Genomic DNA, 53534 nt, shown 5'->3' with positions numbered 1-53534 from the left:
GACAAGGTGTCACAATGATTTCATTATTATTTTCAATCCCAACATTTACTTTCATGGATTTGAAACTACCATTACTGTGTACCATAATAAAAGTACCCTCTTTTTTATGTACTAAAGTGTCTGAAGGTAATAGACACCCCTGTTCTTCTTCTGTAAGGACATCAATATTGATATTCGTCCCTACAGGATAAGAAAGTGCTTCTGAAAGGCTTACTTCTGCTGAAATAAGACCATTTTTAGAGGTTGGATAAATAGATTTGACATGTCCAATTTTTTCATCATTAAAAAGTACCATTTGGTCTTTAGCAATACTGTTCTTTTTGCTTGGAGCATAAGAAAAGAGCAGTTTTTTTTCTCCATTACTCATAGCTATGATAGGCTTACCTGTGGCTGCCAAGTCTCCTTCATGAAGTAGTACTGCATCTACTACACCATCAAAAGGTGCTACTATTTTCAAATAACTCAATTGATGTTTTAGTTGTGCGATTTTTTGTTTGCTACTCTCTAACATAGATTGTTTCGTCTCAAGTGTCACTTTTGAAATATCGAGTTTCTCTTTTGAGAGTCCTCCTACTTCATATAGTTTTTGATTACGTGCATAGATACTTTGTGCCAGTTGTACATCATTTTTTTGCGCCTGAAACGTTGATTCAAGGGCTTCAATGTTTGACTTTAGTTCAACTGTATCAATCATAACAAGAATATCTCCCTTCTTCACGTTTTGTGCTTCTTCTACCATAACTTTTTCAACATACCCTGCCAACTTGGTAGAAAGTTTGATGCTTTTATCTGAAAGCACCTGTGCTAAAAAAGAGACTGAGTTTCTCAATGTACCCTGCTTTGCTTTCACAACTTCTATACTCACTTGTACTGTACTGGGTAGTGCTTCATTGACTACTTCTTCTTTTCGCTTTTCAAGTAAACCTTTTCCTTTTATACCTAAAACAACAACAGCCAATACCACAAGTACCGTGATAATCATTTTTTTATTTTTCATTCATTTACTCCTCTTTCCAATAGATAATCTATATAAAACTTACTCTTTTGATAGTTATATTTACTCTCTATTACTTTTGCCTGTGCCAACCATGTCTTCCCTTTTGCCAAGAGTAAATCATTTAAGGTACTTGCATCATTGTTATAACGTACCTGTTCAATATTTTGTGCTTTTTTACTCAGTCTGTATTGGGCACTCTTGCCTAAATACTCTGCATAACTCTGTTTAACTTTTTCAACACCTTGTGTGAGTAGTTTTTTTAAGTCTAGCAGGGTCTGATCTTTTTTAAATCCTGCTTGCATTTTGGCTATCTTTGCTTTTTGTGTAGCGATATCTCTTTTGCCAAAGTCCACAAGATTGTAACTCACATTTACTCCTACTTGCCAGAGGGTTTCGTTATCCCAATTATTTGTGGCTATGTCTTCTCCATAGTTTTTACCTGCATATGCAGCAAGGTTCACCTGTGGTAACGTAGAAGCTTTACTCTTTGCTATCATTTTATCTGCTTTTTTAAGTGCCATATTTTCTACTTCAACTTTAGCCAGATGTATAGTTTTTGCATACAGTCTACTTACAGAGTAGTGCGGTTTTTTCACTTTGATTTTTATTGGACGTAGTTTTTTTACACGTTTCCCTACCAATGCAGAGAGTGAAGCTTTGGTTGTCTCTATATTTGAAGAGAGTATATTTTCTTGTGTACGTGCAGCTTGTTCATCTGATCGTGCCTTAAGTAAGTCTATTTTAGCTTTTTTACCCACCTTCACCTCATAGGCAATCTGCTTACTCAGTTTTTGAAGTGCTTTTGCATAGATGTGTTGGGCATTACGTATCTCTTGTTGTGCCAAAATAGAGAGATAGAGTGAACGAATATTATATGCCAACTGCTCTTTAGTAAGCTTCACACTTGCTTGACTCATCTGTTCAGCAATATAATCTATCTCAATTTGTCTTGTCTGTGCAAACCCTGTAAAAAGAGGTACTGTATATTTAAGCCCAGCAGAGTAGATATCTTTACTCGTTGTTATAGGTGAACCACCAGCAATAGAGCTAGGTACAAGTGGTGCAAGAGTACGTTCTATATTGTAGTGAGTATAGTCTCCAACTACATTGAGTTCACCAAAATTTTGTGCCTGACTCTCTTTACGTTTTAGTTCCGAGAGTGTGAGTTGTGCTTGGTTTTGTTTTATGACTGTACTGTGCTTTGTAGCATATGCTATAAGTCCATTCAGAGTATCTGAATATACAGATACCGTGATGAACCATAGTAAGAAAAGTTGTCTCATAAAGATACTCCTATCATTTTATGTCGATAGGATATCTTTTATATATAAACCCAATGTGAACTACTTCTCTAAAACCAGTTTTTTCTTGATATCAAAGATCTTTAAATAATTTTCAATATATTTATATAAACGCCTGTCATCCATTGTTGTAGATTTTTTCATAGGAAATTTTGAAAAAAATGCAGAAGGCATAATGGAGTGGACTTTGTCAGGATGTTTTAAATAGGAAAATATCGCCTTTTCCATACGCTTATCAGTACTGTACTTCATCAAGTAACGTTTGTAGATCAAGTTGCTGGGTATCTGCTGTTGTTGATGACAATGCAAACAATTCTGCTCAACAGACTGTTCTTGTACATCCAACTCTTCTGCACATACCCATAGACTCATAAAGCTTAAAATAAAAACTATTTTTACCATTTGACCATTACCTCCGTACCTTTACCTTCCTGAGATTTTATCCGTAGATCAAATCCATAATTCTGTACTACCTGATCAACGATATCAAGTCCTATTCCAAACCCGCCTTCACTTTTATTTGCCCGCTTAAAACGCTGTAGGATAGTAGTAAGATCCTTTGCTCTAATACCTATACCTTCATCTTTTACAATAAAAGCATCCTTGGTAAGTTTGATATAGAGTATACCTTTGGGTTTATTATATTTGATCGCATTGGAGATAATATTATCTATCAAACGCACGGCATCATTTTTATCCATTTTAAAAATAACATCCGGCTCAATATCTATCGTGACTTTCAAGCCTTTTGCTTCAGCCATTGCTGAGAAATAAATGATACGTTCTTTAAGAAGATCACTCATATTGAGTGTAATGATCTTACGGTGATAATGATGATTCAGGTTCAAATAGGTCAGATCATCATAAATACGGCTGAGTGTTTTAGATGCTATTTCTATACGTTTCAGTTCTTTTCTACTCTCTTCATGTTTCCCAAAAGTCTCTATCATCTCAATATTGGTTAGTATAGTACTAATAGGCGTATTGAGTTCATGAGTTGTATCTTGAATAAAATGATTCATCTGTTCAATGGAGTCACGCATCGGTGCCACAAACAGTCTTCCAAGGAAATATCCCAATATAGAGAAAAAGATCCCAGCTGCGAACATAAAAAAAAGTATATTCTTTTGTAAATCTTCAATAGGTTTAAAATCTATTTCTTTGGATACAAGAAGGTATGCTGCGCCCAGATAGTAGGGTTCTATTTTTACAATATGATAAAGAACATTTTCATCTTTATGGTCATTAAGGGTATGCTTTGTCTTAAAAGTACCGAATATATAGGCTTTGTCGAGATCATAGATAGCAGATTGTATATGCTTACTTTTAGGATAGTACAGTATTTTAGCATCTGATCTGTGCAGTACTCTTAACTGTGACTTGATATGTTCTGCTTCATATTTCAATGTTTCTCTTTGTTGGTCAAGCAAGTGATGTTTAGCAGAGCTGTAAAATATCCAGGAAGCTAAAGAAAAAAGCAAGAAGGTAGAAGTCAGATAGATCAGTAAAAACCGGATGAGACTTCTTTTCTCACTACTTAACAAAACGATATCCTATATTTTTGATCGTCTCTATCTTCTCTTTGCCTATGGCTGCACGAAGTGTTTTAATATAGGTTCGAAGTGAACCCGGACTTGGTTCTTCACCATATTCCCACAAGGCTTCAAATATCTTTTCATATTCCAAAAGTTCATTACTATGCTGCAAAAAAAGTGCCAATAGTTTCAGCTCTTTTGTTTTCAGAGATACTTTTTGTTCATCCTGTATTAAAAGCAGTTCTTTCGTATCAAAAACAAGCCCTTCCTTTAACTCTATTTTATCATCATGTGTACCAAAAGTACGTTTCAGCAGAGACTCCACCCTGACAAGCAACTCTTTTAAAGCAAAGGGTTTTCGGATATAGTCATCACATCCCGATGCAAATCCCTGTTCTACATCTTCTGTACTATGCAGAGAAGTAATGAATATCGCCGGTATCTCTTTACCTTCACTGCGGACACTCTTTAAAAACTCAAAACCGTTGATATATGGAACTTTCACATCCAAAAGCATAAGATCAATATGTTTTTCATAGACTATATCCTGTGCCTGCAGACCATCATATGCACAATAGACTTCGTACCCTTTCAGTTCAAGAAAGTGTTTTACCGTATCGCTTAGCTGCAGATCATCTTCAAGTAGTAAAAGGGTTGGAGTCATCTTTATCTACCCTGGCCTTTCATCATTTTTTCCCTTATCATACGTAAGATATTCTGTATTATAAGAAAGTAATGTGAATTATATATGAATAGAAAAGTGTAAATAAACATATGAAAATATTTCATATGATTTAAAGGGAACCTCAAAAAAATATTATTCAAGATTCCCCTACTTCATAATCTGCTTATAAATAATTCCTTTTTAGACTCTAATAGTACTGTACTTTACTTAGATTTTGAGAAATTAAAAATTCAGCTTTATATTTAAAATTAACATTTTGGTAATACTTTTCATATAGCATTCCCTTAAAAAAATTATAACTTATAATTATTTTAAAATGCATCAAATATGATAGATAGCATCTATTTATGATATTTGATGCATTTAATGCTCAAAGAAGTTTATATCAAAGGAAAAAGAATATGAAAAAAATTGGATTAAGTATTGCGGCATTTGTTGCAACCTCATCGTTATACGCAGCTACACCAAGTAATGCACAGCTACTCAAACGTATAGAACAACTTGAACTTCAGGTTGCCAAGAATAAAAAAGTAACATCACACAAAGAAAAATATGTTGCTCCTGTAGCACAAATAGAAAACAACTCTCCTTACGGGAAATTAAAGATCAGTGGTGACTACCGTTTTGCTGTTGACAATCTTCATTATGACCTTGCAGATGGTTCTACTGCAAAAAATGATGCACTGCTGACAAACAGACTTTGGCTGAATTTCAGTTATAAACCAAATGAACATATAGATTTCAACACCAAACTGGCATTCAACAAAGTTTTTGGACAAGGATTTATCTACTATCCAGGAGGTAAAGCACCTTTTGACGGATTTGACTGGCTTGCTTCAACGACCAATACAGACGATAGATTTAGAGTAAAAAATGCCTATATCAACTATCGTGATACACTTTTGGACGGGAAACTTCCCTGGAGTTTTGGGGTAGGAAGACGCTCTACTTCTTACAATCAACTCATAAGCTGGAGAGATGACACCAAAGCCAACTCTCCTCTTGGACATATTGTCTCTGCTGAATTTGACGGAGGTCATCTTGCTTTCAATCTTTCCAAAATTACAGGTGTTTCAGGAATGAAAGTTAAATTTGCCGCAGGTAGAGGAGCCAGCTATGTCTCTCCTTCACTTTCACCTACTCCAGATATTGACTGGGGAAAAAATATCAATATGTTTGATGTGAATTTTGTCTTCTATTCAGACGAAGCACTACATGCAGAACTTCAAGCCATGCATGTAACCAATCTGATCGACCTTAAAGATCCACAGAACCCGAATCAGGGATTTGACACTGTTGGAAACATGGATCTTGCGGATTTTATGATGACGTATAATGCCAAAAACTTTAACAATACAAAATTCTTTGCCTCATTTGCTGTGAGTCAAACAGATCCTAACAATAACCAAACAATGCTGGGAAGCCCTGACAAAGAGACAGGTACAAGCTACTGGTTTGGTGCACAAACAGCATTGCTTGGTGGAAGATTTGGACTTGAGTACAATCATGGCAGCAAATACTGGAGATCATTTACCTATGCGGAAGATACAGTTGCAGGATCGAAACTTGCTGTAAGAGGTAATGCCTATGAAGCCTACTATACAAAAGAGATCATGGATGGATTAAGCTTCCAGGCACGCTATACATATATGGATTATGATTATACTGGAAGTCAAGGTTTCTTTGGAAGTACGACCGGTGCAGCCATGAAGATAGAGGATGCAAAAAACTCACCTATGGCAAAATACATTGTAGATAAAGCACAGGACGTAAGAGTGTACCTAAGATATCAGTTTTAATATTTAACTTAAAGAGTGTCTGAAAAACGACACTCTTTCAAGTATCTTCTTTCCTGCTTTAACAACAAAGTAATACTTCTTAACTATCATCTCACTATAGATACTTTTAGTTTTTATTTTCAAGTTTCAACCCAAATCTCGAAATAGAAAATTTATATTTTAACAAGAGATTTGGGTTCAAAGCAAACTTTTAATTAAAATCAGTACTATATTATCATATAAATAAGGATAGGTTATGAAATATCTCTCTATATTACTTCTGTTTTTTTCTTTGTTAACGAATACAGTCTATGCAAAAGAGAAGAAAACCAAACAAAATAAAGATGAACAAACCATAGAAGAACTTGTCAAAGAGATCAAAAGCAACCCTATGAACAGACGAATTTCTATCAACAGACTGAAGATCAGACTGCGGAATATGAACATTGAGATCCGAAGAAAGATCATGCTTGACCTTCAGCATTCTTTAGGTGGTCATACCATTCAGCCTACACAGCATACATCTACAGAACAGGTCAGTCACCATCAGGGAACGGCACAACAGCCAACACCAGCTTCCACACCGACAACAGTTCCAAGTTCAATTCCGACATCAACCCCAACATCTGTTCCTATTTCAGTGCCTATATCGGTTCCGGTACCGACATCAGTTCCAATTCCAACATCGGTTCCAACTTCGATCCCAAATCAAATAAATACACCCTTTCATAAAACATAAACGGAGATACAGATGAAGTTTTTACCTATACCCTACTTTTTATTGATACTCACAACATCACTTTTTGCAGTGAATGATCAAGATATTGATGGTGTTGATGATGCACATGATCTGTGTATCAATACCCCTTTTGATAAGATCGTTGATGAGAACGGATGTCCCTATGATACAACCGGTACAAAAAAGTTTACATTTCAAATAGGTGAAGATATCAGCTTTAACTCTTTTTCCAATAAAACAAATATCCTTAATCTCTTTTTGAATTACAACTACAAAAAATGGGACTTTTCTCTTTCAAGTACCAATTACAATGCAACCAACATTAACACACTCATTGACACAGAAGATGACCTTTATTTAACAGCCGGATACCTCTTTCAAACAAACAAATTAAATACCAAAATCTCTGTAGGAACCAAGTTTGCTTTTATGGATGATGATGCTATCGATAGGGACAATGATTATTTCATTTCTACAAATTTTGATTACTTCATCAGCCCAAAACAGAATATATTTCTCTACTACAGCTATACATTCAGTGGCAACAGCGACACAACCGACTATGAGAATTTTCACTCATTTTCCATAGGAACAGGGTATGCATTCACTGAAAAATGGTACAGTGCCCTCTCCTATAATTATGCACAATCACCTTATGCCAATATAAGATCCTACAAAGCACTCTCATGGTTCAACTACTATACTTTACCGCATGATTTCTATATTTCATGCAACTATGCACGTACATTGAACCACTCTTCAGACTATGACCACCTATTCTCTTTTAACATTGGAGTAAAGTTTTGAGTAAACTTCTTCTTCTTGAAGATGACCCTAGTCTCTCCAAAACACTCATCAAGTATCTGAGCAGCCATGGTCATGAACTTGACTGGGCAAAAAATGGAGAAGAGGCCATAGACCTGAGCTATGATAACCGATATGATCTCTATCTTTTAGATATCAATGTCCCTCTACTTAACGGTATAGACCTGCTTAAGGCACTCAGAGATGCAGACGATCATACACCTGCCATTATCATCAGTGCACTGAGGGATGTCACTTCTGTAACACAAAGCTTTATTGCTGGCGCAGATGACTATATGAAAAAACCTTTTGATCCTGAAGAACTTCTTATTCGTATCAGAGCAAAAACATCTACTTTGCAAAAAGCACTTCAATTCAAAAATTTTGAAATCGATATGACAAAAGAGGAAATTTCCTATAACGGATCATCTATCTCTTTAGGAAAAGTACAAAAGAGTATTTTGCTTTCACTCATTAAACATTATCCCGATCCTGTCAATAAGAATGATTTGATGTCCCTTTTGGACAAACCTTCTGACCTTACACTCAGGGTACACATCTCCAAACTCAAAAAAAAGTTCGATCTTCAAATTAACAATGTGAGAGGAGTCGGTTATCAAATTATCTGAAAGAGAGTCCCTGCTTAAGAGTTTTACCCTCTTCTTTCTTGTGATCGAAATTTTTCTTGTCTCTATTTTCTATTTTTACTATAAAGTTGAAAAAGTGCATATTGACAGAGAGCTTGTTTTGGAGATGAAAAACTATAGTCTTTTTTTTGATGATGACCGGTTTGACATTGATGTAGTTTCCTTAAAAAAAAGCACAAAAACCTTTTATGAACTCTATCATGATCAAAAAAATATATATATTTTAGTCCCTCTCCCGGAGAGTAGAAAAGATGCAGTAAAAGTATTCTATCCGCTTAACAAATACTATAAACTGCTTCATAGAACAAAAATATCACTATTAAGACAGTTTCTTCTACTCTCTTTTATTGCTGTTTTTATCTCAGTACTCTTCTCTTTTTATGTACTCAGTCCACTGCGAAAAAGTCTGCAGCTTCTGGAGATGTTCATCAAAGACATCATTCATGACCTTAACACACCTCTTACATCCATACTTGTCAATCTCAAGATGATGGATGCAGACAATGAAGAAGTAGAGAATATCGGCAAGAGTGCTCAAACTATCTCTATGCTGCAGAACAATCTTGATGCATACCTCAAAGAGGCAATATTTGAACGAGAAAAATTCGATCTTAAGGAGATTGTACAGGAACAGGTTGATTTTTTTGCTCCCATGTATGACTACCTGAACTGGGAAGTCAACATTCAAAGCAGTATCATCAAAAGTGACCCTAACGCTTTTGCAAGGATCATTTACAACCTGCTGAGCAATGCCTGTAAATACAATACTTCAGACGGTTTCATCAAGATTTCTATGCAGGGAACAACACTCTCAATAGCAAACAGTTCTTATGACGGGATCAAGAACCCCACCAAGGCTTTTGAACGTTTCTACAAAGAGAATGAACGGGGTCTGGGTATCGGCTTGCATATTGTCGAGAAACTCTGTCAACAACTTGACATAGCAAAGAGCTTGGAAGTCAAAGAGAATATCGTTACTGTTCATTTGGATATGAGTAAAGTAGTTTAGGGCACCTTTAGTCCATCATCTTCAGTCGTGCGAACAACCCTGCGGTTGTCGTGTATCCGACTTCTGTAAATTTCAACTTGCCTTTACTGTCATATATAAATGTAGTGGGGAAAGCGTTGACTTTGAACTGCGCTGCCCATCTGCCGTCACTGTCATTTAAGACTTTAAATGTCAATCCTCTCTCTTTCATATACGCTTCTACCTTGGGGTTCTCTCCTGAGCTGACAGCAACAGTCAATACTTCATATTTTTCCGATACCGATTGTATATTGGCGGCTTCAAGTTTACAGGTAGGACACCATGTAGCCCAGAAGTGTATCACCAACGGTCTGCCCTTTTTGACTCTGTAACTGCTACCGTCCAAAAGCACTGCTTCTATCTTTGGCAGCGATATGCTGTCAAGTTCAGGTTTACGGATATAACTTATTATATTACTTAATATAAATAAAAGTATTCCTCCAATGATGATCTCTTTGAATATGTTTTTTATATGCCATTTACTACTCATATCTGCAACCTTTTTAATACCTGTTCCAACTCTCCTCTGTATGTACTGCCGTAAAGTGCTGTATGTACCAGTATCGGATAGATCTGATAAAGCGGTACCTTTGTCTCATAAAAATCGTTACTTAAAGGATGTACTTCGTTATATGCATCAAAGAAGCTTTTCCCAAAGGTATGGAACATGACAATAAATGCCAACTCCATCTCTCTGTCTCCAAAATAGAGTGCAGGGTCTATAAGGGTTGCACCATTCATATTAAATAGTATGTCGCCTCTCCACAGGTCTCCATGCAAAAGCGAAGGTGTGATCTTGCTCATATCTATACGCTTATAAAGGTCACGGCACACTCTTTCTAACCGGCTTACCGTCTCGTGGCTTATCTGTCCTTTGTCATAACATACCTGAGCCATAGGCATAATACGCATCTGTCCCAGAAAAAGTCCCCAGTTGTACTGTGTCTGTTCATTCTTTTGCACAAAAGAGGCAATAGTCGTATCATAATAGTAACCATACATACGGCTCTCATTGGTTACAGAGTGAAGATCTGTCAAAACTCTGGCTGCTGCCAATGCTTCTGCCTCTGTACCGATACTCTGTTCTTCGATCAGATCCATCAGCAAATATGTTTCTGAAGAAGCATGCACTTCAGGCACTCCTATTTTATATTTTTTAATATCTATAAGCATCTCTGCTTCTATTTGAAGCCTGTCTGAGGGTTGTGAAGTTTTGAGTATATATGTATTATTGGCAGTATTTACTTTGTATATATCGCCAATCTGACCTTGAGAAAAAAAATCTATAGAACATATCTCTTGGTTTAAACACTGAGAAAGTTCTGCTTGAAGGTACTCCATTTAACCGATATCCAATCCATCCCAAAACTCATCATAATCCAAGTTTGTCATAGAGGCATCCTCTTCTATACCTTTTTCTATGAGCTTCTTCTGCTCATTCTCGAAATACTGCTCCAGCGCCTCTTCTATCATGGTATTGATATCTTTTTTCAAGATCTCGGAAAATCCCAAAAGATCATCTATGGTGCTTTGTTTAAAATGTATATTTATTGTATCTTTCATAGCACTATTTTAACATAATATTGTTACACTACTCTCATGGAACTTACAGATAAAAACTATGAAAATATCATTAAAAACAATGAAAAGCCCGTCTTTATAGACTTCTACTCCCCTACCTGCGGACCTTGTCAAATGTTGACAAAACTCATAGATGAACGATTGGAAAAGTATGGAGAGGAAAATGGTATACCTGTAGTAAAATGTGATGTAAGTCATAACCCTAAACTTGCTTCAGCCTTTAAAATAGAATCTGTCCCTTTCACTATTGTAGTCATGCCGAATGAAAAATTAAAGTATCCGGAACTTGGGCTTAAAGATGAGAGCTATTACTTTAATCTTATTGACAAACTGGCAGGAAAAGGCTCTTTCTTTTCCAGACTTTTTAGCTAAAGGACAAATATGAAACAGACATTTGAAGTCGTAAATGTAAAGTGTGGAGGCTGTGCCAACACCCTTAAAACCAAACTTTTAGAGGAGTTTGGAGAAGTAGAAGTCAACCTTGAAGTAGAACCAAGACAAATCACTCTAGAGATAGAAGAGTCACAAGTCCCTGCCCTACGCCAAGCCCTCAAAAGCCTAGGCTACCCTATAAGTGATGAAGATTTGTCTACTGTAGAGGGTTTTACGACTACGGCAAAGAGTTTTGTCTCTTGTGCTGTTGGGAAGATGAATACATAGTTTTAGCTAGTATCACAGCTCCAGCTGTGATACTTTTTATCGGTATATTGGGTCTATACATAAATCAGATACCGATATTGCATAACGAAGCTGGAGCTTCGTTACGAGTTAAAATTTCTGTAAGATGCGATTACCATCGCACCACATAAGGGAGTATAACAACAATCATACTCTCGCAGCAAGGACTAAAAAGATTTAAATATGTAGGGTGTTGTGCCCTCACAACACCAAAAAATCTGAGATTGATAAAAGTTCAAATCATTGGTGTTGTCATGGTACAACACCCTACGTAAGTAAAGTTTACTGTATAATCAAATTTGAAGTATGCATTACCACGTGCAACGTGGTAACGAGAAAATACAATCATTGAAATCATTAAGCCAGCTTCAAGATTTGCACAAGAATCAACCACTAACTTATTCAGCATATTAACAGAAAATATGCCCAAAGATATTATTAATGGAAATAATGAATCAAGCTAATCACTCCCCAAACAAATAAATCAAATCAGGAAACAAGACAATAATCAACAGTGCCAACACCTGCAATCCGATAAACGGTACTACTCCTCTGTAGATATCTCCTGTACTCACCTTATCTCCCGCTGCACCCTTAAGATAGAACAGGGCAAAGCCAAACGGTGGGGTGAGGAAGCTTGCCTGCAGGTTCATGGCGATGAGTATGGCAAACCAGATGGGGTCTATGTGGAAGCTTGCAACGATGGGTACCAAAATAGGGACAACTACAAAAGCTATCTCTATGAAGTCTATGAAAAAGCCCAGCAGAAAGATGACAAGCATGGCAACCAAAACGAATGTCCATTTACTCCCTACATCTCCGGTAAAGAACTGCAGTGCCATATCTCCACCACCCAGTTCGTTGAACACAAGTGAGAATGCCGTTGCCCCTATCAATATCATAAATATCATTGCAGTGAGTTTGACAGTCTCTATAGCTGCGTAGCGTACAAGCTCAAAGTTAAAAGCTTTGTTGAACAGAGCCAAGCCCATTGCCCCCAACACACCGATAGCCGCAGATTCCGTAGGAGAGGCGATCCCTGCAAAGATGGAACCTAGCACTGCTCCTATAAGTAGAAGTGGCGGAATGATGGCTTTCACAGCATTCTTGACAACCTTACCATACGGTTCATTGGAAATGATGGCAGGAGCAACCTCTTTGTTGAAAAAAGAGATGAGTAGAATATACACAATATAAAGGATGATCAACAACAATCCCGGTACTACCGCTGCACGGAAAAGATCACCCACACTCAGGTGCATCTGATCACCCAGCACAATGAGTACGATGGATGGAGGTATAAGCTGTCCCAATGTCCCCGAAGCTGCTATACTCCCTGAAGCCAGCGCAGGAGAGTAGTTGTGTTTGAGCATTAGCGGCAGAGCAATAAGACTCATCATCACCACTGAAGCCCCGACGATGCCTGTACTTGCTGCCAGTATCGCCCCTACCAGTACCACAGAGATAGCCAGACCGCCACGTACTGAACCAAAAAGTTTTCCCATGGAGCTAAGCAGATTCTCCGCCATTTTGGACTTCTCTAAAACAAGCCCCATGAAAATGAAAAGCGGTACTGCCATGAGCGTGACATTGCCCATAATCCCATACGTTCGGTACGGCAGCATCTCCAACACCTCAAGCCCTACTTCATCGGATATAAGCGCAAAGAAGAGTGCCACAGCTGCAAAGACAAAGGCTACCTGAAATCCAGCCATGAGTAACACCAAAGCCATAGCAAACATAAGAAACACAGGATCAAACCAAAATGCCATACGTTCAAACCAGGCAAAGTAGACCACTCCACCAAAAAGTACGACCACACCAAGGGTTTTCCAAAGTATAGTTTTGTTTTCCAAGCGATGGTATGCTTTGAGTACTTCACTCACAGACTGAAGCAGCAGCAGTACAAAAGCCACTATCAGCATCGCCTTGATAAGCCAGCGGTGTGTCAATCCTCCCGGATCGGAAGAAACTTCATGCTGCAAATAACTCTGGTAAGTCATGTCAAATGCATCATTTAGGAAAAGTAGTGAAAAAGGAATGACCAACAACAACATAGAGAGTATTTGAATGATCGCTTTTGTACTGGGTGAATAACGCTCAAAGAAAATGTCCACTCTTACGTGTTTGTCATGTTTAAGTGCATAGCTAAGCCCAAGCAGAAAAATAATGTCAAACAGATGCCACTCCATTTCCTGTAAGGCAATAGAACCTGCCGAGAACAAATAACGCATCGCTGCATCATAGGCTACCAAAAATGAAAGTACCACAACCAAAACAGCGGCAAAATAACCTGCATATTTACTTATCCGATCCAAATAGTAAGAAAACTCTCTATTTTGCATTTTCTCTCCAGTATGTTTCTAAACGTTTGTTCCACCCTTTACGCCAACGTTCTTCTCCACGTTTTGGAGGTGAATTTTTAATGCGTTTACTGAGTATTCGGTTTGCAGATTCTGCAAAAGCTCTGAGTCTGTTAGGCTCTTTGTCATCCATATTCCAAAGGACTTGCAAGAGCCCCCATCCCTGCCCTTTGTAGCGTTCACTTTTAAGTGTTCCCTCACCTTTGAAATTCGTATAGTCAAGTAGCACATAAAGCCCTCTTTCGTTTACTGAGCCGTCTTTATTGTGCATCACTTCATAAAAACGTCTTTGGATGATCTCTCTTTTCCTCTTATCATCTATACTCTCTAGTATTTGAGGCAATGCCTGACTGAGCCTTTGTACCATAAATTCTGCTTGGTAGCCAAAAGTTTTTTTAAGAAAAGAAAAAAGTTCCATATACTGTTTTGTTTTGGCTTTTTTAGCTGCAAAAAATGCTATTTTACTCTGCCAAGGAAAGTCTGTTTCAGGGGTGAGCCATGAGGGTAACACTACACCTTTTTTTTGCATAAACGCTACCACCATAGGAAACACTTCTCTAAAGCGTTCGGTATGGTCTTTGGGAAACCAGATGAAATGCCCTATGCCCAGACTTGCAAAGTCCTCTCCTTCGTTCCACCAAATAAGATACTTGTCTTTGCCTGCACCCTCGTTTTGCCATACTTTTTTGGCAAGGAAGTTGGCTTGTTTGGGTGTTAGTTTGATCTCGTTACTAAAGAGTGTGGAAAACAGTAAAAAAAACAGTAAAATGGATCTCATTTATACTCCATTGATTGATTCTCAATATAATACCAAAAATAGATTTACAAGGAAGCTTTTTAATGTTTATTAAAAGAACTGTTATCATCACTGCATTGATAACTTTATTGACATCTTCCATATCGGCAGAGATCAAAAGTATGCCTTTGGAGAAACTTAACGGTGTCTGGCACCTGCGTGTCATGGACAGCATGGAGGTACGCAAAGCCAGAGCCATTTTGGATTTTGATATAGAGAAGATGAAACTCAGCGGTTTTGACAGCTGTAACCGCATAGGCGGAGCTTTGCATAAAAACAGTGATACAAACATCACCGTTCCTATGCTTATGGCAACCAGAATGGCATGCAGAGAGCCTCTTGAGAACTGGGTAAGCAAACGTCTACACGAAACACTTGAAGAGGGCTTCAATATAACAGAAGATACAAAATACGGTGTAGAAGGCATCACTATCAAAAGCCAAAATCATGAACTCTTTTTTAAGAGAATGGGGAAAGAATAAAAATTAGCCTGTCAAGAAAATTTGCAGTCGCGACAGTGGTTGCATTTTCTTTTTTTGGGTCCGTTTTCTTTCTTTGTTGCATCAACAAAGAAAAAAAAGAATGAAAGAAATTTATACAAAACTAGGTGCATCATTCGCAAAGAGTATTAAATCTCCTACTCTCGTCTGCTCCACAAGCATACTCTCCATCTCACCTTTAGTTGCCAACTTCACCAATTTATCTGCATCAACATGCTCTTTAAAGATAGTATAGTTTAAATCACCCGTGACTACTACCACATCAAATACTTCATTGGCACGTTTGGCTACTTGCACATTCAGTGCATCATCTACCTCAACAAGCCCCGGAGTGATGACTACTTTTCTGCCCTTGTAGGTAGAAGCCAGATCAAATGAAGCCATCATTCCATCTATGTTTCCGTTAAAAGAGTCATCCAATATTACTTTGCCACCTGCATCAATACGCTGGAGTCTATGGTCTACCGGCTTGAGTGTAGAAAGCTGTTTTTGTATCTCTTCATCACTGAGTCCAAGCTCTTTGGCTACCAGTACGGCAGCTGCCAGGTTCATGGCATTAAAGGCACCCAAAATACTTGCAGAGTAGCGTACACCATTCAGCGTAAAGCTTGTAGCATCCAGTGTAGCCTCTACATCTTCTATAGTAAATTCCGGTGCAGGCAGACCTGAGCGGATATCCAAATTCTCTTTTGTTCCGAAAGTATGTACATTGGACTCAGGCTTGACCATGGCACTCTCATGTATCCATGCCTGTTTTAATCTTGATGTTTGGAGTATCTCCATTTTGGTATTGCGAATGTTCTCCATAGTTTTAAAGTACTCAATATGTGCAGGACCGATCTTCCCTACCACCACATAGTGAGGATTAACAAATGTAGTGATCTCAGCGATGTCTCCTTCTCCTCTTGCCCCCATCTCTACCACATAGACTTCCGTATCTTCAGGCAGTTCATCATTGACATCTTTCATCACGCCACCCAGTGTATTGACCGATCGCGGGGTTGCATAGGTTTTATACTTGGCTTTGAGCAGATGTTCTATATAGTTCTTAATACTTGTTTTACCGTAACTTGCTGTCACACCTACAACCGTAAGGTTCTCCATAGCTTCTATCTTCTTCTGTGCTTTGACCTTGAAACCGTTAAAGAGCATCTTCTCAATGAAAAGAGAGATAAAGTAGGCCAAAAAGATAGGAAGAATGACAGCAAAGTGTTTGAAGGCAACAGCAATAAAAATGGCAAACAGAAGCATGGCAGCAAAGAAACGTTTGACCCTTCCTGTCCAGACCAACGGTTTGTCCAGTCCTCTGTACCATTGAAACAGTGCTGCCAAATAGATGAGTACCACAACAAATCCGTAACGGTTGTCAGTAGCATAATTTACCAACTCATACAGAGCAAACGGGACGAGGAAGTAAGCAAAGTGCCACCAGGTTTTGGTGTGGTGAAGGATGACACGTTCAAGTTTGTAGCTGTACCACTGCAGGTTTGTAATGGCATAGTAACCCATAGCCAAAATAAAAAGTCCATAAAAAAGTGCATTGAATATTTGTAGCATTAGTCTTGATCCTTACAGTGTTCAGAAATGGTTTGTGCAATAAAATTTGCATGTTTCAAAAAGAAAAAATGATCTCCATCCAACGGATAGAATACTGAGTCCTTGATGAGTCCGGCTATCTTCTCTCCGGTGTAAAGCGGTGTGGCAGTATCTTCTTTGCCCCAGAAACACATGGTCTTGCTTTTACTTTGGGCAAAAGAGGCTTCAAAATCCTCATCTACCACATTTTTAAACGTCTCATACATCTCATGGCTCATATTTTCCACATCTTTACTCTTGAACATATCACGGATAAATGTTATACCAAGCGGTTTTAAAAACTTCACTGTAGCGATCTTAAGTTTGATCGACCACGGTTTTTCTGTCACTACACCGGCACTTGAAAGAAGCACCAGGCACGGTGTATGAAGCAGTGTAGAGACTTTACCGCCAAAAGAGTGTCCCATCGCAATAGTGGGTGTAACATCAAGTATTTTTAAAAAAAGTTTTACAATCTCTGCATAGTCTTTGGTAGTAAGTATCATATCGTTGGTTGATTTACCAAATCCCGGCATATCAAGGTAAATATGTTTATATTCCGGTAAGAGCTTAGCAAATGCCTGTTTCATTATTTCTTTATTGCTTCCCCAGCCATGCAGCACAAGAAGTACTTTTTTCTGTGCAGGGTTGACCAGTTCATAAGCGAGTCGGAAGGAGTGTTTTTTATAGGTTATCTCTTTTGATGCCATGCTGTACCATTGTATTAAAATTGAAGTATTTTAACATAATGGCACTTTATTACCACACTAACTATTGGATCTTGAGTCTTTGTGATCTGTCAAATCCATAAACATCAGGAAAAAGTTCCAAATGACCCGATTCGTCAACATAGGCTGTATAATAGGCTGTATGTACCTGCAACTTTTTATTGAGGATAAGATGTCTTGTTTTTAGAGAATCATACCAGTTTTTGACCGTAGGAAGATCCTTGTTACTGTAGTGTGTCGTCACATGATTTAACAGTGCAACCGGCTTACTAAGTCTAATACACCCATGACTGAAACATCTTATTTTTCTCTTAAAAAGAGATTTTCCCTGCGTATCATGCATATAGACAGCATGTGAGTTAGGAAAAATGAACTTCACTCTTCCCAGACCATTTTTAACAGATGGTACTTGGACAAGTTTGTATGGGATATAACCCTTGCCATCCTTAGGGTATTTGGACCAGTCTACAGAAGCAGGATTTACTTTTGGTGAACGAAGATCGTAGGATTCTTTATGCAGTTCCATCCCCTTTGCCGCTACCCATCCCGGATTTCTTTTGATCTTTGCAACATACGATCTTCTCATAATGGAGTCAGGCACATTCCATTGTGGGTTGATCTCAACATACTTCAATCGTTCTGAAAAAATAGGTGTCTGCATGTTTGGCTTACCCACGATCACAGGAAATTTAAGCGTTGTTTTACCGCTTTCTATAAGTCGTACTTTAAACTCTGGGACATTAATAAGTGCATAATTTGTACCCATTTCCGGTTTCATGAGTTTTGTTCTCTCAATATTAAGACGTACCTTATGCAATGTCTCAGCAGAGACATTACCATCTTTTTTCAAAACTTTATATGTATGAATAAGTTTGGAAAACTGTGGTGTTTGAGGCACATACGGCTTAAGTATCATATCGATAGACTGTCCGGCTTTGAGCTTCATGACAATATCTGATTTCTTGACCTTCTGCATATAAGTCTCATAATACGTATCTATATCTTTTGCTTTTTTCTCACGTTGGGATGCTTTAAAACTTTTAAGGTCTATACAGCCGTTGGCAAGGTTATTTGCATAGGCTACAAGCATTTTGGTCATCAGTTTGGAATTTCTGCTCTGTTTAACCTTTTCATAAAGTCTCTGCTTATCGCAGATCGAGGCATATTTATCTGTCTCAAGTATTTTTAAGAATTCATTTTTCTGACCGTATCTCCAGCCTTCATTGTCCGGTGTTCCCACACAACCGCTTAGAAGTACTGCCAGTACGACACTCCATAAAACCTTTAATCTCATCATCTTCCTTTTTTCAGAGTATCCCTTAATTCAACACAATAATACAACACTAACTTGTCAAAAAATGTCAATTTTACCTTACAGATACTTTTTTATACTGTTCGCACATGCATAAGCACTTGAAAATGCCCATTGAAAGTTATATCCTCCCAAACGCCCTGTTACATCCAGTACTTCACCTGTAAAATAGAGTCCCTCTGTTTTTTTACTCATCATTGAGTCTGCATGCACTTCATTGGTACAAATCCCGCCTTTGGTCACTTCTGCTTTGGCATAGCCAAATGTACCTGCGGGTGCAAAACTGTAATGATTCAATGTTTGTAATAAGCACAGTTCTTCCTGTGTTATTTTAACCCCTTGTTTATCGTCCAGATTCAATTGTACCAAAAATGCCTTAGTAACACGTTTAGGCATAGGTAAGAGTGAAGAGAGTTGTTTTTTACTCTTTTGAATACTCTCCCATGCAAAATTCGGCAGAAAATCTACCTCTATTTTTCCTTTTTCCCAATATAGGGAGGCATCCAGAATAGCCGGACCGCTAATACCTTTATGGGTAAAGAGTAAGGAACCTTTACAGTACTGATCTGCTACTTTGATCTCCACTTCTGTAGAAACACCAGAAAGCGCTTTAAAAAAGAACTGCTCTTTTTGTACTGTAAATCCTACCAAAGCAGGTGCTGTTCTTTTAATCTTATGTCCAAAAGATGCTGCTATTTCATAGCCAATGGGGCTTGCTCCAAGTTTAGGGAAACTAAGCCCACCGGAGGCAACCACCACATATTTGGCATTTAACGTCCGTTTGTCTGTCCTAACACTGAAAAAGGCACCCCGCTTACTTACATTAGTAACATTTTCGCCTAAAAACATCTTCTGTTTTTTACCTTCTTTCAAAAAAACATCCAAAAGCTCTTTGGCACTCTGTGAACAAAAATATTGATGGTTCTTTTTAAGTACAGGTCTAAGTTGACGGGACTGTAACCATTTTAAAAGTGCTTTCTCATCAAAAAGATCCAGAGCACTCTGCACAAAAGTACTTTTACCCACATAGTATTCACTGCCCATAACTACATTCGTTATATTGCACTTTCCTCCACCGGAAATAAGTATTTTAGCTCCGGGTTCTGCATTATGTTCTATGACAGTTGCACTGTTTTTTGGAAGCAAAGAGGCCAGCATTAAAGCACTTGCCCCTCCTCCTATAATAATTATCTCATTATGCATAATGGAATTATAGCTAAAGCTACACATAAATTACACATGTAAACGATTAGAATACATATAAAAAAGGTGTATCTATGAAACTTCTGATTATTATTTTTTTTCTACTCTCTACATTCATGACTTTCTCCCCTGCTGCGGAGAATTACGACACAAGAGCGTTTCGAATACTTACAAAACTCTGTAAATCTTGCCATGGTACACCTTTTTACATGGCAAAACAGGTTGATGACGATGATTGGGAATTCTATTTTGAAACAGAAGGTAAACTTGAGAAGATTCATAAGAACAAGCCCAAGGGACTTAGCAGCCTAAAGTCTTCTCTTTTCAAACAGCATAAAAAACGTTTAGAAAAATTCTTGGTAAATAATTCAAAATTCTCCGGGAAAGTACACGGCTGCGATGCAAACTTCTGCGGAACACATCATTAGAAAAACTTTATAAACCCTTCTGTTTTTTTATGTTATAATAGTAAAAAATATGGATGAGGGGATCATGTTCAAAAAAGTGATCATTATAACTACTGTTTTATCCTTTGCATACGGGAATCTCTTTACTATTACCGATAAAAAAGGCAAAGTATTCCACAGTAAGCAGATTGCACATACCCAAAATGCCTACTTGAACCAAAAAGCCACAGAATATTCACTCCAGGCCATCTATAATGAACTGCATCGTGCAGAAAACCTTGCCCGTATGGCAGAAGCTGCAAGACAAAGAGCCAAGCGTATTGCCAAAGCCAAAGCAGCTGCAAAAAAAGCAGGAAAAATCTATCACCTTTCAAAAGCAGACAGAAAACAACTACTCAAAGATGCTAAAGTTTTCAAAGGCGGAAAATATGTCTGGGGCGGTACTACACCACAAGGATTTGACTGTTCCGGATATGTGCAATACCTTTATAACAAACATAATATCCATCTTCCCCGCACAGCATGGGCACAGTCTAAAAAAGGAACCCCAGTTGAGAAAAACAACCTTCAAAAAGGCGATCTTCTCTTTTTTCTTACCGACAAGTCACGCGGTATTCCTGTCACCCATGTGGGTATCTACATAGGGGGTGGAAAGTTCATTCATGCTGCCTCCAGGAAAAAAGGGATCATTATCTCCCCTATTGACCACGGATATTATGCAAAGAAATTGGTTACTGCCAAAAGAGTATTGCAAAAAGAATCCTAAACTATTTTTCAATTAACACTCCCCTAACACTTCCCTAACACAACAGTAATACCATGTATCCTATAATTTTGAATGCACATGAAAAAGGAGCGCACATGAAAAAAAGATCCATACTACTTAGTTTGTCAGCTATACCTTTACTTGTTGCCTGTGGTGGTGGAGGTGGCGGAACAACTGCTGCAACAACAACTACCACACAGACAACAAAGCTTATAGGTACAGTACCGGGAACCAAAATCGAGGCTTTCTGTGATAACGGAAAATATTACACAACCAAATCAAATAATAACGATACCAACCGTCATCCTTTTGAACTGGATGTGAAAAAAGACAGTAGTTGTTATATTGTGATGACAATGAATGAAGACAATCCTGCACAAAGAACCATTACTATGTTAGCATTCCAAGATGCATCAGGTAATGAATCTACACGTATCCAGATGACAGGTGATATCGTTGATTTAGGATATGTAGATCTTCCACAAGACCCAACTGCTATGGACGATAACAATAGTGACCATGTCAAAGATACACCTATGGTGATAGATATTCCTCAAGGAGCAACTGAAACAACGACCCCTGACACTACATACGATAGCAATCAAAATGGTACCGTAGATGTCTATGAAGATCCAAATCACAACGGTACACCTACAGCGTATGAAGACACCAATAATAATGGAACACCTGACATCCAAGATGACAGCAATCATAATGGTACACCAGATATTATGGATTCAAACAATGATACTCAAAATGATAGTAGTCATGATGATGACCATGATGATGGAGGAACTACCGATACCAACACTTCAACAGGTGGTGGAACAACTGGTGGTGGAACAACTACATCCAACGGATATATACTCACAGCATGGAATGACCTAGGAATGCACTGTATGGATGGAAATGACTTCTCTGTATTCTCAGTACTTCCTCCTTACAATAATCTCCATGCACAACTCAAAGATAAAAATGGTGGTTTAGTCACTAGCGGTGTAACATTGACCTATGAATCTACCACAGGAACTGATGGTAAAATCAACACGTCAAGTGCAGATAAAACCAACTTCTGGGACTTTAGTAATAAACTTTTTCCAAATTCAAATTTACAGCCTGACGTAGGTTTGACGGGTAAGAAAACACCAAGTACCATACCTCAAAGTATGTTATTTGATACACAAGAGAAGTGGTGGAAAGCAGAAGGCTTACCACTTACACCTTATAATGATGACGGAAGTAAAAACTACTATCCACTGGTCAAAGTCACAGCAAAAGACACTGCAGGAAATGTACTTGCTACAGCTAAAGTGGTACTGCCTATTAGTGATGAGATGGATTGTAAGCGTTGTCACGCAACCAATTCACTGTCACCAAAAGCAAAACCAAATGCAGGATGGGTTGCTGACACAGACCCAGAAAAAGACTTCAAGCTGAACGTACTACGTCTGCATGATGAACGTATGCCAAATGCAGTCAAAGATCATATGGCATCACTCAATAAAAAAGGCTACACTTATGATGCAGCAGGACTTGAAGCAAGTGCAAGAGCAGGTACGCCTATCTTATGTTCAGCATGTCACAGCTCCAATGCATTACCAGGTACAGGTGTAGATAATATTAAAGCCTTTACTACAGCTATACATAGTTACCATGCTAAAGTTATCGATCCATATACCAACTTAGCAATGAATGACAGTACCAATAGAGGTGCATGTTATGCTTGTCACCCAGGGGCAGCAACTAAATGTCTTAGAGGTGCTATGGGAGATTCTAAAGATGCAAACGGACAGAACACAATGCAATGTCAAAGTTGTCATGGTCATATGAGCAATGTAGGAGATGCCAATAGAAAAGGTTGGCTAAGTGAGCCAAACTGTCAAGCATGTCACCATGATGGTATGCGTGAAACATCAGCAATTGATCCAGCGACCAATACACTCAGACATGTGGTAGATACAAAATTTGCTACCAACACCAATACACCAATGACAGGTGTCAGTCTATATAGATTTAGTACCGGTCATGGTAAGTTACAGTGTGAAGCTTGTCACGGTGCAACACATGCCATCTACCCTGCACACAATGCGGACAATATTTTAAGTGAAGGTATTCAAGGACATACAGGAACTATCGGTGAATGTGCCTCATGTCACAGTTCTGTACCAAACACTACTACAGGCGGACCACACGGTATGCACCCTGTTGGACAGTCTTGGGTCAGCGGTCATAAACATGTTGCAGAAAGAAATGCTGCACAATGTAAAGTTTGTCATGGACAAAACTACAGAGGTTCTGCACTTTCTGAAATGTTCACAACACGTACACTCAGTGTTGAACATGGAAACAAAACCCTGCAAAAAGATCATCAGGTCTCATGTTATGACTGTCATAACGGACCAAACCCATAAAAGAGAAATTCCTGTTTGCTTCGCGGGGAGGGAGAGTCTCTCTCCCTTTTTCTCCCATCCACATTTCAAATAACACTCCCTTAACACTCTCTTTGATACAATCCTTCACAACCAAAAGTCAATTTTTATGTTAAAATAAATGCACCCACAAAAGGTATAAAATGAAACTCCTGCTCTTAGAAGATGACCAAATACTAAGTGAAACACTACAACTGTTTCTCTCTCGTGAAGGCTATGGTGTAGATACAGCCCTAAATATTGAAGAGGCTGAAGAACTTACTTTTTCCCAAAAATATGATCTTTATCTTTTTGATATTAATCTGCCGGAAGGGAGTGGTCTGTCTTTGTTGGGGTCACTCAGAAATGCTGAAGACCGAACACCTGTTATATTTATTACTGCACTTACTGATATGAACTCTATGGCAAAAGGGTTTGATCTGGGTGCTGTTGACTACATCAAAAAACCTTTTTCTCCAGAAGAATTACTGATTCGTATTGATGCGAAATTCAAGAAGAGATCAATACATTATGGCAATATAAACTATGATTCATATGCAAGAATTCTACGATTGAGTGGGGAGATCATTGATATTGGAAATGTGCAGTTTAAGATTTTTGAGAAACTCCTTCTTCATCAAGGCAAAATCGTAAATAAAGAAGAACTCTATGAATGTCTTGACCATATTTCAGATACAGCCCTTCGCGTGGCATTAACCAAAATAAAACAAAGACTTGGTATCACGATTAAAAATATCAGAGGCAGAGGATATATTCTTGAAAAGTTATGAAAAAGAGTCTCTGCTCAAAAATTTTCTTGTATTTTTTTCACTGTTGGAAGTGTTGCTTGTTTTGCTTTTTGGGGAACTTAATCATACAGAGATCAAAGAGTATAAGCAAAATATACATAAAACCATGCAATTATGCAGCTATACGATGAAATGTGACCAATTTCAGTTCAATTTTGCACCCAAAGACAACCATAAGCTGAACAGACTGTATGAAAACAGCGGTTTATATAGTTTTTTTACTATTCCAAAATCCCAAAAGTATCTGATCAGGATCTCCTATCCTAAAAAAGCACTACATAAAGATATGACCCATATACGAAATATTCTCTGGATTAAGTTCATTGTTGCAACTTTCTTACTCATGGGAATTGCTTTCTTCTTTACCCTCTATAGTCTTAAACCTATTCGAAAAGCATTACGTATCAACGATGAATTCATTAAAGATATCCTGCATGATTTTAATACACCCATTACTGCAATGTTACTCAATATCAATATGTTCAAAAAAGAAAAAGGAGAAGATCCTTTCATTAACAAGGTCTCAAAGAGTATCAATACTATTCTTTTGTTGCAGAATAATCTAAAAAGTTTCCTGCATCACTCTCCTTCACAAAACAGTCATATAGATATAGCACTATTGGCAAAAAAACGTTTGGAATTCATACAGAACATCTACCCAAAGATCTCTTTTGTGTATTACAAAAAGCATGATCTTCTTAAATGGAGCAATGAAGAACTACTTACCCGTATACTCGATAATCTACTAAGCAATGCTGCAAAATATAATAAACCCAACGGAGAAGTGAAGCTCACTATTGCTCAAAACAGACTGGTCATACAAGATACCGGTAAAGGGATCAAAGAGATCCAAAAAGTATTGGATCGTTATTATAAAGAACAGGACAGAGGCATAGGTTTGGGATTGCATATTGTCCAAAAGCTGACAAATGAACTCAATATTATCCTACATATAAAAAGCAAGTTAAATCAGGGGACAGAGGTCATACTTGATTTTAAAAACCTCCCGGAGGAGAACAGATGAAATATTTTTTTCTTCCATGGGTGTTATGCATTGCATTGTCACTGCCCATTATCTCTGATGTAGATTCCCAGATAGAAGCTATACAAAAGGCTTCTGTATCAGAACGCTTTAAATTAATGAATGCTTTTAAACGTGAAATAGTACAAATGAAAGAGACAGAGCGAATAGAGGCACTAACGAAACTAAGATCGATCAATAGTAGTAAACATGCGAATGCTGCACTTAGAGAAATCACTCGACATAAACCACGTAGATATTCCAAACATCATAATGATACATTAGAGAGGATCAAAGACAATGATGCACAAGAGAGCACTACCAATCAGACAGAAAATAATATAGAGAATGAAACCTCCAATGAGACCGAAAACAATGTTGAAAACGAAACTTCCAATGAAACTGACAATAGTGTAGAGAATGAAACCAGTAATGAAACAGAGGACAATATCGAAACACAAACACAGGAGCATGTTGAGAATGAGACAGAAGATAGACATGAAGAGGAGCATAATGATGACTAAAAAACTATTGGCTCTAGGACTATTAGCAAGTACACTAAGTTATGCCCAAGGTATCAATGATGAAGATTTTGATGGAGTACCCGATAGTCTCGACCAATGTCCGCACACTCCTTTCTTAAATCAAGTCAATGCCCAAGGATGCACAACAACGATACTAACACTCCCTAATGAAACCGAATACGACAGTATGACACTCACACTAGGGTATGGCTTTAGTACCAACGAAGACTTGGTAGGAAGAAAACAACAAGATACCGGTACGGTACAACTCAGTTATTATCATAACAACTGGAGTTACTCTCTAAGAAGCGGCTACTATTCACACAATACAAACAGTGGTATTTTAGATACCACATTTAAAATTAGAAAACGAATCAAGCTCACAAAAAAACTAAAACTTGGTTTGGGCATGGGGATAAAGTTCCCTACTTATGACTTTACCGGAAATAAAACAGATTATACACTTTACTCTTCATTAAGTTATTATCCTACCCATTCACTTTCTGTTTTTACTGGACTTAGTCATACCTTTGTACAAGATGAAAAAGTCATTACCCCACTACGAGACACCAATAATTTCTATATTGGAGCAGGATACTTTTTTACAAATAAATTTTATGCCAATCTCACATTTGGACTCTCTGAAAGTAAATTTACCAATGAACATGTTACTAGAAGTTTAGGTAGTACCCTCTACTATAAAATAAACAAAGACTGGTTTGCAACGCTCTCATATAATAGAGAAATAGATGAGGACTTGCATGATTCATTAAATTTTAAAATTGGGTATAAATTTTGGTAATAGCTATAGTCTCTGCAGTTTCTTTAACCCCTCTTTGACAAGTGTACTCGTATCTCCGGAACATCCTGAAAGTGCTTTACGGATGGCATCTTTTTTAAAGCCTAGACTTTCCAGTGCCATGACCGCTTCACCTAAAGCTCCGGAAACTCCACTCTCTTCATTTCCATCCACAATAAAGTCTGCCAATTCCACCAAGATGCGGCTGGCAGCCTTAGGGCCTATACCGGGAACTCGTTTAAGCATACTCACATCTTTGGAAGCAACCACTTTGGCAAAGGTGCTCGGGGTAAAAGTAGAACAGATAGCCAGCCCCACTTTGGGACCTACCCCGTTTATCTTAAGTACCGTGTCAAACATCTTTTTCTCATTGGTATCCATAAACCCGAACAACAGATCAGCATCTTCACGGATGACCTGCGTGACATAGAGTTTAACGCTTTTCTCCTGTATAGCATTGGATGTATTGATGGAGACATGGACTTCGTAGATGATCCCATGAACATTAAGATGCACAAATGTTGGATCACGTCTTTCTACTACACCTTCTATTCCTACTATCATGACAGACCTTTATGTATTGATAGGTGAAGTATATCAACTCTTTTTGGAAAAAACTAAAAATATGTCAAATTGTCATATTTTTCTTTTAAATCAACATTTGGATACAATAGCTTTCAATTTAAAATCAAAGAGCATTATGCGATTAAAATCTATCTTTACCAACAGCTTTGGTATTTTATTTTCACGAGTAACCGGTTTGGGGCGTGATGTTCTCATGGCATCTGCACTGGGAGCTTCAGTCTGGTCAGACATGTTCTTTGTTGCCTTTAAACTTCCAAATCTTTTTCGCCGTATCTTTGCAGAAGGTGCCTTTACGCAGGCCTTTATGCCCTCTTTTATAGCCAGTAGACATAAAGGTGTTTTTGCCACAGCCATATTCCTGAGATTCCTGCTTTTCTTAATGGCATTCTCCCTGTTCATCACCTTCTTTCCCGAACCCATTACCAAACTTTTGGCATGGGGATGGGGGAAAGATCTTATTGCTGATACAGCACCGCTTACCGCTATCAATTTTTGGTATCTTGACCTCATTTTTATTGTTACTTTTTTAGCTACACTGCTACAATACAAAGAGCATTTTGCTACCACCGCCATGTCTACGGCTTTACTGAATATCTCCATGATCACAGCACTGTGGCTTTACATGAAAGAAGATCCAAAAACAGTTGCCTATGCATTGAGTTTTGCGGTACTCATAGGGGGTGGGTTGCAAATTGTCGCCCATCTCATTACGCTAAACAGATTCAACTTGCATAAACTACTTATAGGAGGATGGAAATACAGAAAACACAAAGATGTCAAAGAAGAGAAAAAACATTTTCAGTCTCTTTTCCTTCCCGGTATCATTGGAAATTCCACACCGCAGATCTCTGCTTTTATAGACACTATACTGGCTACCTTTCTTATGACAGGGTCTGTCTCCTACCTCTTTTATGCCAACCGTGTATTTCAACTTCCACTTGCCATCATTGCCATTGCTACAGCTACAGTACTGTTTCCTTCCGTCTCAAAGTCTCTGAAAAATAATGACGAAAAAAGTGCCTATGCAAACCTCGACAAAGCTTTTTGGCTGCTTGCTTTTTTACTTGGGGGTGCCATGATAGGCGGTATTTTACTGGCTGAGCCCATTGTGTGGCTGCTCTTTGAGAGAGGAAAATTCACTCAGTTACAAACGATTGAGACTGTAAATGTACTTCAAATGTACATGGTAGGGCTTCTGCCTTTTGGACTGGCAAAACTCTTCTCACTCTTTCTTTATGCCTCACATCGTCATAAAAAAGCAGCTAAAATAGCAGTCTATGCACTTATTACATCTGTAAGTGCATCACTTATACTCATGCAGTTCATGGGAGCTTCAGGATTGGCACTTGCCGGAAGTATCGGAGGTTGGGTACTCTTTGGTCTGACTGTAAAAGAGGTAGGGTTTGATAGATTTTTAGAGATTATAAAATCAAGAAGATCGGTCTATTTTGTAGTTGGATTGTTTTTATTTGCTATTTTACTATCGTCTCTCAATGCATTCTTTATTCAACATATAAGATAAAAATCATTTCCCTGTTTTCAAGTAACTGTCATAACTGTCATCTGTGAAAATCTTATCATCTATATGCTCATCGCCATGAAGTTTCGCATATAATGCACTTGCTTCTTCAATAGATTCAGGATAAGCTATTTTTCTGCCTGCTATAAAACCTACAATCTTATCATTTTCATCAAGTTTTGGTTGAATATAGACAAGTACCCAGTAGAATTTACCGTCTTTTCTCATATTTTTTACATAACCACGCCACTTTTTTTTAGATGATATGATTTTCCACATACCCCTAAATGCACCTTTAGGCATATCAGGATGACGATTAATACTATGTGGAGAACCGATAAGCTCTTCTTTACTAAATCCTGTCATTTCTCTGAATTTACGATTTGCATAAGTGATGATCCCTCGAGTATCTGTTTCAGTGATCATTACACCACCGTCAAAAATCACCTCTTCATCAACCGGCTGACTTTTAAATATTTTTTCACCTGTAATTGTATTTTCTATGATAAGAGGATTGTTCATCATGGTTTTCCTATTTTATGTAATCCAAAAGTTAATCCAACTATTTTTTAAGATTAAAAAAGACTTTATGATTTGTTATTTTATAAATGATCAATGACTTTAATTTATACATAATACAAAAATAGCAAACGTATGTCAACAACATATTGCTAACTGCAATATAGAACAGTCTAACTACGGCTTGCTATCTCTTCACCGTAGATGACCTCTCCGCTCATGAAGAACTTATGTTCTATATGTTCATCGCCCTGAAGTTCATTATATATTTCCTCTATCTCTTTTACTGCTTCTGGAGTAGCTATTTTTCTGGTAGCCGCATATCCTATGATTGTATTATCTTCATCTACTTTAGGCTGAATAAATACCTGCACCCAGTAAAATTTACCGTCTTTTCGCATATTCTTTATATATCCACTCCATATTTTCTTGTCTGTGATCGTCCTCCACATCCCTCTAAATGCACCTTTAGGCATATCAGGATGACGATTGATACTATGTGGAGAGCCAATAAGCTCTCTCTTTGAAAAACCGGTCATCTCTCTGAATTTACGGTTTGCATAGGTAATAATACCGTTGATATCTGTTTCTGTGATCATCACACCACCGTCAAAAAATACTTCTTCATTCACCGGCAGACTTTTAAATATCTTTTCCCCTGTGATCGTATTTATAATAATAAGAGGATTATTCATACTTTGACTCCGTGTTGATATGTATCTACATAATGCAACCCGGCTGACTCAATACCAAGAGTCCCGTGGCTTTCCGTCCTTACCTCACGATAAGTTTGGCTTATAAAAAACATATGATACATAAAAAATGTCAAAAAATTGTCAAACAACAAGCCTAACCAAACTTTAGCTATAATCACAGCATTATTAATGATCAAAGGTTTATCTATACTATGCAACTCTATGATTCTGTCAGAAAAACAAAAGTTCCTTTTGAACCTATTCATGCAGGAGAAGCAAGCATTTATGTCTGTGGGCCTACTGTCTATGATGATGCACACTTAGGTCATGCACGTAGTTCATTGGCTTTTGACCTGCTCTCTCGTATACTCAAGGCACTGGGTTATAAAGTCACCATGGCAAAGAACTTTACCGATATTGATGACAAGATCATCAAAAAAGTAGAAGCTACCGGCAAAAGCATGGAGGAAATCACCTCTTTTTACATAGAACGCTATCTTGATGAGATGCAGGCTTTGGGTGTACAGCGTGCCGATATAGAACCAAAAGCTACAGAATCACTTCAGGCGATTGAGTCAATGATACAGAAGCTCATAGATAAAGATTGTGCCTATATAGTCAACAACGGGGATGTCTATTTTGACACATCTAAAGATACGCATTATGGAGAGATCTCACACCGTGTAGCTGACGATGAAGAGACACAAAGTCGTGTGGAACATATTTCTGAAAAAAGAAATCCTAAAGATTTTGCTCTCTGGAAAGCATGTAAAGGCGAAGAGGATATCTGCTTTAATACCCCTTTCAGCAAAGGTCGTCCCGGCTGGCATATAGAGTGTTCCGCCATGATAGAAAAATACTTCAAAGGGACAGAGGAGTACAGTATAGACATCCACGGAGGCGGGGCAGACCTGCTCTTTCCACATCATGAAAATGAAGCAGCACAGAGTCGTTGTGCCACAGGGCATGAACTTGCCAAATACTGGATGCATAACGGTTTTGTACAGATAGACGGAGAGAAGATGAGTAAATCTTTGGGAAACAGTTTCTTTCTCAAAGATGCACTCAAAGTCTATGACGGGGAAGTACTGCGCTACTACCTCAACTCTGTACACTACAGAAATGACTTTAACTTCAACGAAGAGGATCTGCTTACAGCGAAAAAAAGACTGGATAAACTCTATAGGCTTAAAAAGCGTGTCAGTCCTGGGAAAGGCTCAATGGTCAATAAAAATTTTAAACAGGTACTCCTTGATGCAATGAGCGATGATCTCAATATCTCTACGGCTCTTGCTGTTATAGACGAGATGATAGCAAACACCAATGATACCTTAGATGCAAATCCCAAAGATAAAAGTTTAAAAAAAGAGACCATTGCAAATATAGAATTCATGGAAACACTTTTGGGCTTTGGAGGTAAAGAGCCTTTCTCTTACTTTCAAATCGGTGTAGACGATGCACTAAAAGAAAAAATAGAAGTATTGGTGGCTGAACGTATTGAAGCTAAAAAAACAAAAGATTTTATACGTTCTGATACCATACGTGATGAACTTATAGCAATGGGAATCTCCCTTATGGATACTGCAGACGGTACTGTCTGGGAAAAGATCTGATCATGAAAAACCTCTTAAAACAGTATCTGCCTTACCTCATCGGTTACAAAAAACAGTTCTTCTTTGCAATCCTAGGAATGATAGCTGTTGCTGTAGGTACGGCAGGTACAGCACAGCTTATTAAACCTGTACTTGATGATGTTTTTATAAACAAAGATACACAAATGTTAACACTTATGCCTTTTCTTTTGGTTGGTGTTTTTGCCCTTAAAGGTATAGGTGGCTATATACAAACTTATTACACATCATACATAGGTCAGGATGTTGTCCGAAAACTACGTGACAGACTTGTCTCACATTTAACCTACATGGATATGGACTTTTTTAAAACTATCCATACAGGGGAGATCCTCTCTCGTGTCACCAATGACATTACACGTATACAAGTTGTTGTAGCAAATATCATTCCTGATCTCATACGAGAAACCCTCACTGTACTTGCCCTCACAGGCTACGTTATTTATGAAAGTCCAAAGCTCTCTTTTTATTTTCTTATTATCATGCCATTGGCTATTTTCCCATTGACACTTCTGGCAAAGAAAATGCGTAAATATTCCAAACTTTCACAAGAAAGTACTGCTGACATGACTACAAGACTGGGAGAAATTTTATCTAACATTGAAGTGATTAAATCCAATTCTTCACAAATCTATGAGCAAAAACGTTTTGAAGCAGAAAACCAAAATGTCTTTAAATTCATTATGAAACAGATCAAAACCAATGCCCTGACCTCACCTATTATGGAAATACTGGGTGCTGTGGCCATCGGTATGGTTATCTATATTGGAGGGAAAGAAGTCATTGATGAGCATATGACAGTAGGTGCATTCTTTGCCTTTGCTACAGCACTTTTTATGCTCTATACCCCTATCAAGCGTCTCTCCTCTCTTTATAACAAAGCACAAGATGCCATCACCGCCAATACACGTATGCATGAACTATTAAACACAAAACCGGAGATAGTTTCTGGAGAAAAAGAACTTCAAAACACCATTGAAAGTATAACACTTGACAATATTTCCTTATATTATGGTGACACACCTGCACTGAAAAATATTCAGCTTGAAGTTAAAAAAGGTGAATCCGTCGCATTGGTAGGTGACTCAGGGGCAGGTAAAAGTTCATTGGTCAATCTACTCGTACGTTTTTATGACCCTAGTAGTGGCGATATCCTTATCAATGATCAAAATTATAGAAGTTTTACACTGCCTTCACTTCACAAAAAAATAGCATATGTAACGCAGCGTATTTACATTTTTAACGACACCATCGCAGCCAATGTTGCTTATGCTAAAGAGATAGATGAAAATCGTGTACAACAAGCACTAGAAAAAGCCTATGCTATGGAGTTTATTGAAAAATTGGATAATGGTATCCATACTGTCTTATCTGAAAGTGGAGACAACCTTTCTGGAGGGCAGAGACAACGTATAGCCTTGGCACGTGCACTCTACAAAAATCCTGATATACTCATACTTGACGAAGCCACGTCTGCGCTTGATAACAAAAGTGAAGCACTCATACAGAAAGCCCTACATGCACTTAAATCAGAAATGATCACATTCACTGTTGCCCATAGACTTAGTACGATTAAAGACGCCGATACGATATTGGTCTTTAAAGAAGGAGAGATCATCTGTCAGGGCACCCATTATTCTCTATTACAGGAGTGTGGGACATATAGGCAATTAGCAAAAAAATTATAATAACACAGTAAGATTTTCTTAACACAAATAAAGATATGATACTGTTTATATTGCTAAACCATTTGTAAAGATGGGACAGAAAGCCACGGGACTTACTTAAGTCAGCCGGGTTACATTATTTATTTTATTTTGGAGATACCCCATGTCGAGAATACTTGTTCTCTTTTCACTTCTTTTTAGCTCTCTCTTTGCCCAAGAGACCGAAGAGTTTCCTTTTTTAGGTGTTACTGTCTCTACGCAGAGTATTGATATTGCACACAGCAATAATGAAACAACTTTAGGAATAAGATATGGTAAACAAACCGTTGACTGGCGTACTATGTTTAGCTATTTTGGAAACAGCAGCTACAAAAGTTTTGCTCTGGAGATCGATAAAATACTCATGGATGAAATGTTCGGAACTCCTAAAGTAAGACCCTACTTAGGCTTTAGTTTGGGAACTGTAAAATATGAAGACAGCAGTTTGACAGATACCCGCGGATATTTTTATGGAGGGGATTTGGGACTTATCATCTATGCAACAGACAAAATAGATGCTGATCTCAGTTACCATTACTATAAAGTTGAAGAATTTGACACCTTGGATAATATCCAGGGCGGAACACTCGCCTTACACTACTTTTATTGACTTTTAGCTATAATCTTTGTAATTTATTACGGAGATTATCGTGTCTTTTTTTTCTTACCAAACCCTCAAAAAATTACTTTTTAAACTTGACCCTGAAACAGCACATACCCTGGCTGGATTAGGGTTAAAAGCCGTTTCCTACTGTCCACCTTTACAAAAATATTTAACCAAACACTATTTTGTAGAAGACCCTGTTCTTGAACAAAGCTTTTTTTGTCGTACTTTCAAAAACCCTGTTGGACTTGGTGCAGGCTTTGACAAGAATGGGCAGTATATCATTGCCATGCCTGCACTTGGTTTTGGATTTACAGAAATAGGCACAGTAACACCCAAACCACAACCAGGTAATGTAAAACCCAGACTTTTTAGACTCATTGAAGACAACTCTATCCAAAATGCCATGGGCTTTAACAATAAGGGAAGCCACTACATGCTTCAACAACTCAAGAGACTTTACTTTTTTGACTACCCTGTCGGTATCAATATCGGTAAAAACAAAATAACGCCTGAAAATGAAGCACTAAATGATTACGAAACACTCTTTAAAGCATTTAAAAACTACGGGGATTACATTGTCATCAACATCTCTTCCCCTAATACTCCGGGTCTTAGAGATCTGCAAAATGAACATTTTATCAAAGCGATCTTCGCATTGGCAAAGCGTATTACGGATCAACCTGTTTTTCTTAAGATCGCTCCTGACATGGAAATACAGGATGCCATTGATCTTTGTCATACAGCAGTAAATGCAGGAGCAGCAGGGATCATCGCTACCAACACAACCATTGACTATTCGCTGACAGACAGTCCTCGCAAAAAAGATTTTGGCGGTATCAGCGGTGCGCTGCTTACAGAAAAGTCTTATCGGCTTTTTGAAGCCATAGGTAAGGCACTTTATGGCAAGACCATACTTATCTCAGTCGGTGGTATAGATTCAGCAGAAGAGGCTTACAGACGCATTAAAGCCGGTGCCTCACTGGTGCAAGTTTACTCTATGCTGGTCTACAAGGGTCCTACACTTATTAAAGAGATTAACGAAGGGATTATTGTATTATTAAAGAAAGATGGTTACACTCATATTTCGGAAGCTATCGGAGCAGATTGGAAATAGTAAAGTACCACCAGGTATCTGTATATAAATAAATGGTCGATACTATTGACCCAAGAATAAAAGGAAAGAAGTGTTGAAAAATATTTTAATTTCATGCTTACTATTAACAGGAACATTAATGGCAAATTCACTACCAGAACATTTTACGAAAACATTAGAGAACGGATTACAAATTGTTGTTATTCCTATGGATAATGACTCCGGAGTCATTACTACAGATATCTACTACAAAGTAGGCAGTAGAAATGAAGTTATGGGTAAAAGCGGTATGGCACACATGCTTGAACACCTCAGTTTTAAATCGACCAAAAAGCTTAAAGAAGGTGAATTTGATGTGATCGTCAAAAGTAAGGGCGGTGTCAATAATGCTGCAACCGGTTTTGATAAAACACACTATTTCATTAAAACAGCCAGCAAAAACCTAAGTATGACTTTTGATCTCTTTGCAGAACTCATGCATAATCTCAAACTGACAGAGGTAGAGTTCCAAAAAGAGCGTAATGTTGTCGCGGAAGAGAGAAGGCTTAGAACAGACAACAATCCTATGGGATATCTTTACTTCAGGATATTCAATACACACTTCACTTACCATCCTTACCATTGGCTTCCTATTGGTTTTATGGAAGATATCCAAAGTTGGAAGATTGAAGATATTAGAAAATTTTACCATACCTATTACCAACCAAACAATGCTGTTCTGGTAGTTGCAGGAGATATTGATCCCCAACTTGTTTTCAAGGAGGCTGAAAAATATTTTGGAACCATAAAAAATGAACATAAAATACCAAAAGTACATGCAGTAGAACCTAAAGTAGACGGTAGTAAACGTGCCATCTTGCACAAAGAAAGCAATAAAGTCGATACCATTGCAATGACCTACTCTATCCCAAATTTTGAAGATGATGATCAGGTGGTACTTTCTGCAATAAGTCATATTTTAAGCAGTGGGAAAAGCAGCCGTTTTGAGAAAACACTCATACATGAAAAACATCTTGTAAACCAGATATACGGATATAATATGGAAATGAAAGATCCCGGTGTTTTTCTTATTATGGCACTTTGTGCTCCTGGAGTTACACCGGAAAATGTCGAAAAAGAGATTCTTTTAGAATTGGAAAAAATTAAAAACGGTGACGTAACACAAGCTGAACTTGACAAGGTAAAGATCAATACTAAAGCAGAATTTATTTACTCTTTAGAGAGTTCAAGCTCTGTTGCAGGACTTTATGGAGACTATTTTGCAAAAGGAAATATTCAGCCTTTACTTGAATATGAAGAGAAATTAGATAAAATTACACTCAAAGATATTAGCCGTGTGGCTAAAAAGTATTTTGATCACAATTTTTCAACCACTGTGATCTTGAAAAAAAGTAACTAAATTAGGAAACTTAGAATGAATAATTACATTACAGGTGCTACTACTGCACTGATCACTCCGTTTAAAAACGGTACTTTAGATGAGGCAACCTTTGCCACACTCATCCAAAGACAGATAGACAATGGTATCGATGCTGTCTGTCCTGTAGGGACTACCGGAGAGTCCGCAACACTGAGCCATGATGAGCATAAAAGATGTATAGAAATTGCTGTAGAGGTTTGTAAAGGTACAAACACAAAAGTACTGGCAGGTGCTGGCTCAAACGCCACACATGAAGCCATAGACATCGCCAAGCATGCAGAAGCATGTGGTGTAGATGCTCTATTCTCTGTAAGCCCCTACTACAACAAACCTAGCCAGGAAGGTCTTTACCAGCATTATAAAGCCATAGCATCAGCGGTGAAGGTACCTTTTATGCTTTACAATGTACCTGGACGTACTGGGGTTGACATCTTACCTGACACTGTCAAAAGACTTTTTGATGATGTAGAAAACATCATGGGTATCAAAGAGGCAACAGGCTCTATAGAAAGAACTGTCGAACTTTTGGCCAAAGTGCCTGATCTTTACGTTTTTTCAGGGGATGATGCTATTGACTTTCCCATTTTGGCAAGTGGGGGGAAAGGAATCACTTCAGTGACATCCAACCTTCTACCAGATATGAAAGCTAATTTAGCACATGCCGCACTGAAAGGTGATTTTAAAACAGCAAAAGCCATCAACGATGATCTTTTTGCTATTAATAAAGTCATGTTCTGTGAGAGCAATCCTATTCCGATCAAAGCTGCCATGTATATTGCCGGTCTTATAGGTACATTGGAATACAGACTGCCATTGGTAGCACCTAACAGTGGGAATATGAAAAAAATAGAAGAAGTGATGAAAAAATATAAAGTTGTAGGAGCTTAAGATGTCAGAAATGAAAGGTAAAACACTTGTAATTACAGGTGCTACTAAAGGGATCGGAAAAGCTGTTGCCGAGAAATTTGCACAAAACGGTGTAAATGTTGCATTTACCTATAACAGCAACAAAGAAGCAGCCAATAATATTGCAGCAGATCTGGAAAGCAAATATGGAATTAAAGCCAAAGCTTACCCATTGAATATTTTAGAACTAGATGAATTTAAACCGCTTTTCCAAGCCATCGATGAAGATTTTGATAGAGTAGATTTCTTTGTTTCCAATGCGATGATCTATGGTCGTCCTGTCGTAGGAGGATACGGCAAGTTTATGAAACTTCGTCCGACCAAAGGACTTCAAAATATCTTTACTGCAACCGTTGGTGCCTTTGTACGTGGTTCACAGGAAGCTGCTGTACGTATGGAAAAAGTGGGTGGCGGTGCCATTGTTACCCTCTCTTCAACAGGTAATCTCATCTACATAGAAAACTATGCAGGTCACGGTACGAACAAAGCAGCTGTTGAAGCTATGAGCCGTTATGCTGCTGTTGAACTGGGAGAGATGGGTATTCGGGTTAATGCCGTCTCAGGTGGTCCTATTGATACAGATGCACTAAAAGCTTTTACAAACTATGAAGAGGTAAAAGCTGAAACCATCAAACGTTCAGCAGTAAACAGAATGGGTAGTCCGGAAGATCTTGCAGGTTCAGTATATTTCCTCTGTACACCAGAAGCATCTTGGATCACAGGTCAAACGCTGGTAGTAGACGGTGGGACTACTTTTCGTTAAGAGTTAAGAGTTAAGAGTTAAGAGTTAAGAGTTAAGAGTTAAGAGTTAAGAGTTAAGAGTTAATTTTGACACATTCTTCAGAATGTGTCAAGTAGTTTTAAAATGTATAGGTTGCACCGACAGTCATTGCATTAAAGAGTATATCTTCTGCTACAATACCGTCATAATTGTCATCACTATACATATTTAGATAATCAACAAAGAAACCTAAACCGCCTGCTAGTTCATATTTGGCACCAAGTCCCCACTGTACACCACTTTCACTTGCATCAATATTTTTTGCACTGTTCTCATAGTTTGACTTACCGTATCCTGCGAGAGCATAGATAGAAAATCCTGTCGTAACATTATACATTGGTTTCAAATAGATACCCACATTGCTAAGTACATCACTTTGAGAAACGGTAGTCGGTCCGTTATCTACATCCACATCGCCTATTGTGCGTGTATATCTACCTTCTATACCAAAATATTTGTTGAAATAGTAACCTGCCAGTATCGTAAGTGCATAACCGCTTGAAATACCATTTTCATTCATTCTTAAATAACTTAAAGCACCACCTGCATAGAAACCATCATACTTTACATTGTCTACAACAACTGTCTCTTTAACAGGTATAGTTACTTTTGGCTCAACCGGAGCGATATCCCCACCAGCCATTAAAAGATTACCTGCTATTGCCAACAACGCTACTGTACTTACTACTTTTTTCATTTTATTCCCCTAGTCCACATAACAAATTTTAGGTTATTGTATACTGTATAAGCTTAATATCTAAAGAACAAATCTCTCTTTTACCAATATTACGTTAAAGTTATAATTATTTTACACAATATGCAATGGGGAAATCATGACAAAACAAATATTGCTTATTTTACTGTTTATCTCAACTTTAACATTCACCGGATGTGCAGAAAGAGCTCAAAGTATCATACCGACACATATACAAAAAGAGATTTTTAAAGATACTGCTTCCTCCAACACAAAAACAAAAAATCTTCAAAGGGCAACCGGTAAAGTAAGAGCAATTGAAGATGGAAACAAAGAGAACGCTTTAAAAAATTCTACAAAAAACACAATAACCGGTATTTTTATTTTGATCATTGGGATCATGGTATTCATATAGAACCTTAATATGCAAGGTTCTAATTAAAATTATTATAAATTCATTTTCAAGGATTCAACTATGTTAAAGAACAGACTTTTTCTTCTTCTGGCAACACTCTTTTTATTTTCCGGTTGTGCGGAAAGAGGTTATGTACTTACTTCAACCCCTGCTACCCACACGATCACAGCACAAATGAGCAGTGATATACGAGACACGACCAAAAGTACGAATGATGAACTTTCCAAAATGAAAGCGGCTGTAAAGAAAGAACTCAAGAAAAAAAGAGTAAAAAAACAAAGACAAAAATATGCCCAGAGACAAGCGCAAAGAGCCAAACTTGCACGCATGAGGGAAAAACAGAGAAAAGCAGCACAGAAAGCCAAAGAACTTCAGGATGCAAAAGCTTTAAAAGAAAAAGAGCAACAAACACTCCAAACCCAAAGGGTAAAAGCATTAGAAGAGAAGAGGGTTGAAGAATCACGTCTACAAAAACAAAAAGAAATAGAGGCATTAAAAGCAAAAAAGAAAGAGGCTGAGGCAAAAGTATTAGAGAAACAACTGGCTTTGGAAAAAGAGCAACGTGAGCTAAAAAAGCGTAAAGAATTGGAAGCTGCAAATTTATTGGAAGCAAAAAAACTTCAGGAAGCTGAAGCATTAAAAAAGAAAATGGAAGAGAAAAACCGTAAAGAGGCTGAAAGCTTAAAACAAAAACGACTTCAAGCATTACAAAAGAAGAAGACTGAAACTGAAACCATCACAGTCTATAATCCTTCTTTCTCTCAGCCTCTTCGTTTTAAAAGAATCAATAAAACCTATCAAAAATTTGGTACTTCTGAACTTCACGGACATGTTATATATCTTGATCACACAGGACAAGAAATAGACTTAGCCCAAAAAAAGGTTTACCTATTGCCCGTTGGTGCAAAAATAAATCATTGGTACACTAACTATTATTTAAAGAATAAAGGACAAAATCTTACACCTACTGCAGTAAGTTACCTTAATAGCACAACACTGGACTTAAATAAGAATTTTAATTTCTTTGGTGTACCTGCAGGAACATATTATATTGTTATTGAATCTCTTTACCCAAGATCTTTGAAAAAAGTTTATATTGCCAAAAAGATCAATGTTGGAAAATATAAAAAAGTAATGGCTGTTTTCAGTAAGAAATTGTAAGAGGATATTTCATTTTGTTTAATATCCCAAATATTTTAGCTTTTATTCGTCTCTTACTTGCACCGGTAATGTTTTTCTTGCTGGTGAATCGTGACAGTTTGCTTTTAAGCGGTATACATTATACCTGGCTTGACTACATGGCTGCATTTATCTTCGTAGTAGCAAGTGCAACAGATTTCTTTGACGGATACATCGCGCGTACATTTGACCAGGTCACCACTCTGGGAAAGATCCTTGATCCTCTAGCTGACAAAATGTTGACTCTTGCAGGATTTTTGGGGCTTATGCTACTTGATCGTGCTTCAGCATGGGCGATCTTTCTCATCCTTACCCGTGAACTTTTCATAACTGGACTCCGTGTTTCTGCTGTAAGTCAGGGACTTGACATTGCTGCATCATGGATGGGTAAAGTAAAAACAGTTGTACAGATGATTGCCATCGGTTTTTTACTGATGGAATGGCCTGGAGCTGAATTTCTTTTATGGACCGCTGTATTACTTACACTCTATTCAGGATATGAATATGTAAGGGATTTCTTCCAAAATAGTACCTTATACACTTAATTGCCTAAAAATTAATCATTCTATTTCATTTACCCTTTGTTAACTTATGGTATATTTCCCTATCCAATTTAAAACAAGGAAAAAAAATGAAATTTACAAAACTTAGCCTAGTTGCAGCATTGGCTGTAAGTGCTGCATTTGCAGGTGGGGACATAGCTCCTGTTGAGCCAGTAGTAGAAACTCCGGCTATTAAAGCAGAAGCTTGTAACAGTGACACAACAATCAACTCTAAAGCAGTTGCATACTATTATACAACAGATACTACACCAAATGATATATTTTCAAAAGAAAATTCTCAACTTGGTACAGCTGTAACATTTGATGTATCCCACAAACTGTTTGACGGTATCACAGCAAACTTTTCTGCAGTAGGATATGCTAACTTATTGGATGATGAGGGGCGTGGAAATAGTGGATATATGGAAAATTCTCAAACAGGTGCTTTCATTAATGTTGCGAACATTACTGCAAAATTTGGTGATACTACTTTAATCTTAGGTCGTCAACTTCTTTCCTCTCCTATGGTAGGTGGTTTTGACTGGTTATTGGCTCCAGGTGCATTTGAAGCATATACGATTGCTAACAACTCAATCGAAAACCTTACATTGGTAGGTACATATTTAAGGACATGGAGACCAAACAACTCTGGTAATACTTGGGTAAATCTTAACAGTGATAAAACTCCAGGAATTGTAGATGAGAACAACTATGCATTTGGTGCAGCATATGACAATAAAACGATCAGTGGAAACCTTTGGTACTACAATGTAGATTCAGGTGCTGCAGCAGGAAATGTTGACTACTATACACAAGTATATGTAGATGGTGGTTATAACTTTGGTATTGCAAAAGTAGAAGCACAATATGCAAATACTGACTATAATACTGCTGATTCTTCTACCGCATACGGGGTAAAGGTTTCCGGTAGCGTTGCAAACTTTGATCTTTATGCAGCATACAACAGAATCCAAGATAATCAAACAGGTTATGTAGGTGTTGATTCGCTTTATACAAGTTCTTGGAATACATTTGTTTCTCATTCATGGAATGGAGAAGACCTAGATGCTTTCAAAATCGGTGCTTCAACAAAATTTGCCGGACTCAGTGCAGAATTATCATATGCTGATTACGATAACGGTAACGAAACTGACCTCATCTTAGGTTATGATGTAACTGACTGTATTAATGTTGGTACTGTATATACAAATACTAAGCCAAATGTATCTCATGCTGATGATGTAAATGCACTTGAAGTATTTGCAACTTACAAATTTTAATACAAACGTGTAATCTCCCAAACTTTTGAATACATCACTCTCCTTTTTGGGGAGTGTTTGGGAAATACTTTTTCTCTTTTCTCTCTTTTTTTAAAGTATTATCTTCAAAATAAAACTTTTTATTGATAATAACTCTCATTTTAACTTTACTTAAGCATCAAAAGAGTAAATTACCTCTAGAAAAACTAAATGATAATAGTTTTCAATTTACTTTATAAATATAAGGATAGTTAATCCATGAAACCAATTATAGTTGCACTGGCAGGTCAGCCCAATGTAGGAAAATCCTCTCTAATAAATGCCATCTCCAATGCCAAACTCAAAGTAGGAAATTTCTCCGGAGTTACCGTAGATAAAACTGAAGTCATTTTCAATATTTGTGATGAAGTAGCCTGTAAAGATTACGAAGTGCATATCATTGATCTTCCCGGTGCCTATTCACTTACCGAATATACCATTGAAGAAAAAGTGACTAAAAGTTTCCTGCAAAGTGATGAGTATGATATCATCGTAAATGTCGTAGACTCAACCAATCTACAACGTAATCTCCTCTTTACAACCCAACTTCTTGAAACTGGTAAAAAAGTAGTTGTAGCCCTTAATATGAGTGATGAAGCATCTAAAGAAGGTATAGAGATAGATGAAAAGCAACTCTCTGCTATTTTAGGTGTCCCGTGTATTAAAACTTCTGCCAATACCAAAGAGGGTATAGAGGAGCTTAAGCATGCCATTGTTGAAGTTTTTGAAAAACAACAGACTACTTCTAAAGTCATTTATTCTGATCCTATAGAAGAAGAGATCGCACGTATTGTTAGCTTTATGAAAGAGAAAAAATACAAAACATCTCTTCCCTACCGCCATCTTGCCGTGAAGCTTTTGCAGGAAGATGAAGATGTGTATAAAAAAATGCATGATGAGCCTATCTGGATTGAATTACTTCCAATTATAAGAGAAGCACTGGAGCATATTTATCTTCATTATAACACCAAAGATTTGAGTGAAATCTTTGCCGATGAACATTTTGCCTTTGCCAAAGGTGCAAAGATGGAGGTCATGTCAGTTAAAAGTATGCGGGCAAAGAATCTTACACAAAAAATTGATAATCTCATGATTAATAAAATCTTGGGTATCCCCCTCTTCCTTTTTCTTATGTGGGGACTTTTCCAACTGACTTTTACCCTTGGTAATGTACCTATGGACTGGATTGATGCAGGATTTACCTGGCTGGCCGATGAAGTACGTACCCTGCTTGGAGATGGAGAACTTGCCTCTTTAATAGCTGACGGTATCATAGGCGGTGTGGGTGCAGTGATCATGTTTTTACCGAACATTATCATACTCTTTTTGGGTATTGCCTTACTGGAGACTACAGGGTATATGAGCCGTGTGGCATTTTTACTTGACGGATTTTTTCATAAATTTGGCTTGCATGGGAAAAGTTTTATCCCCTTAGTTACCGGATTTGGATGTTCCGTACCGGCATACATGGCTGCACGTACACTTAAAAATGAAAAAGACAGACTCATAACCCTGTTCATCATCGGATTCATGAGCTGTGGTGCCAGACTGCCTATTTATGTACTCTTTGCAGGTGCTTTTTTTGGACAAGAGAAGGCAGGGAATATTCTCTTTCTTATCTATATTTCAGGTGCCATGCTTGGTCTTTTTATGGCAAAGGCACTGAAAACATTTGTCTTTAAAGGAGATGATGAACCTTTTGTGATGGAAATGCCAAAATACCGTATGCCTTCACTCAAACTCATCTGGCATACTGTATATGGTCAGGCAAAAAGTTACCTGAACAAAGCCGGTACATTCATTTTAGCAGCTTCTGTAATGGTATGGTTTGCGAGCAATTATCCTAAAAATGAAACAATTGAACAGACTTACCAGACCAAAATAGAACAGACCCAAAACAAAAAAGTACAGGCAGCACTGGACAATGAACTTCAGGCAAAACTGCTTGAACAGAGCTACCTTGGAAAGATCGGTCATGCCAGTGAGCCATTCTTTGCACCACTTGGTTTTGACTGGAAAATGTCTGTAGCACTCGAAGCAGGACTGGCAGCCAAAGAAGTAGTCGTCTCAACCCTTGGTGTGCTTTACTCCCTTGGTGATCAGGTAGATCAGGAGAGTAACAGTCTGCTCGCTCAGATTCGTGCACAGATACCGTTGGCATCAGCCGTTGCCTTCATTGTCTTTGTTATGATCTACCTGCCATGCTTTGCAGCATCAGCAGTCTTTGCAAGAGAAGCAGGTGGATGGAAATATCTGGTCTATCTTTTTGTGATGACCACTGCCAGTGCTTGGATACTAAGTTTCCTGGCTTACAGAGTTACATTAATGATAATAACCTGAGTTCAACGGAATACTATATCCACAATTTTACGAGGTTTTTCATAGGCAACGACAGATTTTTACAGGACTAACTAGTTAATTCAAAAAAATTTGTCTAAGCATATGGGAAACCTCGTAAAACCCAAAGGGAACCCTAAAAAGAGGCAATCTTTCCCAAATAAAATTCTTGAATTAGCTACAGCTAGTCCTACGAATTAGATTTTGAAAATCTTACCTCTTTTTAGGCTTTTGTGGATATAGTATTCCATCGAATTCAGGTTAATAGGAGGATAAATAGATGAAATTAACAGAACTGACAAAAGGTGATAAGGCAGAGATCTTAAAGATCCATGCCAACAAAGCACTCAAAGACAGACTTAACTCTTTTGGGGTAATGCGTGGAGAGGAACTCCTGGTAAAAGGATGTTCTCTTGCCAAACAGACCATGGAGATAGAAGTAGGCGCTACCCTCATTGCACTACGTAGAGATGAGGCAGAAAAGATTGAAGTAGAAAAAATTTAACCGTAGGGTAGGCATTACCACCCTACACAATAAACAAGGGAAATAAAATGAATAAAACAGTACAAAGTATAACAATTTTAATGATAATGACTATTGTAATTAATGCCAATACAATAACTAATGCGTTTCAGAATGCCACAGTGGATGGTTATGTGAGAGCAGGATACGAAATACACAATCTAAAAGATAATGATACATTTAATCATGGTGCATTGGGAGGGAAGTTACACATTGAGACAGCTCCTATTTCTAGTATAAGCATGGGAGCTAGTTTCTATACTTCCAACAGCTTTGACTCTGCAGACAATCAGGGTCTTGTTCCTTTTAGGGGAGAGGTTGCACACTCATACACCATACTTGGAGAAGCTTACTTAAAAACAGTGCTAGGTAAAACCACACTGAAGTTAGGTCGACAAGAGATAGAAACACCCTTTGCACAGGTAGATGACATAGGTATGGTACCCAATACTTTTGAAGCTTATATTTTAGAAAATAGAGACATTCCTGATACTACACTGTTCTTAGGACAGATACAAAAGATGGCTGGAGTAGATGCAGAAGTAGTAGACCAATTTACCCGTGTCAATGGTACAAACAACATGCAAGTGTTAGGAGTCACTTATGAAGGTATCAAACATTTTAATCTTAATGCATGGTACTATCGCCTAAAGGATGCAGAGATAGATAGTATTGCATACCTTGAGGCAAGCTATGAAGGTTCATTTTATGGTATGGGGTATGGGCTAGGCGTACAATATGCCAAACAAACCTATCTGGAAGAGAAAGATGCTTCAGTCTATGGGATCAATACAAGCATAAGTCATGAAGCTACTGGACTCACGGTTGGTGCAGCCTACAACAAAGCAGATGGAAATGCTGTCACTTCTGGCTTTGGGGGTGGACCATTTTTCTCTAATTCTGAATACCTTATCATAGACAATGCAGGCAGCAATGGGAGTCAGACATGGTTTGGTGTAGAGTGGGATGCCAATAGCATAGGGATAGATGGTTTAACACTAGGGCTTAGTAAAGCCATTTTAAAAAATGAAAACAGTCAAAAAGCCACTGAAACAGATTTGGACATTAGTTATCAGATAAACAAACAGATTGAAATGCATATGATCTGCTCTGATTTAGATGGTAAAAACGTGGGAGAAGACACAGCCAAACATTTGAGGGTATTTGCTAATTATCATTTTTAAACCCAATAGAGTATAATGCCACTAAAAAGGAGGAGGCATGAAACATCATAAAATGATCACTCGTCTGCTTCTTCTTTTTTATATTCTGGGTGCATTTGCAAGTGCCACGCATATCCATAAAGATGTGACAGGGGTACACACAGACTGTAAAATCTGTCTGCTTTCAAACTCTATGCATGGGGGAGATGTTGTAGCTGAGCCATTGGTTGCTATTGTACTCTCCAACTATGAATTACCTCTAAACTTTTTATACTTAAGTTATGTCAGCCCAATTCCAAAAGGTTTTTACGCACAAGCTCCACCTCTTTTATTTTCATAACTAAAATATCACACACCATACTCATATCAATATATTTTATACATTAAGAGGAAAAATAATGACAAAAAAACTCATAATTCTCTCACTCTGTGCATCAACAATGCTTTCTGCACAAAGTGAACTAGACGAGTTAAAATCGCTTTTAGCCCAACAGATGAAAACAACACAGGCATTACAAAAACGTGTAGTACAACTGGAAAAAAAACAAGCTAGACAGTCAAGAATAACAAAAAGCCAAGCCAAAAAAATACGCGAGGCTAAAAAACAGATTGCTGTAGCCCAAACACAACAAGAGGAACAGCCTACTGTACAGACAGCAAAAACATTTGACCAAAAATCATTTTTGCCAGATATTGCACTGATTTTAGATGGTTCAATGGTCTCTAGAAATGTAGACAACAGTACCTATGAGAGCTATTACATCCCAGGGTTCAGCAGCTATGATGCTAATGAAGAGGCAGAGATACCGTTTAACAAAAACAGAGGATTTAACCTAAACTATGCTGAGTTGGCATTACATTCAACCGTAGGACCATGGTTTGATGCCGATGCTATTTTTCACCTTAAAGCCGATGCATTTGAGATAGAGGAAGCCTACCTTACCAGTAGAAGCATGCCGTATGGATTACGTGCCAAAGTAGGTAAATTTAGAAGTAACTTTGGACGCATCAATGCCAAGCACCAACACTCTTGGCACTTTACCTCTCAACCACTTGTATTTGAAGGGTTACTTGGTACAGAAGGCATCAACGATGCAGGCGTACAGCTTCAGTGGGTTCTACCTACAGAAGATACCTACCTTATGGCAGGCTTTGAAGCCTTACAGGGCAACAACGACATTAGCTTTGGAGATACGGAGACAAATAACCTTTACATTGGTTACCTCAAAAGCAGTTTTGACCTTAGTGATGACACGACAGCACTTGCAGGAGCGTCCATACTTCATGGTAAAAACAATGAAGGTGGCAATACTGACATCTATGGTGTAGACTTTACACTTAAAACAGCACTGGAGGGGTACAGCACTCTTATGTGGCAATCTGAGTTACTTTACAGAAACAAAGAAACGAGTACCGAAACGCTCAAGCAGGCAGGTTTCTACACCCAACTTATCTACCAATACGACCAGAACTGGGCAGCAGGGGTACGCTATGATGACCTCTACAAAAATCTAGATGCACAGCCAGATGATTTGGATAAATATACTGCTATGCTAGAGTACAAACCTTTTGAATTTACCAAATTCAGACTGCAATATACCTATGACAGATCCAAAGTATTTGGCATCAATGATGAACGTAAAAACACTTCAGAGATTCTTTTGGGAGTTACCATCGAAGCAGGCGCACATGGCGCACATGCATTTTAGGAGCAGAACATGAAAAGATTATTACTATTACTTACCCTACTCTCCACACTCACTTTTGCCAAACTCAACGTTGTGGCATCTTACCCTTACCTAGGGAAAATCGTACAAGCCATAGGAGGAGACAATGTACATGTGAAAGTCCTTGCTTCACCCAAGCGTGACCCACACTTTGTCATACCCAAACCCTCGCTCATTCCTGCCATCGCACGTGCCCAATTACTCGTAGCCAATGGTGCAGGACTGGAGATAGGTTGGCTTCCACCCCTACTTAAAAGTGCCAATAACCCCAAAGTACGCATAGGCTCACAAGGTTTTTTAGACATCAGCCGTGCCATCCACCTCATAGATGTACCCAAATCTGTCTCACGTTCTATGGGAGACATACACCCAGAGGGAAATCCACACTTTGACACTGACCCACACAATGTGTTGCCTATGGCGAAGCGTATCGCTAAAAAACTGAGTGCACTCGATGCCAGTCACCAAAAAGAATACCAAGATAATCTCAAAGCCTTTACTCAAAAATGGAAGCAGTTTCTACATACCTTTGATGCAGGGATGAAAAGCTGTAAAGGTAAAAAGGTCATCCAGTACCACGAACTTTACAACTACCTACTCAAACGTTATGGCATCAAGTCTGTAGCCAACATAGAGCCACTTCCAGGCATTGCTCCTAGTTCTAAGCATACGCTAGAGCTGATACAACAGATGAGAAAAGAGCATATTACCACCATACTACAAGACCCTTACCACGAGAAAAAAACAGCACGTTTCATCGCAGGAAAAACTGATGCAAAAGTAGTTGTTTTACCTCATGATGTAGGCAGTGTCAGTGGTACAAAAAGTTTAGAGTCATTCTACACTACCATTAGAGAGAGATTATGTCACTAATTGTACTGCTCTACCCTGCTTTTATCTTGGCGATTTTGTTGGTGTTTATCCATGCCATTTTTGGATTGGAAATCATCAAACGAGGGGTCATATTTACAGACCTTGCCATAGGACAGTTCGCTGCCATAGGCGTGGCAATGAGTCTACTCTTTTTTGATGGAAAATACAGCTTTGCCCTCACCTTTGTCTTTGCCTTCATCGGGGCAGGACTCATCACCTTGGCAAGCTACAGGGTTAAACATATAGAAGCTTTTATCGGTATGCTCTACGCCTTGGGTGCGAGTGGTATTATCGTGCTGCTCTCCAACACCACTCAGGGTACAGAACTCTTTAACAAACTACAAGCTACTGACATTCTCTTTACCACGACTTCTGATTTGTGGGAGCCTTTAATACTCTATGGTTTTGTAGCAACTGTGTTTTTTCTTTTTTATCATAAACTTACAGGCGTAGCCAAGGAGCTTCTCTTTTTTAGTCTCTTGGCACTCACGGTGACCTCATCTGTACAACTCGCAGGGGTACTGGTAGTCTTTGTACTGCTCATCGTCCCTGCTTTTTTAGCCTTAATGCAAAGCAAGTTTAGACCCTTGGCTTTTTCATGGGTGATGGGTTCTGTACTTATTATTGTCTCGATGATACTCTCTTACACTATGGATTTACCTACAGGATATACCATCGTTTTTATTGCTTCTTTGATTGGGGTGTTGAGTGCGTTGGTAGTTGGGAATAATAGCAGGGAATAAAATTTGCTATTATTAAAAGTACCCTAAACATTCTCATCCTCATTTCATCTTTACTATAAGCCTTAGGTTTTATAAGGTTTTTTCGTTCCACAGCAATGGAACGAGTGGAAATTAGAGGTTTCCTAAAATTTACAAACTTCTAGGCATCTACACAGGCAAAATAGCCCCATTGGGATCATTGTTAAAAATCTCTCGTTTGGTGACAAGTCTCTCTCTTGGGAAAGCGGGATGTTCTCTGGCATCTACTCTTTTCCCTGATATCTTATCGGTATAACGTATGTCATTACCACCCATAAGATCAGGAGAATCCTCTGTAAGCATGTCAAGCTTTTTAGTATCTCCATCATTGAATGTATCTATATCGGCAATATCTACTGCGGAGTAGTGAACATACTCTTTTTTGATCAAAGCACCTTGTGGTGTGTTTGCATAGGCATATGCATTGAGAATATTTTTTTTACTTTCTTCAAAATAAGGCATAAGTTCAGCGGCTATACTCTCTGAAGGTGCTTTAAAATGAACATCATACTTTGCTGCCAGCAGTGTCATCAGATGTAGATAGACTACAGAGAGTGCATTGCTCACTACTTTGTTTTTTGTCATCTTAATGCTTGTAGGCGTACCGTAAAAGTAAGAGACTTCTCCTTCCTGCCATCCTTGTGCTCTGGCTTTGGCTCTGGCTTGAATATTTTTGTAATCAACCCTAAAGGAGAGCGCTTGTGTCATCTGCTTGGGGTATCCGCCGCCTACATCGGAGTGTACACCCATCATCTTGCATTCAAATCCACCTGAACTTGCAATATTGGTAAGAGGGAAGTTGTATCGCTTCTCATCGTGAGCGATGAAGTGTATGATATGTTTGGCTGAAGCGTTTGCACCTTGTTTGAGATCGAAGTTGTAAGGGGTATAGAGTATCTCTTCTTGTTGGGCATACACTACCGTGCCCTTTGCATTGTAGAGTATCTCCCAACCCGCTTCTCTTTTTTTGGCAGCGAAGGCATCGGCTTCATGCTGTGTGGCAAAGATCCTCTTTTTTTTGATCTGCTTGCTTCCTGTGTGTTCATCTCCCAGTCCGTCAGCTTCACTGACATCCTGAGCGAAATCACTGCTGGCAGGCTTCATGTTGATATTGTTGCCTGCCTCCCCGAAGCTGGCTACGGTATCGAAGATACCGATGAAGTTGAAGCGAATGTCTTGGTATTGTTGGAGTCTTTTAACCTTATCAGAATAAAACGTATTCACAAAGTCCCGTGCCTCTGCCGCACCGCGGCTGAAGCCAAAAACGTCGATGGTGCGTACCTTAAATTGTTCCTTTTTATCACCAAAAGGATGAGCATCAAAAAAAGCACACGCCACATCGATTGCTTTGTAGATGCGCTTGGCACCTCCACCACCATAGCCTTTGTCGATCTTGCGTTGTATGGGGTAGAGCTCGTATTGCGCTTTGCTCATGTAGGTACCTATGCCCACCTCATAGTGTTTCCCCACAAAGAAGTTATCCTGCACCTCTCCGGTAAGGTAGAGTTCATAGAGCTTTGCTACGTTACTCTTGGCATCGCCGTCAATGCCCAACGAGTTGCCTGTTCCGTCAAAAAAGACACCATATCTACAGCTTTTACACGCCATTATCTGCTCCTTTGTGCATGGAGTTTGGGGTAGGGTTTTTTAGGGTAAGGGAGTTTGCCTATGGCTCTTCGCATTGACCAGTCGGTGATAGGTACACCGCTATAGCCTACAGGTTTACCAAATACAGTCCAGTCAATATAATCACAGGCTATGCTCATATGAGTTTCTATATTTCTTGGATCACTGGTGATAAACTTGACTATAGCATCCCATTTCGGATCTTTATCGAAGTCCAGTCCGATACGGGCGCAGAGTTCAACTATAACATTATTTTGTTTAGGATCACTGCCAAACCTCTTCGCCTTATTCATCGCCCGCTGTATCCAGCGAAAGCGTACCTCAAGCTCTACATCTCTCCAGAATCCGGGGAACTCTTTGGCGAGTCTTTGTTCCATTTTTGAAAGAAATTTCTTCGCCTCTACTCTATCGTAAAAGCCTTCGCTTAGTTGTGATAGTTTCATACTTTGCTCCTTTACTTTTCCATCTTCTTCATCTCTCCATCTTTGAATGATGGCTTTTTCCTTTTCCAATACCTCTTTAGTCAGCTCAAAACTATCCAGCCCATTTTCAAGAGGCTTCTGCCACCGTTTGGTGTCGTTACTCTCAGGCAGACACTTCCAAAGCAGCTTGTCGCAGACCCTGCCTTGTGCCCACTCCTCAGGGTCAACGTAGCGGGACTCATAGTAGTCTATGTTTTTCTGTTTCATCTCTTTTTCGTAGGCTTTGGCATCGGGCAGCACGACTGCAACAATATAGAGTCCAATCAGTACCGCAATAGCTGCCAAATAACGCAGAGGGTGTTTCATGAGGTTTCCTTGTCAGTTAAATCTGTTTTTCTGTAGCCGATCCCTTTAGGGGTGTAGCGGTATTCTACTACAGTTTGCGGCTTTTTCTCTTCACACCAGTAGCAGTAGATATTGTTAAAGAGAGAATGGATTTCTTTATAGCTCTCATACATCAATTCTCTAAAAATATCAGGCTCATAAAATCGTATAATCCCTTCCACTTCACCCGCCTCATCCTTGAGGTAAAATATCTCCCGCATCCTCTCCAGTGCTTCGGCAAAGTGCAAAGGGGTTGCAAACAGAAGCATTGCGTTTTTACCGTAGCACTGCTCAAGAAGCTGCATACTCTCTTCTTTTGCGTCTTCACTCTCAAAGTCCAGCTGCACAAAAAAGGGACCTCTTGTTTGCAGTTTCTCTCTGAGTGCTTCTTCACGAAAGAGTATATCATACGCTAAAATCCCCTCCTCAAGATCACTATAGAGCATCGGTACTTTAGCGCCTTCTATGACGGCATAGCTTTGAAAGGTATACTCTTCATACGCTATTTTTTTTGGGTCTATTGTCTTGTATAGTTGTTCTATCATCTTTATCCTTTCATCACATCATCAAGCAGACACTTTAGACAAATTTTGTCACCCTTATTGACTACAGCATCCCACTTAACCACAGAGTCAGGACTCCCACCAGAGATTGCCACATTCCCTTTGATAGTCACATTCCCCTTAAGCGTTATCCCACCGCCATCTATAATGATAGTCCCACCTTTAGACTTAAAGACTACTCTGTCACTGCCGTGCATCTCTTTAAGCTTGGTGATCTCTTTGATGTGCGTTCCGGCTTTAACGTCAAGTTTCCCATTCACCGTATGACTAAAATGCCCTTTGGTCTTAAGCGTATAGTTCGCATAGGTTGTTTCAAGTCTCTGGTTCCCTACATAAAGTACTTGGTCTTTGTCTACTTTGGTAGACTGAGAGTTAGCGATGTGTATCTCCTGGTCATGTCCTACATCTAGTTTTTGGTCATGTCCAATGCTTATACGCTCATCTTTACCTACAGACTCTGTTCTGTTGTTTCCTACATCAGTACTTTCATCATGTCCTATGCTTTTTGTTCTGTCATTACCTACACTGAAAGACTCATCATGCCCTACGGTTTCACTCTGGTCATTGTCGATGTTGATGGTG

The 53534-nt window shown here is 38.4% G+C and carries 56 protein-coding genes and 2 riboswitches; of the genes, 34 read left to right on the top strand and 22 right to left on the bottom strand.

From position 1 onward, the window contains the following. From MVE01_RS06360 to MVE01_RS06340, 5 genes are all read right to left on the bottom strand, one after another. Window positions 1-997: efflux RND transporter periplasmic adaptor subunit (locus tag MVE01_RS06360; RefSeq protein ID WP_472561339.1), on the bottom strand; the 997-nt coding region annotated here is incomplete at its 3' end. Continuing rightward, window positions 994-2280, bottom strand: a complete 1287-nt coding sequence (locus tag MVE01_RS06355) for a TolC family protein (protein ID WP_472561338.1) — start codon at window positions 2278-2280, stop codon at window positions 994-996. The genes MVE01_RS06355 and MVE01_RS06360, both read right to left, overlap by 4 nt. A 60-nt stretch (window positions 2281-2340) precedes the next feature. Further along, window positions 2341-2700 carry a hypothetical protein gene (locus MVE01_RS06350; RefSeq protein WP_472561337.1) on the bottom strand — a complete coding sequence of 120 codons (360 nt, stop codon included), beginning with the start codon at window positions 2698-2700 and terminating at the stop codon, window positions 2341-2343. After that, complete coding sequence (locus MVE01_RS06345) at window positions 2694-3842, bottom strand: sensor histidine kinase (RefSeq protein ID WP_472561336.1); 1149 nt, start codon at window positions 3840-3842, stop codon at window positions 2694-2696. The genes MVE01_RS06350 and MVE01_RS06345 overlap by 7 nt, the downstream gene beginning before the upstream one ends. Then, on the bottom strand, window positions 3832-4497 hold the full coding sequence (locus MVE01_RS06340; RefSeq protein WP_472561335.1) for a response regulator transcription factor: 666 nt from the start codon (window positions 4495-4497) through the stop codon (window positions 3832-3834). The genes MVE01_RS06345 and MVE01_RS06340 overlap by 11 nt, the downstream gene beginning before the upstream one ends. Window positions 4498-4919: 422 nt before the next feature. Here MVE01_RS06340 and MVE01_RS06335 point away from each other — a divergent pair, with 422 nt between their 5' ends. The 5 genes from MVE01_RS06335 to MVE01_RS06315 all read left to right on the top strand — a co-directional run bounded on the left by MVE01_RS06335 (window position 4920) and on the right by MVE01_RS06315 (window position 9495). After that, window positions 4920-6317 carry a DUF3373 family protein gene (locus tag MVE01_RS06335; RefSeq protein ID WP_472561334.1) on the top strand — a complete coding sequence of 466 codons (1398 nt, stop codon included), beginning with the start codon at window positions 4920-4922 and terminating at the stop codon, window positions 6315-6317. Between the two features lie 235 nt (window positions 6318-6552). Next, window positions 6553-7035, top strand: coding sequence for a hypothetical protein (locus tag MVE01_RS06330; protein ID WP_472561333.1), 483 nt, complete (start codon window positions 6553-6555; stop codon window positions 7033-7035). Window positions 7036-7047: 12 nt separating this feature from the next. Next, window positions 7048-7842: a hypothetical protein gene (locus MVE01_RS06325; protein ID WP_472561332.1), complete on the top strand. Its 795-nt coding sequence runs from the start codon at window positions 7048-7050 to the stop codon at window positions 7840-7842. Further along, entirely contained in the window at window positions 7839-8468 is a 630-nt protein-coding gene (locus tag MVE01_RS06320; RefSeq protein ID WP_472561331.1) for a response regulator transcription factor, read from the top strand. Before MVE01_RS06325 ends, MVE01_RS06320 begins: the two co-directional genes overlap by 4 nt. Before the next feature lie 94 nt (window positions 8469-8562). Then, a complete protein-coding gene (locus MVE01_RS06315; RefSeq protein WP_472561330.1) occupies window positions 8563-9495 on the top strand; it encodes a sensor histidine kinase in 933 nt (310 codons plus the stop codon). Between the two features lie 7 nt (window positions 9496-9502). On the opposite strand, the gene MVE01_RS06310 is transcribed toward MVE01_RS06315, so the two are convergent. From MVE01_RS06310 to MVE01_RS06300, 3 genes are read right to left on the bottom strand one after another with little or no spacing between them, the layout of a single operon-like run. Beyond that, window positions 9503-10003, bottom strand: a complete 501-nt coding sequence (locus tag MVE01_RS06310; RefSeq protein WP_472561329.1) for a protein disulfide oxidoreductase — start codon at window positions 10001-10003, stop codon at window positions 9503-9505. Then, window positions 10000-10854, bottom strand: coding sequence for a fructosamine kinase family protein (locus MVE01_RS06305; RefSeq protein ID WP_472561328.1), 855 nt, complete (start codon window positions 10852-10854; stop codon window positions 10000-10002). The genes MVE01_RS06310 and MVE01_RS06305 overlap by 4 nt, the downstream gene beginning before the upstream one ends. Further along, entirely contained in the window at window positions 10855-11076 is a 222-nt protein-coding gene (locus MVE01_RS06300) for a hypothetical protein (protein ID WP_472561327.1), read from the bottom strand. It lies immediately after the preceding gene. Between the two features lie 36 nt (window positions 11077-11112). Between MVE01_RS06300 and MVE01_RS06295 the strand changes: the two genes are divergently transcribed. Both MVE01_RS06295 and MVE01_RS06290 read left to right on the top strand, forming a co-directional pair. Further along, complete coding sequence (locus MVE01_RS06295; protein WP_472561326.1) at window positions 11113-11466, top strand: thioredoxin family protein; 354 nt, start codon at window positions 11113-11115, stop codon at window positions 11464-11466. 9 nt (window positions 11467-11475) lie between these two features. Further along, window positions 11476-11754 (top strand): heavy-metal-associated domain-containing protein, encoded by a 279-nt coding sequence (locus MVE01_RS06290; RefSeq protein ID WP_472561325.1) that lies wholly within the window; start codon window positions 11476-11478, stop codon window positions 11752-11754. Between the two features lie 482 nt (window positions 11755-12236). Here the strand turns inward: MVE01_RS06290 and MVE01_RS06285 are convergent, their stop codons facing one another. Together MVE01_RS06285 and MVE01_RS06280 are read right to left on the bottom strand one after the other, a co-directional pair. Continuing rightward, entirely contained in the window at window positions 12237-14117 is a 1881-nt protein-coding gene (locus MVE01_RS06285; protein ID WP_472561324.1) for a TRAP transporter large permease subunit, read from the bottom strand. Next, window positions 14107-14913, bottom strand: a complete 807-nt coding sequence (locus MVE01_RS06280; protein WP_472561323.1) for a hypothetical protein — start codon at window positions 14911-14913, stop codon at window positions 14107-14109. Before MVE01_RS06280 ends, MVE01_RS06285 begins: the two co-directional genes overlap by 11 nt. 62 nt (window positions 14914-14975) lie before the next feature. Here MVE01_RS06280 and MVE01_RS06275 point away from each other — a divergent pair, with 62 nt between their 5' ends. Further along, the gene (locus tag MVE01_RS06275; protein WP_472561322.1) at window positions 14976-15413 is read left to right on the top strand and encodes an META domain-containing protein; all 438 of its coding nucleotides are present in this window, start codon (window positions 14976-14978) and stop codon (window positions 15411-15413) included. A gap of 111 nt (window positions 15414-15524) precedes the next feature. Here the strand turns inward: MVE01_RS06275 and MVE01_RS06270 are convergent, their stop codons facing one another. From MVE01_RS06270 to MVE01_RS06255, 4 genes are all read right to left on the bottom strand, one after another. Next, entirely contained in the window at window positions 15525-16988 is a 1464-nt protein-coding gene (locus MVE01_RS06270; protein WP_472561321.1) for a Mur ligase family protein, read from the bottom strand. Beyond that, window positions 16988-17716 (bottom strand): alpha/beta fold hydrolase, encoded by a 729-nt coding sequence (locus MVE01_RS06265; RefSeq protein ID WP_472561320.1) that lies wholly within the window; start codon window positions 17714-17716, stop codon window positions 16988-16990. The genes MVE01_RS06270 and MVE01_RS06265 overlap by 1 nt, the downstream gene beginning before the upstream one ends. Before the next feature lie 61 nt (window positions 17717-17777). Beyond that, window positions 17778-19028 (bottom strand): L,D-transpeptidase family protein, encoded by a 1251-nt coding sequence (locus MVE01_RS06260; RefSeq protein ID WP_472561319.1) that lies wholly within the window; start codon window positions 19026-19028, stop codon window positions 17778-17780. A 78-nt stretch (window positions 19029-19106) separates the two neighbouring features. Next, the gene (locus MVE01_RS06255) at window positions 19107-20249 is read right to left on the bottom strand and encodes a BaiN/RdsA family NAD(P)/FAD-dependent oxidoreductase (RefSeq protein ID WP_472561318.1); all 1143 of its coding nucleotides are present in this window, start codon (window positions 20247-20249) and stop codon (window positions 19107-19109) included. Between the two features lie 74 nt (window positions 20250-20323). Here MVE01_RS06255 and MVE01_RS06250 point away from each other — a divergent pair, with 74 nt between their 5' ends. The 7 genes from MVE01_RS06250 (at window position 20324) to MVE01_RS06220 (ending at window position 26986) form a co-directional block, all read left to right on the top strand. Continuing rightward, window positions 20324-20677 carry a hypothetical protein gene (locus MVE01_RS06250; protein WP_472561317.1) on the top strand — a complete coding sequence of 118 codons (354 nt, stop codon included), beginning with the start codon at window positions 20324-20326 and terminating at the stop codon, window positions 20675-20677. 49 nt (window positions 20678-20726) lie between these two features. Continuing rightward, window positions 20727-21422: a C40 family peptidase gene (locus MVE01_RS06245; RefSeq protein ID WP_472561316.1), complete on the top strand. Its 696-nt coding sequence runs from the start codon at window positions 20727-20729 to the stop codon at window positions 21420-21422. Window positions 21423-21517: 95 nt separating this feature from the next. Continuing rightward, entirely contained in the window at window positions 21518-23833 is a 2316-nt protein-coding gene (locus tag MVE01_RS06240; RefSeq protein WP_472561315.1) for a hypothetical protein, read from the top strand. Window positions 23834-23994: 161 nt separating this feature from the next. Next, entirely contained in the window at window positions 23995-24621 is a 627-nt protein-coding gene (locus MVE01_RS06235) for a response regulator transcription factor (protein WP_472561314.1), read from the top strand. Further along, window positions 24608-25663 (top strand): sensor histidine kinase, encoded by a 1056-nt coding sequence (locus tag MVE01_RS06230; protein WP_472561313.1) that lies wholly within the window; start codon window positions 24608-24610, stop codon window positions 25661-25663. The genes MVE01_RS06235 and MVE01_RS06230 overlap by 14 nt, the downstream gene beginning before the upstream one ends. Beyond that, window positions 25660-26184, top strand: coding sequence for a hypothetical protein (locus MVE01_RS06225; RefSeq protein WP_472561312.1), 525 nt, complete (start codon window positions 25660-25662; stop codon window positions 26182-26184). The genes MVE01_RS06230 and MVE01_RS06225 overlap by 4 nt, the downstream gene beginning before the upstream one ends. After that, window positions 26177-26986 (top strand): thrombospondin type 3 repeat-containing protein, encoded by an 810-nt coding sequence (locus MVE01_RS06220; protein ID WP_472561311.1) that lies wholly within the window; start codon window positions 26177-26179, stop codon window positions 26984-26986. The genes MVE01_RS06225 and MVE01_RS06220 overlap by 8 nt, the downstream gene beginning before the upstream one ends. A gap of 3 nt (window positions 26987-26989) precedes the next feature. Here MVE01_RS06220 and ruvA read toward each other — a convergent pair whose 3' ends face one another. Continuing rightward, the gene (gene ruvA, locus MVE01_RS06215; RefSeq protein ID WP_472561310.1) at window positions 26990-27547 is read right to left on the bottom strand and encodes a Holliday junction branch migration protein RuvA; all 558 of its coding nucleotides are present in this window, start codon (window positions 27545-27547) and stop codon (window positions 26990-26992) included. A gap of 136 nt (window positions 27548-27683) precedes the next feature. Here ruvA and murJ point away from each other — a divergent pair, with 136 nt between their 5' ends. Beyond that, window positions 27684-29090: a murein biosynthesis integral membrane protein MurJ gene (murJ, locus tag MVE01_RS06210; RefSeq protein WP_472561309.1), complete on the top strand. Its 1407-nt coding sequence runs from the start codon at window positions 27684-27686 to the stop codon at window positions 29088-29090. A gap of 3 nt (window positions 29091-29093) precedes the next feature. On the opposite strand, the gene MVE01_RS06205 is transcribed toward murJ, so the two are convergent. Together MVE01_RS06205 and MVE01_RS06200 are read right to left on the bottom strand one after the other, a co-directional pair. Beyond that, window positions 29094-29612: a PAS domain-containing protein gene (locus tag MVE01_RS06205; protein ID WP_472561308.1), complete on the bottom strand. Its 519-nt coding sequence runs from the start codon at window positions 29610-29612 to the stop codon at window positions 29094-29096. A 167-nt stretch (window positions 29613-29779) separates the two neighbouring features. Continuing rightward, window positions 29780-30301, bottom strand: a complete 522-nt coding sequence (locus tag MVE01_RS06200) for a PAS domain-containing protein (RefSeq protein WP_472561307.1) — start codon at window positions 30299-30301, stop codon at window positions 29780-29782. A 30-nt stretch (window positions 30302-30331) separates the two neighbouring features. Next, window positions 30332-30411, bottom strand: a riboswitch (cyclic di-GMP riboswitch). A 102-nt stretch (window positions 30412-30513) separates the two neighbouring features. Here MVE01_RS06200 and cysS point away from each other — a divergent pair. The 7 genes from cysS (at window position 30514) to MVE01_RS06165 (ending at window position 38427) form a co-directional block, all read left to right on the top strand. Next, complete coding sequence (cysS, locus tag MVE01_RS06195) at window positions 30514-31914, top strand: cysteine--tRNA ligase (RefSeq protein WP_472561306.1); 1401 nt, start codon at window positions 30514-30516, stop codon at window positions 31912-31914. A gap of 2 nt (window positions 31915-31916) precedes the next feature. Continuing rightward, a complete protein-coding gene (locus tag MVE01_RS06190) occupies window positions 31917-33620 on the top strand; it encodes an ABC transporter ATP-binding protein (protein WP_472561305.1) in 1704 nt (567 codons plus the stop codon). Between the two features lie 42 nt (window positions 33621-33662). Continuing rightward, window positions 33663-33738, top strand: a riboswitch (cyclic di-GMP riboswitch). Between the two features lie 24 nt (window positions 33739-33762). Beyond that, on the top strand, window positions 33763-34248 hold the full coding sequence (locus MVE01_RS06185) for a hypothetical protein (RefSeq protein WP_472561304.1): 486 nt from the start codon (window positions 33763-33765) through the stop codon (window positions 34246-34248). Between the two features lie 40 nt (window positions 34249-34288). Then, the gene (locus MVE01_RS06180) at window positions 34289-35359 is read left to right on the top strand and encodes a quinone-dependent dihydroorotate dehydrogenase (RefSeq protein ID WP_472561303.1); all 1071 of its coding nucleotides are present in this window, start codon (window positions 34289-34291) and stop codon (window positions 35357-35359) included. A 118-nt stretch (window positions 35360-35477) separates the two neighbouring features. Beyond that, on the top strand, window positions 35478-36737 hold the full coding sequence (locus MVE01_RS06175) for a M16 family metallopeptidase (RefSeq protein ID WP_472561302.1): 1260 nt from the start codon (window positions 35478-35480) through the stop codon (window positions 36735-36737). Window positions 36738-36752: 15 nt separating this feature from the next. After that, window positions 36753-37646, top strand: a complete 894-nt coding sequence (dapA, locus tag MVE01_RS06170) for a 4-hydroxy-tetrahydrodipicolinate synthase (RefSeq protein ID WP_472561301.1) — start codon at window positions 36753-36755, stop codon at window positions 37644-37646. 1 nt (window position 37647) lies between these two features. After that, complete coding sequence (locus tag MVE01_RS06165) at window positions 37648-38427, top strand: enoyl-ACP reductase (protein ID WP_472561300.1); 780 nt, start codon at window positions 37648-37650, stop codon at window positions 38425-38427. 97 nt (window positions 38428-38524) lie between these two features. Here the strand turns inward: MVE01_RS06165 and MVE01_RS06160 are convergent, their stop codons facing one another. Continuing rightward, window positions 38525-39142 (bottom strand): porin family protein, encoded by a 618-nt coding sequence (locus tag MVE01_RS06160; protein ID WP_472561299.1) that lies wholly within the window; start codon window positions 39140-39142, stop codon window positions 38525-38527. 136 nt (window positions 39143-39278) lie between these two features. Between MVE01_RS06160 and MVE01_RS06155 the strand changes: the two genes are divergently transcribed. From MVE01_RS06155 to MVE01_RS06105, 11 genes are all read left to right on the top strand, one after another. Next, on the top strand, window positions 39279-39554 hold the full coding sequence (locus MVE01_RS06155; protein WP_472561298.1) for a hypothetical protein: 276 nt from the start codon (window positions 39279-39281) through the stop codon (window positions 39552-39554). 60 nt (window positions 39555-39614) lie between these two features. Then, a complete protein-coding gene (locus MVE01_RS06150) occupies window positions 39615-40715 on the top strand; it encodes a hypothetical protein (RefSeq protein ID WP_472561297.1) in 1101 nt (366 codons plus the stop codon). 14 nt (window positions 40716-40729) lie between these two features. Further along, window positions 40730-41278, top strand: coding sequence for a CDP-diacylglycerol--glycerol-3-phosphate 3-phosphatidyltransferase (pgsA, locus tag MVE01_RS06145; RefSeq protein WP_472561296.1), 549 nt, complete (start codon window positions 40730-40732; stop codon window positions 41276-41278). A gap of 86 nt (window positions 41279-41364) precedes the next feature. Next, window positions 41365-42555, top strand: coding sequence for an OprD family outer membrane porin (locus tag MVE01_RS06140; protein WP_472561295.1), 1191 nt, complete (start codon window positions 41365-41367; stop codon window positions 42553-42555). A gap of 237 nt (window positions 42556-42792) precedes the next feature. Continuing rightward, window positions 42793-44913: a ferrous iron transport protein B gene (gene feoB, locus MVE01_RS06135; RefSeq protein ID WP_472561294.1), complete on the top strand. Its 2121-nt coding sequence runs from the start codon at window positions 42793-42795 to the stop codon at window positions 44911-44913. Window positions 44914-45190: 277 nt separating this feature from the next. Continuing rightward, entirely contained in the window at window positions 45191-45415 is a 225-nt protein-coding gene (locus MVE01_RS06130) for a FeoA family protein (protein WP_472561293.1), read from the top strand. A gap of 47 nt (window positions 45416-45462) precedes the next feature. Continuing rightward, on the top strand, window positions 45463-46617 hold the full coding sequence (locus MVE01_RS06125) for an OprD family outer membrane porin (RefSeq protein WP_472561292.1): 1155 nt from the start codon (window positions 45463-45465) through the stop codon (window positions 46615-46617). A gap of 37 nt (window positions 46618-46654) precedes the next feature. Further along, a complete protein-coding gene (locus MVE01_RS06120) occupies window positions 46655-46936 on the top strand; it encodes a hypothetical protein (RefSeq protein WP_472561291.1) in 282 nt (93 codons plus the stop codon). Window positions 46937-46994: 58 nt separating this feature from the next. Then, on the top strand, window positions 46995-48305 hold the full coding sequence (locus tag MVE01_RS06115; protein ID WP_472561290.1) for a porin family protein: 1311 nt from the start codon (window positions 46995-46997) through the stop codon (window positions 48303-48305). A gap of 9 nt (window positions 48306-48314) precedes the next feature. Then, complete coding sequence (locus tag MVE01_RS06110; protein WP_472561289.1) at window positions 48315-49196, top strand: metal ABC transporter substrate-binding protein; 882 nt, start codon at window positions 48315-48317, stop codon at window positions 49194-49196. Beyond that, window positions 49187-49939, top strand: a complete 753-nt coding sequence (locus MVE01_RS06105; protein ID WP_472561288.1) for a metal ABC transporter permease — start codon at window positions 49187-49189, stop codon at window positions 49937-49939. The genes MVE01_RS06110 and MVE01_RS06105 overlap by 10 nt, the downstream gene beginning before the upstream one ends. 147 nt (window positions 49940-50086) lie before the next feature. On the opposite strand, the gene MVE01_RS06100 is transcribed toward MVE01_RS06105, so the two are convergent. From MVE01_RS06100 to MVE01_RS06085, 4 genes are all read right to left on the bottom strand, one after another. Next, window positions 50087-51565 carry a phospholipase effector Tle1 domain-containing protein gene (locus MVE01_RS06100; RefSeq protein ID WP_472561287.1) on the bottom strand — a complete coding sequence of 493 codons (1479 nt, stop codon included), beginning with the start codon at window positions 51563-51565 and terminating at the stop codon, window positions 50087-50089. Beyond that, on the bottom strand, window positions 51565-52371 hold the full coding sequence (locus tag MVE01_RS06095) for a hypothetical protein (RefSeq protein ID WP_472561286.1): 807 nt from the start codon (window positions 52369-52371) through the stop codon (window positions 51565-51567). Before MVE01_RS06095 ends, MVE01_RS06100 begins: the two co-directional genes overlap by 1 nt. Then, window positions 52368-52934 (bottom strand): DUF4123 domain-containing protein, encoded by a 567-nt coding sequence (locus tag MVE01_RS06090; RefSeq protein ID WP_472561285.1) that lies wholly within the window; start codon window positions 52932-52934, stop codon window positions 52368-52370. Before MVE01_RS06090 ends, MVE01_RS06095 begins: the two co-directional genes overlap by 4 nt. Window positions 52935-52936: 2 nt before the next feature. Then, window positions 52937-53534, bottom strand: a 598-nt coding sequence (locus tag MVE01_RS06085; RefSeq protein ID WP_472561284.1) for a bacteriophage T4 gp5 trimerisation domain-containing protein, incomplete at its 5' end; no start/stop codon positions are given.

This window comes from Sulfurovum sp., from assembly GCA_026990595.1.
Taxonomy (GTDB): Bacteria; Campylobacterota; Campylobacteria; order Campylobacterales; family Sulfurovaceae; genus Sulfurovum.
The sequence above is the reverse complement of the archived record's forward strand: the minus strand, read 5'-3'. Positions and strand labels throughout refer to the sequence as shown.

What these genes read in the sequence shown, in the direction of transcription:
- MVE01_RS06355 (WP_472561338.1), bottom strand. Translation starts at nt 2,280, where the DNA reads ATGAGACAACTTTTCTTACTATGGTTCATCACGGTATCTGTATATTCA.
- MVE01_RS06350 (WP_472561337.1), bottom strand. Translation starts at nt 2,700, where the DNA reads ATGGTAAAAATAGTTTTTATTTTAAGCTTTATGAGTCTATGGGTATGT.
- MVE01_RS06340 (WP_472561335.1), bottom strand. Translation starts at nt 4,497, where the DNA reads ATGACTCCAACCCTTTTACTACTTGAAGATGATCTGCAGCTAAGCGAT.
- MVE01_RS06335 (WP_472561334.1), top strand. Translation starts at nt 4,920, where the DNA reads ATGAAAAAAATTGGATTAAGTATTGCGGCATTTGTTGCAACCTCATCG.
- MVE01_RS06330 (WP_472561333.1), top strand. Translation starts at nt 6,553, where the DNA reads ATGAAATATCTCTCTATATTACTTCTGTTTTTTTCTTTGTTAACGAAT.
- MVE01_RS06325 (WP_472561332.1), top strand. Translation starts at nt 7,048, where the DNA reads ATGAAGTTTTTACCTATACCCTACTTTTTATTGATACTCACAACATCA.
- MVE01_RS06310 (WP_472561329.1), bottom strand. Translation starts at nt 10,003, where the DNA reads ATGAGTAGTAAATGGCATATAAAAAACATATTCAAAGAGATCATCATT.
- MVE01_RS06305 (WP_472561328.1), bottom strand. Translation starts at nt 10,854, where the DNA reads ATGGAGTACCTTCAAGCAGAACTTTCTCAGTGTTTAAACCAAGAGATA.
- MVE01_RS06300 (WP_472561327.1), bottom strand. Translation starts at nt 11,076, where the DNA reads ATGAAAGATACAATAAATATACATTTTAAACAAAGCACCATAGATGAT.
- MVE01_RS06295 (WP_472561326.1), top strand. Translation starts at nt 11,113, where the DNA reads ATGGAACTTACAGATAAAAACTATGAAAATATCATTAAAAACAATGAA.
- MVE01_RS06290 (WP_472561325.1), top strand. Translation starts at nt 11,476, where the DNA reads ATGAAACAGACATTTGAAGTCGTAAATGTAAAGTGTGGAGGCTGTGCC.
- MVE01_RS06285 (WP_472561324.1), bottom strand. Translation starts at nt 14,117, where the DNA reads ATGCAAAATAGAGAGTTTTCTTACTATTTGGATCGGATAAGTAAATAT.
- MVE01_RS06280 (WP_472561323.1), bottom strand. Translation starts at nt 14,913, where the DNA reads ATGAGATCCATTTTACTGTTTTTTTTACTGTTTTCCACACTCTTTAGT.
- MVE01_RS06275 (WP_472561322.1), top strand. Translation starts at nt 14,976, where the DNA reads ATGTTTATTAAAAGAACTGTTATCATCACTGCATTGATAACTTTATTG.
- MVE01_RS06270 (WP_472561321.1), bottom strand. Translation starts at nt 16,988, where the DNA reads ATGCTACAAATATTCAATGCACTTTTTTATGGACTTTTTATTTTGGCT.
- MVE01_RS06265 (WP_472561320.1), bottom strand. Translation starts at nt 17,716, where the DNA reads ATGGCATCAAAAGAGATAACCTATAAAAAACACTCCTTCCGACTCGCT.
- MVE01_RS06260 (WP_472561319.1), bottom strand. Translation starts at nt 19,028, where the DNA reads ATGAGATTAAAGGTTTTATGGAGTGTCGTACTGGCAGTACTTCTAAGC.
- MVE01_RS06255 (WP_472561318.1), bottom strand. Translation starts at nt 20,249, where the DNA reads ATGCATAATGAGATAATTATTATAGGAGGAGGGGCAAGTGCTTTAATG.
- MVE01_RS06250 (WP_472561317.1), top strand. Translation starts at nt 20,324, where the DNA reads ATGAAACTTCTGATTATTATTTTTTTTCTACTCTCTACATTCATGACT.
- MVE01_RS06245 (WP_472561316.1), top strand. Translation starts at nt 20,727, where the DNA reads ATGGATGAGGGGATCATGTTCAAAAAAGTGATCATTATAACTACTGTT.
- MVE01_RS06240 (WP_472561315.1), top strand. Translation starts at nt 21,518, where the DNA reads ATGAAAAAAAGATCCATACTACTTAGTTTGTCAGCTATACCTTTACTT.
- MVE01_RS06235 (WP_472561314.1), top strand. Translation starts at nt 23,995, where the DNA reads ATGAAACTCCTGCTCTTAGAAGATGACCAAATACTAAGTGAAACACTA.
- MVE01_RS06225 (WP_472561312.1), top strand. Translation starts at nt 25,660, where the DNA reads ATGAAATATTTTTTTCTTCCATGGGTGTTATGCATTGCATTGTCACTG.
- MVE01_RS06220 (WP_472561311.1), top strand. Translation starts at nt 26,177, where the DNA reads ATGACTAAAAAACTATTGGCTCTAGGACTATTAGCAAGTACACTAAGT.
- ruvA (WP_472561310.1), bottom strand. Translation starts at nt 27,547, where the DNA reads ATGATAGTAGGAATAGAAGGTGTAGTAGAAAGACGTGATCCAACATTT.
- murJ (WP_472561309.1), top strand. Translation starts at nt 27,684, where the DNA reads ATGCGATTAAAATCTATCTTTACCAACAGCTTTGGTATTTTATTTTCA.
- MVE01_RS06205 (WP_472561308.1), bottom strand. Translation starts at nt 29,612, where the DNA reads ATGATGAACAATCCTCTTATCATAGAAAATACAATTACAGGTGAAAAA.
- MVE01_RS06200 (WP_472561307.1), bottom strand. Translation starts at nt 30,301, where the DNA reads ATGAATAATCCTCTTATTATTATAAATACGATCACAGGGGAAAAGATA.
- cysS (WP_472561306.1), top strand. Translation starts at nt 30,514, where the DNA reads ATGCAACTCTATGATTCTGTCAGAAAAACAAAAGTTCCTTTTGAACCT.
- MVE01_RS06190 (WP_472561305.1), top strand. Translation starts at nt 31,917, where the DNA reads ATGAAAAACCTCTTAAAACAGTATCTGCCTTACCTCATCGGTTACAAA.
- MVE01_RS06185 (WP_472561304.1), top strand. Translation starts at nt 33,763, where the DNA reads ATGTCGAGAATACTTGTTCTCTTTTCACTTCTTTTTAGCTCTCTCTTT.
- MVE01_RS06175 (WP_472561302.1), top strand. Translation starts at nt 35,478, where the DNA reads ATGGCAAATTCACTACCAGAACATTTTACGAAAACATTAGAGAACGGA.
- dapA (WP_472561301.1), top strand. Translation starts at nt 36,753, where the DNA reads ATGAATAATTACATTACAGGTGCTACTACTGCACTGATCACTCCGTTT.
- MVE01_RS06165 (WP_472561300.1), top strand. Translation starts at nt 37,648, where the DNA reads ATGTCAGAAATGAAAGGTAAAACACTTGTAATTACAGGTGCTACTAAA.
- MVE01_RS06160 (WP_472561299.1), bottom strand. Translation starts at nt 39,142, where the DNA reads ATGAAAAAAGTAGTAAGTACAGTAGCGTTGTTGGCAATAGCAGGTAAT.
- MVE01_RS06155 (WP_472561298.1), top strand. Translation starts at nt 39,279, where the DNA reads ATGACAAAACAAATATTGCTTATTTTACTGTTTATCTCAACTTTAACA.
- MVE01_RS06150 (WP_472561297.1), top strand. Translation starts at nt 39,615, where the DNA reads ATGTTAAAGAACAGACTTTTTCTTCTTCTGGCAACACTCTTTTTATTT.
- MVE01_RS06140 (WP_472561295.1), top strand. Translation starts at nt 41,365, where the DNA reads ATGAAATTTACAAAACTTAGCCTAGTTGCAGCATTGGCTGTAAGTGCT.
- feoB (WP_472561294.1), top strand. Translation starts at nt 42,793, where the DNA reads ATGAAACCAATTATAGTTGCACTGGCAGGTCAGCCCAATGTAGGAAAA.
- MVE01_RS06130 (WP_472561293.1), top strand. Translation starts at nt 45,191, where the DNA reads ATGAAATTAACAGAACTGACAAAAGGTGATAAGGCAGAGATCTTAAAG.
- MVE01_RS06125 (WP_472561292.1), top strand. Translation starts at nt 45,463, where the DNA reads ATGAATAAAACAGTACAAAGTATAACAATTTTAATGATAATGACTATT.
- MVE01_RS06120 (WP_472561291.1), top strand. Translation starts at nt 46,655, where the DNA reads ATGAAACATCATAAAATGATCACTCGTCTGCTTCTTCTTTTTTATATT.
- MVE01_RS06115 (WP_472561290.1), top strand. Translation starts at nt 46,995, where the DNA reads ATGACAAAAAAACTCATAATTCTCTCACTCTGTGCATCAACAATGCTT.
- MVE01_RS06110 (WP_472561289.1), top strand. Translation starts at nt 48,315, where the DNA reads ATGAAAAGATTATTACTATTACTTACCCTACTCTCCACACTCACTTTT.
- MVE01_RS06105 (WP_472561288.1), top strand. Translation starts at nt 49,187, where the DNA reads ATGTCACTAATTGTACTGCTCTACCCTGCTTTTATCTTGGCGATTTTG.
- MVE01_RS06100 (WP_472561287.1), bottom strand. Translation starts at nt 51,565, where the DNA reads ATGGCGTGTAAAAGCTGTAGATATGGTGTCTTTTTTGACGGAACAGGC.
- MVE01_RS06095 (WP_472561286.1), bottom strand. Translation starts at nt 52,371, where the DNA reads ATGAAACACCCTCTGCGTTATTTGGCAGCTATTGCGGTACTGATTGGA.
- MVE01_RS06090 (WP_472561285.1), bottom strand. Translation starts at nt 52,934, where the DNA reads ATGATAGAACAACTATACAAGACAATAGACCCAAAAAAAATAGCGTAT.